This window comes from Bradyrhizobium sp. UNPF46, assembly GCF_006658625.1.
In the GTDB taxonomy this organism is placed as follows: Bacteria; Pseudomonadota; Alphaproteobacteria; order Rhizobiales; family Xanthobacteraceae; genus Bradyrhizobium; species Bradyrhizobium nitroreducens.
Genome location: NZ_LFJB01000067.1, coordinates 1 through 56,790, shown reverse-complemented (window position 1 = coordinate 56,790; position 56,790 = coordinate 1). Strand labels below are relative to the sequence as shown.

Sequence of the window (56,790 nt, the reverse complement as noted above, 5' to 3'; positions counted from 1 at the left end):
TAGCGGTGTGCTGCAGATCCGGGGTCCAATTGTCGAGGCATGGGTCCCGGCTCTGCGGTGCGGCACTCCGCGCCGCACCGCGTCCGGGACACGAGAGAGGCCTATATCCCTTCCTCGTTGAACTTGCTTTCAACGAGCTCGGTGATCGCCGCGAGCGCGGCTTCGGCGTCATTGCCGGCGGCGGCGACGGTGATGGTCGTGCCCGGTCCTGCGGCGAGCATCATCAGGCCCATGATCGAGGTGCCGCCGACGGTCTCGCCGCCGCGCGTGACCCAGACCTGCGCGTCGAAACGCTCGACCGCCTGGACGAATTTCGCGGAGGCGCGGGCGTGCAGGCCGCGCTTGTTGATGATCAGGAGATCCTTGGAAATCGCGCCCGCGGGCACGCCTGTCCCCGCTTGTGGCGCCTCGTCGCTCATTTGCCGGCGAGCACCCGGCTGGCGATGGTGACGTATTTGCGGCCCGCTTCCTGCGCCATCGCGATCGCGTCGGGTAGCGGACGCTCCTCGCGCACCTTGGCGAGCTTCACCAGCATGGGAAGGTTGATGCCCGCGAGCACTTCGACCTTGGGCCGGCTCATGCAGGATATTGCGAGGTTCGACGGCGTGCCGCCGAACATGTCGGTGAGGATCGCAACGCCGTCGCCGGAATCGACGCGGTTAACCGCCTCGATGATGTCGCTTCGACAGAGATCGGAATCATCTTCGGCGCCGATCGTGATCGCTTCGATTTGCTTTTGTGGGCCCATGACATGTTCAAGCGCTGCCTTGAATTCGTCGGCAAGGCGCCCGTGGGTCACAAGTACTAGACCAATCATCGGAAAACTCCTCGCGGGCGCTTTTGGTGCACCGCACGAACGCGCCACTTTGACCATCCAGAGCCCCCGCGCAAGAGGGGATGTTGCGTATCTCCCTGAATCTAGACGGATGGATGAGGGGAGCTGCGCCGGTCTATTCGGTCGCGATAGTGGGGTTCATATGGTTACCATTTCCCTTCAAACAATCGCCGGAAGGGTTAACGGAAGATGAACTCTTGGTAGTGGTCAAGGCCGCGACAACCAGCGGGAGGGGCGAATAGTCGCGGGCAACGGAGATTCGCGGTATTTCGACACCAGAAATGCTGGTTTTCAGGGATTCGGCCGGCGGCAGGCGCTCCGCGTCCGCGGCGCCCAGATCGACCACGAGACCGACGGTCGCATGCTCCACGAAGTCGCAGCGGCGAATCCCGAGGCCCCGGATCTCGATCAGGCCGGCCAGGCGCGGCGCGGGCCGGACCTCAATTTCATGGCCGACTGTCGCCAGATGGACACGGTCGTCCCCGACCAGAACGGCCCTTTCGATCACCCCAGCGCGGCCCGCCATGATCAAATCAAAGGCAAGGCGCGACTTGCCGGAACCCGAGGGCCCGCGGATCAGCACCGCCAGATGCCCGACCTTGACCGCGGAGGCGTGAACGCTGGGCTCGCCGTCGTTCAAGCTGCCTTTGTTCAAGCTGCCTTGGCTCATAGCGCCGGCAGCCTCACCACGAAGCGCGCGCCCGTGACGGTCGGAACACCTTCGTCATCGGGCGGACCTGCGCGGTTCTCGGCCCAGATGCGTCCGCCATGGGCATCGACGATCTGCTTGGAGATCGACAGGCCGAGGCCGGAATTCTGGCCAAAACCCTGATGCGGACGATCGGTGTAGAAGCGCTCGAAGATGCGCTCCAGCGCGTCGTCGCGGATGCCGGGGCCGTCGTCGTCGACCACGATCTCGATCTCGCCGCGGACGCGGCGGCAGGTGAGGCGCACCTTGCTGCCGCGTTCGGAGAATGATTGCGCGTTGGAGAGCAGGTTGGAGACGACCTGTCCGAGCCGTGAATCGTGGCCGCTCACGGCGAAGGTGTCGGTCGGGCTACGGCCCTCGAAGCGCGTCTCGACCGCGACGTCATGGCCGAGCTTGGTTTCGTTGGCGACCGACACCAGCGTCGTCAGCAGGCGGCGCAGATCGACCGGGATCGCATCCTGGCGCTGCAATTCGGCATCGAGGCGGCTGGCGTCGGAGATGTCGGAGATCAGGCGGTCGAGCCGCTTGACGTCGTGCTCGATCACCTCGAGCAGGCGCGCGCGGCTGGTCTCGTTGCGCGCCAGCGGCAGCGTCTCGACCGCCGAGCGCAGCGAGGTCAATGGGTTCTTCAGCTCATGCGCGACGTCGGCGGCGAACATCTCGATCGCCTCGATGCGGCTGTAGAGCGCGCTCGTCATGTCGCGCAGCGCGCCGGAGAGATGGCCGATCTCGTCGCGGCGGCGGGTGAAATCGGGAATCTCGATACGGGCCTTGATGCGTCGGCGGACGCGCTCGGCGCTGTCGGCGAGCCGGCGCACGGGACCTGCGATCGTGCTGGCGAGCAGCAGCGACAGCATGATCATGACGGCGGCCGCGACGCCGCCGACCTTGAGGATCGCGAGGCGCTCGGCGGTGACCATCTGGTCGATGTCGTCGCCTTGCGTCGACAGCATCAGGGCGCCGTGGATCGCGCGCGAGCGCAGCACGGGAACCGCGACCGAGACGATCACCTCGCCGCGCGCATTGACCCGCACCATCGAGCGCTTCTGGCCCTGGAGCGCGTCGGCCACCTCCGCATAACCGTTGCCGTTCTCGGGGCCGAGCTCGCGATAGAGCGGCAGGTCGCCGCGGTTCAGCCAGGTGCGCACCGCGACCATGCCGCGCTCGACGATGCCGGGCTTCTCGGCCGGCGGCGGCAGATTGTAGCGCAGCACGTTTTCGAGGTTGCGGCTGTCGACCAAGAGGCTGCCGTTCGGATCGTAGATGCGGGCGCGGGTCTTGGTCGGCGAGATCAGCGTGCGCAGCACCGGCGCGACGCGCTCCGGATTGATCGGGAAGTCCAGCGGCGAATATTCGTCCGAGCCGCCATAGGTCTCGCCCGGCTTGAGGTCGAGCAGCCGGTCGGGATCGATGGTGATGGCATTGGTCTGCACCGTGGCGGAGGCCGCGATGGCGCCGGCGATGATCTCGGCCTGGACCAGGAGGCTCTGCGCCCGCGCATCGATCAGGCCGGCGCGGAATTGCGACAGATAGAGGATGCTGGCAACCAGCGCGACGAGGCCGGCGAGGTTGAGCGAGACGATGCGGCGGGTCAGGCTGGAGAAGGATAGCGCGAAGAAGAACTGCCCGGCGCGCTTCAGCCAGTTCAGCGGCCGGAAGCCCTGCGGCTTGTCTCCGGAAGATTGCTCCGGCACGCCGCCGGATGCGACATCCTCGGCGCTCTGGTTTGGATCAGGCTGCGTTCGGTCAAGCAATGCTTACGCCCGCGTTAGGACGGCGTTGAGAGGTCCCCATATTCTAGGGCGATCCCGGTCCCGATGGAATCAGAACCGGCGATGCGCTCGTCTTTCGTGAGGCGGCCAGCCGCCTCAGGCTTCCTTGAAGCGGTAGCCGACGCCGTAGAGCGTCTCGATCATCTCGAACTCGTTGTCGACCACCTTGAACTTCTTGCGCAGCCGCTTGATGTGGCTGTCGATGGTGCGGTCGTCGACATAGACCTGGTCGTCATAGGCGGCGTCCATCAGCGCGTTGCGGCTCTTCACCACGCCGGGCCGGGTCGCCAGCGCCTGCAGGATCAGGAATTCGGTGACGGTCAGCGTCACCGGCTCGTTCTTCCAGGTGCAGGTATGGCGTTCCGGATCCATGCGCAGAAGGCCGCGGTCGAGCGCCTTGGCGTCGTTCTCCTTCGGCGCGACCGTCGGGTCCTTCGGCGCCGAGCGGCGCAGCACGGCCTTGACGCGCTCGACCAGAAGGCGCTGCGAGAACGGTTTGCGGATGAAGTCGTCGGCGCCCATCTTGAGGCCGAACAGCTCGTCGATCTCCTCGTCCTTGGAGGTCAGGAAGATCACCGGCAGGTCGGACTTCTGCCTGAGACGGCGCAGCGTCTCCATGCCGTCCATGCGCGGCATCTTGATGTCGAGGATGGCGAGATCGGGCTGGGTGGTGCGGAAACCGTCGAGCGCGGAGGCGCCGTCGGTGTAGGTCATGATGCGGTAGCCTTCGGCTTCCAGCGCGATCGAGACGGATGTGAGAATGTTGCGGTCGTCGTCGACCAAAGCGATTGTGGGCATGAGCCTCTGCTTTCTGCTTTCCGTTTTGGGTCGTGGCTTGAAACGGCGAGCAATCCACTGATGCGCCGCATACATGGGTGCCGATGTCGGCGTTCGAACCTTGTCACCGAGCAATGCAAGCTGGGCTGAAGTGTGACCAAGTTCCACGAAACACGGCAGATTCGCCGCATGTCGACCCATAACCGGGCCCCCGTTTACCCGAATAAAGGCCCCCCTTGCAACCACCTGAGCCGAGAAAGCCGATGCAACCGACCCCTGATTTCGACCCCGGAAAACTGGCCAAATCGCTGCTGCGGCGGTCGCGGCAGGGGGCCTTGGCCACCCTGATGGCCGGGAGCGGCGATCCCTATTGTTCCCTGGTCAATCTGGCGAGCCATCCCGACGGCTCGCCGATTCTGCTGATCTCGGGCCTCGCCGTGCACACCAGGAACATCCTGGCGGACAGCCGGGTCTCCCTGATGCTGGACGAGCGGGCGGCGGGCGATCCGCTGGAAGGAGCCCGGATCATGCTGTCGGGCCGGGCGGAGCAGGCCGATGCCGACAAGGATCTCCTGCAGCGGCGGTATCTCAATGCCCATCCCTCGGCGGAAGGCTTTGTTTCCTTTAAGGATTTCTCCTTCTTCCGGATTCGCCCCACGGGAACCCATCTGGTGGCCGGCTTCGGCCGGATCGTCGACCTCAAGCCCGAGCGGTTCCTTACGGACCTCACTGGCGCCGAAGACCTGCTGGCGGCGGAGGAGGGCGCGGTCGAACACATGAACGCCGATCATCGCGAGACCATGGGCCTCTATGCGACGAAGCTCCTGGGCGCCGCCGCGGGCGACTGGCGCTGCACCGGCTGCGATCCGGAAGGTCTCGACATGCAGGACGGCCAGACCGCGCTGCGGCTGGACTTCCCGGAGCGGGTCACCGACGGCACGTCGTTGCGCAAGATGCTGGTGCGCCTGGCTGGCGAGGCCCGCAGCAAGATGGACTGAAGCGCAACGCTTTGAACGCCGCGACCCATGGCTGCGACCCAAGACGGTAGATCTTGAGGCTCGCAGCGAGGGGGTTCATGACGCGTCGCCGTTTGGCATTGGCTGCGGGTCTGGCGCTTGCGATCGCCGGCAAATATGCGGAGGCGCTGCCGCTGGCGCGGGCCATGGTGGCCTCGCTCGAGAAGACCAGCAACAACCGCGACCTCGCCGGCGAAGGGTAGGTCCCGAATGAACAGTCGCTTTGCAGGACTCGCAATGAGGGCACCAAAATTTTCGGCATCAACAAAGCCATGGTCTTTGTCGAAGGTCCTGGTGTCCGGGTTCGTATCTGTCGCGGCTGTTGTTGCCTTGTTGCCGATTCCGGCAGCGGCTCAGATAGCACGGCCTTACACGTGTGCAGTCGTTAGCGTCTACAAACTGAGCGATGCCGGAGCTCTGGAAGCCAATTCGGGCGGCGGTGCAGGGGGTAAGATTGGTGATCGTTTCCAAGTCGATATTGAGACGGGAGAGATGATCGGGCCGCGTCCCTTTAGATCGAAGGGTTGGCCGAAGACGTCTGTAATCGATCCCGGCACAAGCCCCCGCGGATCATCATTCAAGGTCATGTATTCCTCGCCTCCCGACCCAGGGTTCGTGAACGTTGGTTTTTTACAATTGCACGGGGTCATTCAGGATCTCAGGAGACCGTTCTTCTACGATTTTGGTGGGTTGCTCTACTCTGGCCTCTGTCGGCCCGGGTTGGAGTGAGGTTGCGCGTTGCTCATGCGATTGCCGGCGCAAAGAAGGACGCGATCGGCAGCTCCCACGGCACAATTTCCCTTCTGCCCCATCAGCGAGAGCGCCCAAACCGAGCGATGGATGATGAGTACGAGTACCCGCTAGAACGCGACAATTTGAACGCTGTGACCCGTCGCGGCGACCCAAGACGACAGGTTTTTGAAGCTCGCAGCGAGAGGGTTCATGGCGCGTCGTCGTTTGGCATTGGCTGCGGGTCTGGCGCTCGCGATCACCACGTCGTGTGCCGCGCCGGTCTTTGCCCAGAAGGGCGACCTCTCGGCGCAGAGCGCGCGCATCAATGCGCTCCGCAGCGCCGGCAAATATGCCGAGGCGCTGCCGCTGGCGCAGGCCATGGTGGCCTCGCTGGAGAAGACCAGCAACAACCGCGACCTCGCCGCGGCGCTCAACAATCTCGCGCAGATTTACGCCGACCAGGGCCGCGACGATCAGGCCGAGCCGCTCTACAAGCGCGCCATCGCGCTGATGGAGAAGGGGACCGGTCAGGGCAGCGTCGAGATCGCGCCGCTCCTGAACAATCTCGCGGCGCTTTATCAGCGGCAGAGTCGCTTCACCGAAGCCGAGCCGCTGTTCAGGCGCGCGCTGGCCGTCCGCGAGCAGGCGCTGTCGCGCGAGCATCCCGACGTCGGCCAGTCGCTCAACAATCTCGCCACATACTATGTGAAGCAGCAGCGTCTCGCCGAGGCCGAGCCGCTGTTTCAGCGGGCGCTTGCGATCTATCAGAAGGTCGGCGGCCCCGAGCATCCTGCGGTCGCAACCCTCCTGAACAATCTCGGTCAGCTCTATCGCGACCTCAACCGCGATGCGGAGGCCGAGGCGCCGATCAAGCGCTCGCTCGCCATCCGCGAGAAAGTGCTGGGACCTGACCATCCCGACGTCGCGCGTTCGCTGAACAATCTCGCCGGGCTCTACGAGCATCAGCAGCGCTACGCCGAGGCCGAGCCGCTCTATCGCCGCGCGCTCGCCATCCGCGAGCGGGCGCTTGGACCTGATCACCCTGATGTGGCGACCTCGACCAGCAATCTCGCATATTTCCTTCAGGTGTCGGGCCGGACCGCCGACGCTTTGCCGTTCGCGGAGAAGACGCTTGCCGGCAATCGCGCGCAGCTGCGCGTCGTGCTGCCGATCCTGTTCGCCGCACGCCAGCAAGCGCTCCTGGCGAGCGACAAGGCTCTGGATGACGCGCTCGCTGCGATCCAGCGTGGCACGCAATCCTCCGCCGCCTCTGCCGTGAACAAGCTCGCGGTGCGGCTGGCGGCCGGCAGCGACCGGCTCGCCGAGCTGGTGCGGCGGGATCAGGATCTCGCCGCCGAGGCTGAAGCGCTCGACAAGGCGATCATCACCGCGGTGTCGAAACCGTCGGCTCAGCGCGAGGCGGCAACCGAGCAGCGCAGCCGCGCGCGGATTGTGACGATCGCGAACGAGCGCGCAGGCTTGCAGAAGACGCTGGCGAGCGAGTTTCCCGATTACGCCTCGCTCTCCAACCCGCTGCCGCTGGCGGTGAAGGACATCCAGCCGCTGCTGTCCGCCGACGAGGCGATGGTGATCTATACCGTTGTCGACAAGCAAAGCTACGTCGTCGCGATCACGCGCGACGGCGCCGACTGGAAGGAGATCCCGCTCGGCGCGGACGAGATGGCGCGGAGAGTATCCGCCTTCCGCAAGGGGCTGGATGTCGGCAAGGCGCGCGATGCCTCCGGCAAATCGGGCCTGTTCGATCTTGCGCTCGCCCATGAGCTCTATGTCGCGTTGCTCGGCCCGGTCGAGGCGTTGACCAGGGATAAGCGCAATCTGCTGGTGGTGCCGTCCGCGGCGCTGACGGCTCTGCCGTTTCATCTCCTGGTGACGGAGACGCCGCAGGCGGCGATTCCGGACAGGCTCGAAGGTTATCGTGACGCCGCCTGGCTGCTGCGGCGTCAGGCCGTCTCGGTTCTGCCCTCGGTGATCTCCCTGAAATCGCTCCGTGCCTTCGCCCGCAAGGATCAGGGCGTAAAGCCGATGACCGGCTTCGGCGACCCGGTCTTCAATCCCGCCGCCGGAGGACCTGCCGACCGTCGCGCTGCAAGCGGCAAGGTCGCCGCGCGCAGCATCGCGACGATGGCCTATACCGATTTCTGGCGCGGCGCCGGCGTCGATCGCGCGCGGCTGGCGCAGGCGCTGCCGCAACTGCCCGACACTGCGGACGAGCTGAACGCCGTGGCGCGGGATGTCGGCGCCACCGATGCCGACATCCATCTCGGACGCGATGCCAGCGAAACGACGTTGAAGCGTGCAGCGCTTGCTCAATACGGCATCATCTACTTCGCCACCCACGGCCTCGTGGCCGGCGACGTCAAGGGACTGGGCGAGCCTTCGCTTGCGTTGTCCATTCCCGATCAGCCGACCGAGCTCGACGACGGTCTTCTGACCGCAAGCGAGGTGGCTCAGCTCAAGCTCAACGCCGATTGGGTGGTGCTGTCCGCCTGCAACACCATCGCCGGCGACAAGCCCGGCGCCGAGGCGCTGTCGGGATTGGCGCGCTCGTTCTTCTACGCAGGGGCACGGGCGCTCCTGGTCTCGCATTGGGCCGTGGATTCGGAAGCCGCCACCCGCTTGACCATTTCGACTTTCGATTTGCTCAAGAACGAACCAGGGATCGGTCGTGCCGAAGCCCTGCGCCGCGCGATGTTAACTTTTGTTGACGACGCCTCGTCGCCGCGCAACGCCTATCCTGCGATGTGGGGGCCGTTCGCACTGATCGGCGAAGGCGAGGTAAGATGAGAAGACGCAGGGATTGTGCGTCGCAATAACCTGACGTAACGCGCAAACGCGCATTTGGTTGCGCGATCATTTGCGTTTTCTCGTTGCTCCCGTTCAAGGCTGACATGCGCGACGTTTGGCGCGGTCCTTGAATAAACCAAATCCTGCGGGATCAGCTTGGCAACGCCAGCGTTCAACAGTATTAGGTCGTTCAGCCGAGGCCGAATGGCCCATTCATCACGGTGACCGCGATGGCGTCCAAACTTGGTCGCGCTGGGTGTCGCGGGTTCTAGGAGGATTTTTTCGTGCAAGAGACGGGCGTGCGCAACGGTGCCTTCGGCGCCGACAAATTCGGCTTAAAGAATCTCAAGCAGGTTCACTGGAATCTCGGTGCGCCGCAACTCTATCAGTACTCGCTCGCTGCGGGTGAGGCGGTGCTGTCGGCTGACGGCGCGCTCTGCGCCGATACCGGCGAGTTCACCGGGCGCAGCCCGAAGGACAAGTTCACGGTGCGTGATGCCACCACCGACAAGAAGATGTGGTGGGCCGGCAACCAGTCGATCACCGCCGAGCAGTTCGAGACCCTTTATCAGGACTTCCTCAAGCACGCCGAAGGCAAGAAGCTGTTCGCGCAGGATCTCTACGGCGGTGCCGACCCGGCCTACCGGATCAAGACGCGCGTCTTCACCGAGCTCGCCTGGCATTCGCTGTTCATCCGCACGCTGCTGATCCGCCCCGAGGCGATCGAGCTGTCGACCTTCGTGCCGGAGCTCACCATCATCGACATGCCGAGCTTCCGCGCCGATCCCAAGCGTCACGGCTGCAAGTCGGAGAACGTCGTCGCGATCGACTTCGCCCGCAAGATCGTGCTGATCGGCGGCTCCTATTATGCCGGCGAGATGAAGAAGTCGGTCTTCACCACGCTGAACTATTACCTGCCCGAGCGCGGCGTGATGCCGATGCACTGCTCGGCCAATGTCGGCTCCAAGGGCGACACCGCGATCTTCTTCGGGCTGTCAGGCACCGGCAAGACCACGCTGTCGGCCGATCCCAACCGCACCTTGATCGGCGACGACGAGCACGGCTGGGGCCCGAACGGCGTCTTCAATTTCGAAGGCGGCTGCTACGCCAAGTGCATCAAGCTGTCGCAGGAAGCCGAGCCGCAGATCTATGCGGCATCGACCCGCTTCGGCGCGGTGCTCGAGAACTGCGTGCTCGACGAGGACACCCGCGTGGTGGATTTCGACGACGGCTCCAAGACCGAGAACACGCGTTCGGCCTATCCGCTCGACTTCATTCCCAACGCCTCGCGCACCGGCCGGGCGCCGCAGCCGAAGAACGTGGTGATGCTCGCCGCCGACGCCTTCGGCGTGCTGCCGCCGATCGCAAAGCTCTCGCCGGCGCAGGCGATGTACCACTTCCTGTCCGGCTACACCGCCAAGGTCGCCGGCACCGAGCGCGGTCTCGGCAACGAGCCGCAGCCGGAGTTCTCGACCTGCTTCGGCTCGCCTTTCCTGCCGCTCGATCCATCCGTCTACGGCAACATGCTGCGCGACCTCATCGCCCAGCACAATGTCGATTGCTGGCTGGTCAACACCGGCTGGACCGGCGGCAAGTACGGCACGGGCTCGCGCATGCCGATCAAGGTGACGCGTGCGCTGCTCACCGCCGCGCTCGACGGCTCGCTTCGCAACGTCGAATTCCGCACCGACAAATATTTCGGCTTCGCGGTCCCGACCGCGCTGCCGGGCGTGCCCAGCGAGATCCTCAACCCGGTCAACACCTGGAAGGACAAGGACGAGTTCGACAAGACCGCCCGCGCGCTGGTCGGCATGTTCCAGAAGAACTTTGCCAAGTTCGAAGCCCAGGTCGACGCCGACGTGCGCGCGGCGGCTCCGGACGTGAAGCTCGCGGCGGAGTAGTCTCCGCTCTGATCGAAGTGCAAAAGGGCGGTCGCAAGGCCGCCCTTTTTGTTTTCTCCTTCTCCCCTTGTGGGAGAAGGTGGCGCGAAGCGCCGGATGAGGGGTTCCATCCGCGCATTCGTAGAGCTTTGTCGCGGAGAGAACCCCTCACCCGTCTCGTCGCTACGCGACGAGCCACCCTCTCCCACAAGGGGAGAGGGTAAGAAGATCACGCCTTGAAATACGCGATCTGCGTCGTGGTCGCGAGCAGGCGTCCGTTCGGCGACCACAGCTCGGCGTTCTGGTCGGCGTAGCTCTTGTGCATGATCTTAGAGTCGGCCGTCGCCAGCACGCGCGTGATGTCTTCGGCCGCGAGCTCTTCGCCGTCGGTGTGGAAGTACGTCGTCAGCGACACCGTGCCGAACGGCACCAGCTCGCGGCGTGCGTGGAAGATGCGGCCGAAGAAGGCGTCCGACATCGACATCAGCGACAGCATGTCGAGCTTGCGCGGCGTGCGGTCGCTGATCCAGATCTTCGAATAGGTGCTGGCCAGCTCGGCCTGCGGCGGGCCGATCCGCATCTCGCCCTCGACGAAGCGGAATTCGTACTGGTTGGCCCAGGACGCCTGGATCTTCGGAAACGGCAGCGTCTCCTCGAACGGTTTTGCATCCGGGTATTGCGCCACCCGGTGCTCCCAGGACGGTCGCCGCTCGGCGAACACCGCGGTGGCGAGCGTTGCGACCTCGCCGCCGCCCTGGCTGAGCTCGACGCTCCAGTGCTGGCTGGAGCGGTTGGCCTTGACCAGCCGCACGTCGAGGTCGAACGGGCCCTTGGCGATCGGCGCGCAGTAATTGACGGTGAGCGCCAGCGGATCGCCGGCGCGTTGCGGATGCTCGATCAGCGCGCGCAGAATCGTCGCGGCGGTGGCGCCGCCGAACGGGCCGACAAAGGCCCAGTAATCATCGCTGGTGTGCCCCTGCCAGCTCGAGTCACCGGCGGTGATGCGGGTCGCCTCGTCGAAGGGGTGCGGAAGCTTGGCGTGCATTTTCATCTCCGTCCGTCGTTCCGGGGCGATGCGCAGCATCGAACCCGGAAGTTCGAGATTCCGGGTTCGGCTCTACGAGCCGCCCCGGAATGACGGTCGTCATATCACAGCCATTGGATGGCTGTGCAATGACCTCGCAGATCACGCACGCTTCCATGCCGCGGAAAATCAGCCTGCGACGTCGCGCAGGTTCGGCAGCAGCGGCGTGGTCGGGTTGACCGGCACGTCCCAGATCTCCTCGGCATATTCGCGGATGGTGCGGTCGGAGGAGAACCAGGCCATACGCGCCACGTTGAGGATGGAGGCGCGCGTCCAGGCCGGCGTCACCAGCCAGCGCGCATCGACCGCGCGCTGCGCTTCGTAATAGGAATCGAAATCGGCGCTGACCATGTAATGGTCGAGATAGCGCAGCGCATGCGCGATCGATTCGAAGCGGCCGGGATCGCCCGGCGAGAACTCGCCGCCGCCGATCGCGTTGATGGCGCGCTGCAGCTTCGGCGAATTCCGGATCACGTCGGAGGCGTCGAGCCCCTGCTTGCGGCGGATCATCACGTCGCCGGCCTCCATGCCGAAGATCGCGATGTTCTCCGTGCCGACATGGTCGCGGATCTCGATATTGGCGCCGTCGAGCGTGCCGATGGTGATGGCGCCGTTGAGCGCCAGCTTCATGTTGCCGGTGCCGGACGCTTCCATGCCGGCGGTCGAGATCTGCTCGGAGAGGTCGGCGGCGGGAATGATCACCTCGGCGAGGCTGACATTGTAGTCGGGCAGGAACACGACCTTGAGCTTGCCGCCGATGGCGGGATCGTTGTTGACGACCTCGGCGACGTCGTTGATCAGCTTGATGATCAGCTTGGCATAGCGGTAGCTCGCGGCAGCCTTGCCGGCGAAGATCTTCACCCGCGGCACCCAATTGCCGTTGGGATCGTCCTTGATCGCCTGGTACAGCGCGACCGTCTCGATGACGTTGAGCAGCTGGCGCTTGTATTCGTGGATGCGCTTGATCTGCACGTCGAACAAAGCGGTCGGGTCGACCTTGATTCCGAGCCGCTCGCCGATCAGGCGCGCCAGCGCGGTCTTGTTGTGCAGCTTGACGGTGCGGAACTTCTTCTGGAATTCGACGTCGCTGGCGCGCGCCTCGATCAGCGACAGCTGGGTCGGGTCGTCGAGCACGGCCTCGCCGCAGGTCTCGCGGAGCAGGTCGGTCAGCTTCGGGTTCGCCAGCATCAGCCACCGGCGGAAGGTGATGCCGTTGGTCTTGTTGGTGATGCGGCCGGGATAGAGATGGTTGAGGTCGTGGAACACGGTCTCGCGCATCAGGTCCGAATGCATCGCCGAGACGCCGTTGATGCGGTGCGAGCCGACGAAGGCGAGCTGGCCCATGCGCACGCGGCGCCCGCTCTTCTCGTCGATCAGCGAGACCGAGGCGCGGAAGTCGATGTCGCCGGGGCAGCGCGCCTCGGCGAGCGCAAGATGCTGCACGTTGATGCGGTAGATGATCTCGAGATGCCGCGGCAGCAGCCGCTCGAACAGCTCGACCGGCCAGGTCTCCAGCGCCTCGGGCAGCAGCGTGTGGTTGGTGTAGGAGAGCGTGGCGACCGTGATCTTCCAGGCCTCGTCCCAGCGGAAATTGTGCAGGTCGACGAGGATGCGCATCAGCTCGGTGACGGCAAGGCTCGGATGGGTGTCGTTGAGCTGCACCGCCACCTTGGACGACAGGCTGCGCAGCTGGCCGTCCGACGACAAATGCCGCTTGATCAGATCCTGCAGCGAGGCCGAGACGAAGAAATATTCCTGGCGCAGCCGAAGCTCGCGGCCCGCGGGGCTCTCGTCATTGGGATAGAGGAATTTGCAGATGGCTTCCGCGCGCGACTGCTCGGCGCTGGCGCTGACATAGTCGCCGCGGTTGAAGGCATCCAGCTTGAGCGGATCGGGCGAGCGCGCCGACCACAGGCGGAGCGCGTTGACGTGCTGGCCGCGCCAGCCGACGATCGGCGTGTCATAGGCGATCGCCTGCACGGTCTCGCCCGGATGCCAGATCGCGCGGTCGCGGCCCTTGTCGTCGACATGCTCGACGCCGCCGCCGAAATTGATGTCGTAGATCACCTCGGGCCGCTGCAATTCCCAGGGGTTGCCGAAGCTCAGCCATTCGTCCGGATACTCCTGTTGCCAGCCCTGGTTGATGATCTGGCGGAACAGGCCGTAATCGTAGCGGATGCCGTAGCCGATCGCAGGGATCGACAGCGTCGCCATGCTCTCCATGAAGCAGGCGGCGAGCCGGCCGAGGCCGCCATTGCCGAGGGCTGCGTCCGGCTCGCATTTGCGCAGCTCCGGCAGCGAGACGCCGAGATCGCCGAGCGCGACCTCGAAGATCTTCAAGAGCCCCATGTTGTTCAGCGCGTCGCTGAACAGACGGCCGATCAGGAATTCGAGCGAGAGGTAATAGACGCGCTTGCGTCCCGCATCGTAGCTGTGCTTCTCGGCGGTGAGCCAGCGATGCACGATGCGGTCGCGCAGCGCCAGCGCCGCGGCCTGGTACCAGTCGTGCCGGGTCGCCATGCCGGCATCCTTGCCGATGGCAAGCCGCAGCTTCGCCAGGATCGCGCCCTTGATTTCAGCCAGCGCGAGCTCGTCGATGGGCTGCGTGGGAGCGGGAAAACCGGGCTGGAACGATTGATCTTGCAAAGCCGTCACTTCCTGTCGAAAGAACACCACTAACCCTACGCGTCCTGCCCTTGCACCGGAACTGTCACTGGTGCGGCCGTGCACTGCGCTGGCGTAAATTTATGCAAGGAACGGGCCGCTTTGGGAACCCGGACGAGCACGGAGAAGCCGGGATTCGGTGCTAGATTGCAGACAGATTCAGCCATCAGTGTGGAGGAGCATTCCCATGAAACTGCTGAAGCGAGTGCTGATCGAAATCGCCGCCGCGGCCCTGCTCGTCGTCTGCATCAGCGCCTCCAGTGCCGCGTTGGCCGCCGGCAAGCCCGGCCGCAGCGCCGACGGTTTGAGCTGCGGCTTCACCGTTCCACAGAATGCCTCGCCCGCTTCCCGCTGCGCCGCCATCAAGCGCCAATGCGGCGGCAAGTTCTATGCGAATGCGTGCGGCACCAGGCTGATGTCCGCGGCGAATTGAGGGGCGGGCGGCGACGCTGAGGAATTCAAGCCGCCTTCACGCTGCCTTGGCCTGCACCGCATCGCAAAACTCGGCGAGACGATCCGCAAGCCGCAGCGTTGCCGGGCTCGCATCCGGCGCGGCCATCAACGCCACCTCCGTCCTGTTGATCGGCGCAAAGCCGTCCTTGGCCGTCAGCACGCGGTGGTCGGACTGGATCGACATCTCCGACAGGATGCTGAGGCCCATGCCGGCGGCGACCGCGGCCTGGATTCCGGCAAGGCTCGACGAGGAATAGGCCATGTGCCAGGCGCGGCCGACGCTTTCCAGCGCGTGGATGGCGCCTGCACGGTAGAGGCAGCCGGTCGGGAAGCCGATCAGTGGCACGGATGCGGCGTGGACATCCACCGGATGGCTCTTGCTGGTGACCCAATGCACCCGCTCGGGCCACACCGCGATCGCGCCCTTCTCACCGGCGGCACGCTTGAAAAGCGCAAGGTCGAGCTCGCCGCGCTCGAGATCGCGGGCGAGGTGCTTGCTCTGGTCGGCGCGCACGTCGAGCCGCAGGCCGGGATGCGAGCGCGCGAACGCGCCCAACAATTTGGTCAGCCGGTACGCCGCGAAATCCTCGGGGATGCCGAGCCGGATCGCGCCTTCGCCGCCGGGCTGGCGCAGCACGTCGCGCGCCTCCTCGGCCAGCGAGAGCAGCCGGCGCGCATAGGAGAGCAGCCGCTCGCCGGCCTCGGTCGGGCGAATGGTCTTGCCGTCGCGATGCAGCAGCACCTGGCCGATGTCGTCCTCCAGCCGCTTGATCTGCTGGCTGACGGTGGACTGCGTGCGGTGGACGCGCTCACCGGCGCGGGTGAAGCCGCCGGCCTCGACCACCGAGACGAAGCTGCGCAGCAGCTCGAGATCGAGCATGGCCGCCTCCATTCGAAAATCCACTTATCGGCAGTTAATCATTTAATTTCCAAATGACAAGCGGCGTCCCTAGATCGAGGGCCCAGGAGATCACCCATGTCGCTTGCCCCCTCGATCTCGGCCTCGCGCGGCCGCTTCAACACGTTGCCGCTCGCCATCGGCCTGTTCTGCCTGCTCTGGAGCTACGCCTTCGTCGCCGGCAAGATCGGCGTCACCCATTGCCCGCCGCTGATCCTGCTCGCCGCGCGCTTCTCGCTGGCCGGCGTCCTGATCCTGGGGGCCACCCTGATCCGCGGCGAGGCCTGGTCGCTGTCCTGGCGCGACGCCGCTGTTTTCGCGGTGCTCGGCATCGCCAACAACGCGCTCTATCTCGGCCTCGGCTACACCGGCCTGCAATCGGTCTCCGCCGGCCTCGGCGGCCTGATCGTCTCGGCCAATCCGGTCTTCACGGCGGCGCTCGCGGCGCTGCTGCTCGGTGAAGGCATGACCTGGCGCAAGGCCGGCGGCCTTTTGCTCGGTATCGCCGGCGTGACCTTGATCGTCTGGCATCGGCTGTCGGTCGGCACCGATTCCCTGCACGGCATCGTGTTCACGCTGGCCTCGCTCGCCTCGATCGTCGCCGGCACCATTCTGTTCAAGCTGCTCGCACCGAAGGGGAGCCTGTGGATCGGCAACGGCGTGCAGAACCTGGCCGCCGGCCTCGCGCTGACGCCGGTCGCGCTCACCTTCGCCGATATCCACGCGATCGATGTCACGCCCAGCCTGATCGGCGCCTTCGCCTTCCTCGTGCTGGGCGGCTCGATCCTCGCCTACTGGCTCTGGTTCCATCTCCTGAAAGTGTGCGGCGCGACCGCCGCCAGCGCCTATCATTTCCTGATGCCGCCGCTCGGCATGCTGTTCGCGTATCTCGTCCTGGGCGAGCACGTCGAGGCGCGTGACCTGCTCGGCATCATTCCGGTTGCGCTCGGCATCTACCTGGTGACGCGCCCCGCAAAGCCCGTCGCGTAAGAGGAGAACTTTCATGCCCGTTTCCATCACCCTGATCGGCGGCCCGACGGCGCTGATCGAGATCGACGGCTTCCGCCTGCTCACCGATCCGACCTTCGATGCGCCCGGCGCCTATCAGCTGCCGCATGTGACGCTGGAGAAGACCATCGGCCCCGCGCTCAAGGCCGATGCGATCGGCCCGGTCGACGCCGTGCTGCTCAGCCACGACCAGCATTCGGACAATCTCGACAATTCGGGCCGCGACCTTCTCCACAAGGTCAAGCGCGTGCTGACGACGGAGGCGGGCGCAAAGCGCCTCGGCGGCCATGTCGAAGGGCTTGCGCCGTGGAGCACCGCGCAGCTGAAAGACGGCGACGGCAACACGCTGACCATCACCGCGACGCCGGCGCGCCATGGCCCGGCCGGGATCGAGCCGCTGTCCGGCGACGTCATCGGCTTCGTGGTGGCATCGAGCCGCAAGGACACCAGCGCGGTCTATGTCAGCGGCGACACCACCTGGTTCGACGGCGTCGCCGAGGTCGCGCGCCGCTTCAAATGCGGTGTGGTGCTGCCCTTCGCCGGCGCCGCGCAGACGCGCGGGCCGTTCCATCTCACCATGGACACCAACGACACCATCGAGACCGCGCGCGCCTTCCCCGATGCGACGATCGTGCCGTTGCATACTGAAGGCTGGGCGCATTTCCGCCAGAACGGCGAGGATCTGCGCAAGACCTTCGACGCGCTCGGCTTCGGAACGCGGTTGCGGCTGCTGGAGCCGGGCGTCCCGACAGTGGTGGAGGCGCCGTAGCCGCCACTTCGCCGTTCTGACGGCGTTGCATGAACGCAGGTCTCGTGCCCCGGACGCAGCGCAGCGCCTCTTCGGCGGTGCGCTGCTGAGCCGGGGCCCATGCCTCCGCATTCGACTGCTTGGCTTTCTGGGTCCCGGCTCTGCGCCGCAACGCCAAGAGCGTTGCGGCGCGTCCGGGACACGAGCGGGAGGAGCGCGACAAACGCAACCACCCTCCTCGCAATGAAGGTGACTAATCCTTCCTGAACACGATCGACGCCATCCAGCCCGTCATCAGCGCCATCGCGGCGGTGACGAGGCCGTAGATCAGTCCGTTCTGCCGGGCGGTGGTGGCGACGAACTGCTCGAAGCCGACCTTGACGATCTCGAACGCGGTCTCGGTCTTGCCGATGAAGGCGCCGTTCGCGAACAGCTTGATCTCCACGTCATAGGTCCCGATCGGCACCTCCGCCGGCAGTGGAATGCCGGTGCGGAACAGCGTCGGCGTCAGGAACGTCACGGCGCTTCCGTCCTCGCGATAGAGCCCGCGCTGGGTGCGCAAGCGAATGAACGCGGACCGAAAAGCGTCGTTCGGCACCACGTCGGCAAAGTCGCCGCTGACCCGCTGCGTCAGCAGCACGTTGTTGAGCCCGATCTGCTGCCGCCGCGCGATCTCGGGCGAGGTGATGGCCTCGAAGGGGCGGTTGGCGAACAGCGCCAGATAGCTCGGCACCTGCAGGAATTGGCGATAGTCGGTGTTGATCCAGATGCCGAAGGTGCGTTCCTTCCGCCGCGTCACCATGTCGGCGCGCGGGCCCATCACGGTGACGACGAGGTCATAGGCCTTGCGGTCGGCGGGCGTCGTGGCGTCCTTCTCGACCGAGCCGAACAGCACCAGCTCCTCGCCGGAATAGTTCGGCGTCACCGTGACGCGGTGGTTGGAGACCGACACGATCAGCCGCTCGGCGCGCGCGGCCGGGCCGAGCAGCAGGACGAACAGGAGGGCCAGCGTTGCGCGGATCATCCGCTCACTCCCATCTCGCGGATGGTGAAGAGATCCGAGGGTTGGATCACCAGCTCGATCGCGAAGCGGATCCCGACCGAGAGGATCAGGAGCCCGAGCAGCAGCCGCAGCTGCTCGCCGCGGATCCTCTGGCCGGCACGCGCCCCGAACTGCGCACCGGTGACGCCGCCGACCATCAGGATCAGCGCCAGCACGGCGTCGACGAGATGATTGGTCACCGCGTGCAGCATGGTCGCGAACAGCATGGTGACCAGCGTCAGCACCATCGAGGTCCCGATCACCGTCGAGGTCGGCACCCGCAAGAGATAGATCATGATCGGCACCAGGATGAACCCGCCGCCGATGCCCATGATGGCGCCGATGAAGCCGATCATGATGCCGACCACCACCACGGGGATGACCGAGAGGTAGATCTTCGAGCGCTTGAAGCGCATCTTCAGCGGTAGGCCGTGGATCCAGTTGTGCGTGCGTCGCGGCGGCACCGTGCCGCGCCGGGTCCGCATCAGGGCGCGCAGGCCTTCGGAGAACATCAGGCTGCCGACGGCGGTGAGCAGCACGACGTAGGAGAGCGCGATCATCAGATCGAGCTGGCCGAGCGCACGGAGCTGGGTGAAGGTCCACACGCCGAGCGCCGTTCCTGTGACGCCGCCGCATAACAACATGCTTGCCAGCGCCGGATCGATCGCGCGCCGTCGCCAATAGGACAGTGCACCGGAGAAGGAGGAGGCCGCGATGTGGCTCGCCACCGATGCCACCGCGACCGCCGGCGTGATGCCGATGAAGATCAGCAGTGGCGTCATCAGGAAGCCACCGCCGATCCCGAACATGCCCGAGACGAAGCCCACGGCCGCGCCCATCGCCAGCACCAGGAAGACGTTGACGGGAAGATCGGCGATCGGAAGGTAGAGCTGCATCGATGGACCACGCTCCGGCGAGACGGATCGAGTGTGCGCAAATGCCCGCCGGACGGTCGGAACGATTGCCGCGTCCCTCAATAGCGGAATTCGGAGGCGGGAGGGACCGGGAATTTCGGGCGTGGTGAATGCGGAAAACGGGTGTGAATTGGGCTCGATCGTTGCGACAGCGCGAGATGCGCTCCTCCCCCGCTTGCGGGGGAGGGCTGGGGAGAGGGTATCTCCACAGCGGGACAACCCCCGAGAGGAGAAAGCCCTCACCCGGCGCGGGGGACGATGCTTCGCATCGCCCCGGACGCCGACCTCTCCCGCGAGCGGAAGAGGTGCTCCGAGCGTGCGGCGCGTTCTGTCGGCCTAAGAGCTATTCGCCTTCAATGCGCCGCGGAGGCCGAGCGCTTGGCTGCGACCGGCTTCGGTGCGGGCTTGGCGCTGGCCTGCGGCGCGCTGTCCCAGCCGCCGTTCGGGGCCGCAACGTTGACGGCGTCGTCGGGCTGCGGCTCGGCGCTGAAGGTCTGGATCGCGAGCTTGGCGGCAGCGAGCGATTGCGGGTCGAGGCGCTTGGCGACGTCGTCGCGCTTGCCGGCGGCATCCGCATCACCCTGGGCGGCCGCCAGGCTGAACCATTTGTAGGATTCGGCGAGGTTCTGCTCCACGCCGATGCCGCGGGCATAGAGGATGCCGAGGTTGAACTGGCTGTCGGCGACGCCGCGATCGGCGGCCTTGCGGAACCACTGCGCCGCGCTCTTGTAGTTGGCGCCGCGTCCGCCACCATCGGCATCGAGCACCGCGAGATTATGCATCGCCTTGGCGTTGCCGCGCTCGGCGGCCTGGGTGTAGTAGCGGCGGGCGATGTCGGCGTCCTTCTTCACGCCGAGGCCCTTCTCATAGAGCGTGCCGAGGCGGAAGGTCGCGGGGATCACCCCGGCCTGCGCGGCGCGGTCGTACCATTTCGCGGCTTCGTCGTAGTTCGTGGCGACGCCCTTGCCCTCGGCAAAGCGCACGCCGATCTCGTAGGCCGCGGTCGCATCGCCCCTCATCGCGGCGCTGCGCAGGCCAGGGCCGCCGATGCCGTCAGGCAGCTTTTCGCTCGGCGGTACCTGGACGAGGCTGAGCTTGGCGCGGCTCGCGCCGGAGAGTGCGCCAGTGATGTCGCTGCTCGCGGCAGGTGGCGGCACCGCTGCGGCGGGCGCCGGCGGAATCTCAACCGAGGCCGAGCTGGCCGGACCGGGCGCGGGAGCGGCCGGCGCGGCGTTGTTCTGGGATTGCCGGCCGATCGGCGTCGGCGAGGTCATCGACGGCGTGACCTGCTCGGGCGTGGCGGGCTTGTTCTCGATCACCGGCGGCGGCGCCTGCGGCGCGGGCTGGCTCAACGTATTGTCCATGGCCTGCGGCGCCGGCGGCGGGCTGCCCTCGAGCAGGTTCATCGCCATCTTGAAGGTGCCGAGCACGATCACGACCACGCTCGCGCCGACCAGCAGCGAGCGGATCTTCGAGGTGAAGGTCGAACCGCCGTCCTTGCCCTTGTCCTTGGCACGATCGGCCCCGGCCTTTGCACCACCCTTGGCACCGCGCGCCGGCTTCTCCGGCTGCGCGGCAGCAGCCTGGGCAGCGCGGCGGGCGGCCGCGATGAAGCTCGACGACGACACCGGCTCTTTTGGCGCGGCGGGAATGTCGCTGATCGCGCTCTCGGAGGCGGCGATGCGCTCCGACGGCGTGGCGACGCGCCCGCCCGGCCGCGTGCCCGGCTCGAGCGGGTGATCCGGCGGCAATTCGGGCGCGAGCGCCGCGCGTGAGGTATGGGGCTCCAGAATTTCGCTGATCGCGCGCGGTGGCACTGGCGGAGCCGATGGCACCGGCGGCGGCGGCGCGGCGGGCGCGGCAGCGGCGTGGAATTCGCGCGGCGCGGCGGCGAAGGCGGTTTGCTGCGCCTGCGCGGCGGCAGGGTTCGGCAGCTCCGGCTTCGGATCGTATTTCGGCTGCTGCTGGGCTTGCGGCAGCGGCTCGCGCGCAACAGGGGCGTGCGCCATCGGAGCAGCCATGGGAGCAGCCATGGGCATGGCCATCGGCTGCGGCGCCGTGCGCACGGCGCGCAGATCGCCTTCGATCATGGAAAGGCGATCGACCACATGGCCGAGCGCGCTATGAACGGCTTCGAGCGAGTCCTGGGTGCTGCGGTTGGTCTCGGCCTGGCTGAAGCGGATGTCGGAGAGCTCGCGCTTGACCAGATCGACCATTCCGGAATCGGCGGGCGCCGAGTTGCGGCTCTCGGCGAGGGCCGAATAGGTCGCCTGCTGCCGTTCCAGATGCCTGAGGATGTCGTGCAGCCCGTCCTCGACACGGCTCAGATTGCCGTTGCGCGGGTCGGAGGCGGCTTCGATCCGCTCCAGCAGATACGAGACGCGCTGTTCGAGATGCGCGAAGGTCGAGGCGGAATCGTTGCCGACCTGCATACGGTCGAAACGGTCCGAGAGCGCGCGGATCGCGGCTTCCAGATGCTCGGTGCTCTCGGACGGCTGCGGCCGCTCGCGGGTTTCCAGCGCAGCCGTGAGCGCGGCGATGCGCTGCTCCAGCACCGCGAAGCTGTCGCCGGGGCCGGAGGCGCGGGTGACCTGGTCGACCTTGGACGACAGCAGTTGCACGTCGTCCGAAAGCCGCGCCAGCGCTTCGTTGGAGGCGACGTTGGAGACGATGCCGCGCAGCGCCGTAATCGCGCTTTCGAGCTGATGCACCGTCGAGGGATCGTCATTGGCGCGCAGGATCAGGTCGAGCTTGGCGCCGAGATTGCGGATCGCCTCGTCATAGCCGGTGAGCTGCTCGGCCGGCGTCAGCGTGCGCAGCACCTGCTTGATGTCGGACAGCGCGTGCTCGATGCCCGCCAGCACCTGGCCGTCGGTGCCGTTGGAGCGCGTCTCGTCGATCCGGCGGTGCAGCGAGCGGATCTCGTTCTCGATCGATTCGATCGCGCGCCGCGGCATCGCCTCGGTGATGGCGGCGCGGATCTCGGCGAGTTCGCTGCGGAAGGCGTTGATCGCCTGCTCGGTATTGTCGGGCCGCTGCAGCGATTCGATCTGGCTCGTGATCTTGAGCAGATGGCGCTCGAGCGAGGAGAAATCCGGCCCCGGCGGCGGTGGCGGCGGAGCATAGGCAGGCGCGGGCGGCGCCATCGGGGGCATGTAAGGCGCGGCTGCGGGCGCAATCGACGGTGCGGCGCGCGGCGGCATCTGCCGCGGCGTAAAGCCGTCGAGCTCGCTCTGGCGCGCCGTGATCTCGGCGACGGCGACGTCGAACGATGCGGGGCTCAGGGGCGGGGCGTTGCGATAGACCTGAGCTGCCGCGCGCTCGACCGCATCGGCCTGGCGCTGGCGCGCTTCAACGGGTGAGGGAGCCGGTGCGGGCCGCGGCGGCTGAGGCTGCGGTTGCTGCGGGCGGGAGATCTGCGACAGCCGCGCATCGAGCCGCGAGATCGCGTCGTTGAGCTGGCGTGCGACGCCCTGCTCGCGCGAGACGTCCTGTTGCGACGGGTCCTGGCGCGAAGAATCCTGGCGCGGCGCGGGCTTTGAAATCCGTTCGATCTGCTGGGTGATCGCGTCGAGCCGCTGGTGGATGTCGGCGACTTCGCGGCTTTCCTGGCTCGGAATCTGGGGGGCTTGCGGACGCTGATCGTAAGGGGCGCGAAAGTTTGGCGGGGCAGTCTCGCCGAGCGTGGAGTTCAGCCAGTCGTTGAGCGACATGCCCGCACGACGCGCAGCAGCTTCGGCCCGCTCCCTGACGGATGGATCGATGCCGTCCACACTCCACGATACGCGCGAATTCATGACTCTGTCCGGTTCCGACTCCGGCGCCCCACCCGGCGCCTCCAGCCTTCCCACGCGTGCCGGTTGCAAAGACAATCGAATTTGGCGCGGGTCGTCTGCCTCGAAAACCGACTTTTGTCCGTTACGGTAAATAACGGGTTAAGGAACGCCGGCCGGGTGTCTTAAAGTTGGGCGGCCTCGACCTGCCTGGCCCGTTGGACGCGATCGAAATCCCGCCCTGCCAGGAACTCTCCGGGGGGCTGGCAGCTTGGAACTTCAGCAACGAAGGATGGCTCGAGATGGCAGGTCTGACCGAAGAAGACGTTCGCAAGCGCGCCTATGAGATCTGGAAAAGTGCCGGCGAGCCAAGCGGGAAGATGGATACGTTCTGGTACGAGGCTGAAAAGGAGCTTTTGGCTGAACGATCAAAGCAAGACGAGGTGCCGCCCGGAATGACCGACAATTTGCCGGTCTAACGGGGCCGGCCTCAGCCCTTTCCCTCGCGCTTGCCATCCTCGAGCGGCACCACGGTGCCCTTGCCGCTCGTCGCCGACAGGGCCTCGAGCGCTTCCTCGCAGAAATCGGCCACCATCTGCTCGTGGCGGGCGCCGAGGCGGAGCAGCAGCAGATTACCGAGATCGAGCCGGCCCTCGGCCGTACCATCCGGGAAACGCTTTTTGAGGATGCGCTCGTAATTGGCATGGCGGTCGCGATGGTGCTCCAGCCGGGCCATCAGATCGGTGCGCATGGGTTCGATGTCGATGCTGTCGAGCGCATGCAGCCGAACCAGCAGGTCATCCTTGATCGAAGGGGGGGTGCTCGGCCGCGCGGCCCAGTGCCGCAGCGCTGTTCGGCCTTCGGGAGTCAGCGTATAGATGAGCTTATTGGGCTTGCCCGACTGGACGACCTCGCGGCCCTGGATATGGCCGCGGTCGCGCAGCTTGGAGAGCTCGCGGTAGATCTGCTGGTGGTCGGCCTTCCAGAAGAAGCCGATCGAGGAATCGAACGTCTTGGCGAGCTCGTAGCCCGTCATCGGACGTTCCGTCAGGCAAGCGAGGATTGCGTCGCCCAGCGCCATGACCACCGGCCTCCTTGTTTCTTCGACCTCGCCCATCTCGCTTGACTTTATGCGCATTGGCGCATATGCGTCAATGTGCATATGAAACGCAACGGGACGGGCTTCAGATCCGACCTGAAAAAGCCAGCGGAATCAACCATCTCGCTACTGTGCATGGGGTTGTTTTCGCATTTTTTGTCCAGGCCTTTAGGGAGGCAGCTGAGAATGACCGGCCTCGATTCCTGGTACGCCTACATGAAGTCACACGACCGCACCGCGCTCTGGGACCTCTTGCATCCCGACGCCGTGTTCGAAAGCCCGGTCGTCCACACGCCTCAGCGCGGGCGCGACATCACCTTCAAATACCTCTCCAGCGCCGAGCAGGTGCTCGGCGGCCCCGATTTCACCTATGTCGGCGAATGGCAGAGCGAGCGCGGCGCCGTGCTCGAATTCAAGACCATGATCGACGGCATCGAGATCAACGGTGTCGACATCATCAGCTTCGATGCCGAAGGGCGCATCACCCATTTCAAGGTGATGGTGCGTCCGCTCAAGGCGATCAACATGCTGCACCGCCTGATGGCGGAGCAGCTGGCCGCCCAATCATGACACTGCCCTGAGGTTGCAGAACCCGCTAAGCTCGCGGGCAAGGCTGCGCCGCAGGAAACACGCTGCTATCACCGCTTCAAGGCCCATTGCCGGGAGAACCCCATGCCGATCTACAAAGCCCCCGTCGAAGACGTGAACTTCCTGCTCAACGACGTCTTCCAGATCGACCGTTACGACAACCTTGCCGGTTTCTCGGACGCATCGAGCGACGTGCGCGAGGCCATTCTGGGTGAAGCCGCCAAGCTCGCCGAAGAGGTGCTGCAGCCGCTCAATCGCGTCGGCGACCTCGAAGGCTGCAAGCGCGCCGATGACGGCAGCGTCACCACGCCGAAGGGTTTCAAAGAAGCGTTCAAGCAGGTCGCGGAGGGCGGCTGGCTCGGTCTCTCGGCGCCGACCGAGTTCGGCGGCCAGGGCCTGCCGGTGACGCTCTCGCAAGCGGTCAACGAATTCCAGATCTCCGCCAACATGGCGTTCTCGATGTATGGCGGCCTCACCATGGGCGCGACCGCGGCGCTCCTGGTGCACGGCACGCCCGAGCAGAAGCAGACCTACGTCCCGAAGATGATCGCCGGCGAGTGGACCGGCACCATGAACCTGACCGAGCCGCATTGCGGCACCGATCTCGGCATGCTCCGCACCAAGGCGGTGCGCCAGGCCGACGGCAGCTTCAAGATCACGGGCACCAAGATCTTCATCTCCGCCGGCGAGCATGACCTCGCCCCCAACATCATCCACCTCGTGCTCGCCCGCATCGAGGGCGCGCCGGCCGGCATCAAGGGCGTGTCTCTGTTTGTGGTGCCCAAGTTCCTGGTGAATGCCGATGGTTCGGTGGGCGCGCGCAACGGCGTCGTCTGCGGCTCGATCGAGCACAAGATGGGCATCCACGGCAATTCCACCTGCGTGATGAACTACGACAACGCCACCGGCTGGCTGATCGGCGAAGAGAACAAGGGCATGCAGGGGATGTTCGTGATGATGAACGAGGCCCGCCTCGGCGTCGCCGTTCAGGGTCTCGCGCAGTCGGAAGTCGCCTATCAGAACGCCGTCGCCTATGCCCGCGAGCGCATCCAGGGCCGCGCGCTGACCGGCGCCAAGGCGCCGGACAAGCAGGCCGACCCGATCATCGTGCATCCCGACGTGCGCCGCACGCTGCTCTCGATCCGCGCCTTCAACGAAGCCGCGCGCGCTTTCGTGATGTGGACCGCGCTGAAGAGCGACGTCGCCCACCGCTCCGAAGACCCGAAGGACCGCCAGGCTGCCGACGATCACATGGGCCTGATGACGCCGGTGCTGAAGGGCTTCCTCACCGACTATGGCTTCGCCAACGCGGTGCAGGCGCAGCAGATGTATGGCGGCCACGGCTACATCGCCGAGCATGGCATGGAGCAGTTCGTGCGCGATGCGCGCATCGCCATGATCTATGAAGGCGCCAACGGCATTCAGGCGCTCGACCTCGTCGGCCGCAAGCTGCCGCGCGACGGCGGCCGCGCCATCATGGCCTTCTTTGGCGAGGTCATGGCCTTTGCCAAGGAGAACGGCGGCGACGAGGCGCTGAAGCCCTTCATCACCCCGCTCTCGACCTCGCTCGGCCATCTCCAGCAGGCGACGACCTGGCTGATGCAGAACGCGATGGCGAAGCCTGACAATGCGGGTGCTGCCGCAACCGATTATTTGCATCTCTTCGGCTTCGTCGCGCTCGGCTACATGTGGGCGAAGATGGCGAAGGTGACGAACGCCAAGATTGCCGAGAGCGGGGCGACGCCCTATCTCTCGACCAAGCTCGTCACCGGCCGCTTCTTCATGGAGCGGATGCTGCCGGAGACCGCCGCCAATCTCGCGCGCATCCAGGCCGGCTGCGCCACCATCATGGAATTGCCCGCGGAAGCGTTCTGAGTCTTTCGCCCACGAATGATCGCGACCGCGCCGCGGTCGCCACCAACATAACTGCAATCAGGAGGCTCCCATGGCAGATGCCTATATCTACGATCACGTCCGCACCCCGCGCGGCCGCGGCAAGGCTGACGGTTCGCTGCACGAAGTCACCGCGCTGGCGCTCGCGACCGTGCCGCTGAAGGCGCTGAAGGACCGCAACAATCTTCCCGAGGATTCCGTCGACGACGTCATCCTCGGCGTGGTCGATCCGGTCGGGGAAGCGGGCAGCGACATCGCGCGCTTTGCCGCGCTGAAGGCCGGTCTCGGCGAAGCCGTGCCCGGCGTGCAGATCAGCCGCTTCTGCGCTTCCGGCCTCGATGCCGTGAACTTTGCCGCTGCGCAGGTGATGAGCGGGCAGCATGAGCTGGTGATCGGCGGCGGCGCCGAATCCATGAGCCGCGTCGGCATCGGCGCTTCCGGCGGTGCCTGGCCGATGGATCCCTCGATGGCGGTCCCCGCTTACTTCATGCCGCAGGGCGTCTCGGCCGATCTGATCGCCACCAAATACGGCTTCTCGCGCGACGATGTGGATGCCTATGCGGTGCAGAGCCAGCAGCGCGCCGCGAAGTCCTGGGAGGAAGGCCGCTTCGACAAGTCGATCGTCCCGGTGAAGGACATCAACGGTCTCACCATCCTCGCCAAGGACGAGCACATGCGTCCCTCGACGACGATGCAGTCGCTGGCGCAGCTGCAGCCCGCGTTCACCATGATGGCGCAGATGGGCGGTTTTGACGGCGTCGCGATCCAGTCGCACCCGGAGATCGAGCGCGTCAACTACGTGCACCACGCCGGCAACTCGTCGGGCATCGTCGACGGCGCCGGCGCCGTGCTGCTCGGCAGCAAGGAGGCGGGTGCCAAGTACGGCCTGAAGCCGCGTGCAAAGATCCGTGCGTTCGCCAACATCGGCTCGGAGCCGGCGATGATGCTGACCGGTCCGGTCGACGTCACCGAAAAGCTGTTCGCGCGCTCCGGCATGAAGAAATCGGACATCGACCTGTTCGAGCTGAACGAGGCCTTCGCCTCCGTCGTGCTGCGCTACATCCAGGCCTTCGACATCGACAACGCCAAGATCAACGTCAATGGCGGCGCGATCGCGCTCGGCCATCCGCTCGGGGCGACCGGCGCGATGATCCTCGGCACCGTGCTCGACGAGCTCGAGCGCACCAACAAGTCCACCGCCCTGGTCACGCTGTGCATTGGCGGCGGCATGGGCACCGCGACCATCATCGAGCGCGTCTAAGGGTAGGGAGAAACCAACATGTCGTACAAGAACTTCAGGGTTGAGACCGACGCAGACGGCATCGCGCTCGTCACCTGGGACATCCCGGGCCGTTCGATGAACGTGCTCGACGAGACCTCGACCAACGAGCTCGACGCGATCGTCAAGGCGACCACGGCTGATGCCGCGGTGAAGGGCGTCGTCATCACCTCCGCCAAGGAAGCCTTTTGCGCGGGCGCGGATCTCTCCATGCTCGAAGGCATGAACCAGGCCTACGCCAAGGTCTTCAAGGAACAGGGCGAGACCGCGGCGAACCAGATGCTGTTCGACCAGAGCCGCCGCTTCTCGCTGGTGCTGCGCTCGATCGAAACCTCAGGCAAGCCGTGGGCGGCCGCGATCAACGGGCTCGCGCTCGGCGGCGGTTTCGAGATCACGCTGTGCTGCCACTACCGCGTCGCCGCTGAGAATCCCAAGACCCGTCTCGGCCTGCCCGAGGTCAAGGTCGGCCTGTTCCCGGGCGCCGGCGGCACGCAGCGCGTGCCGCGCCTGGTGCCGCCGCAGGATGCGATGACGATCCTGCTCAAGGGCGATCCGGTCACCGTCGAGAAGGCCAAGGCGCTGAATTTGATTCACGCCATCGTTCCCGCCGCCGATCTGATCAAGGCGGCCAAGGACTGGATCAAGGGCGGCGGCAAGGCGGTTGCGCCTTGGGACGAGAAGGGCTTCAAGCTGCCCGGCGGCCCGGTGTTCTCCAAGGCCGGCATGATGATGTTCCCCGCCGGCAACGCGATCTATCGCCGCGAGACCTACGACAATTACCCGGCCGCGCGCGCCATCATGAGCTGCGTCTACGAAGGCCTGCAGCTGCCGATCGACGCCGCGCTGCGGGTGGAGTCGCGCTACTTCACCTCGGTGCTGCGCTCGAAGGAAGCGGCTGCGATGATCCGCAGCCTGTTCCTGTCGATGCAGGAGCTCAACAAGGGTGCGCGCCGTCCGAAGGACGTGCCCGCGACCAAGGTGAAGAAGATCGCCGTGATCGGCGCCGGCTTCATGGGCGCGAGCGTCGGCTACGTCTCGGCCCGTGCCGGCCTCGACGTCGTGCTGATCGATCGCGACCAGGAGAGCGCCGACAAGGGCAAGGCGCACGCGCAGAAGGTGATCGAGGAGCAGATCAAGAAGGGCCGTGCCAAGCCCGCGGACGCCGAAGCGCTGCTCGCGCGCATCACCCCGACCGCGGATTATGCGGCGCTGAGGGACGTCGACCTCGTCATCGAGGCCGTGTTCGAGGACCGCAAGGTCAAGGCTGACACCTTCGCCAAGGCGCAGGAGCACATGAAGCCGGACGTGATCTTCGCCTCGAACACCTCGACGCTGCCGATCACCTCGCTGGCCGAAAGCTTCAAGGACCAGGGCAAGTTCGTCGGCATCCACTTCTTCTCGCCGGTCGAGAAGATGATGCTGGTCGAGATCATCAAGGGCAAGAACACCGGTGACCTCGCGCTCGCGACCGCGCTCGATTACGTCCGCCAGATCGGCAAGACGCCGATCGTGGTGAACGACAGCCGCGGCTTCTTCGCCAATCGCTGCGTCGGCCGCTACGTCGCCGAGGGTAACGAGATGTTCCTCGAAGGCGTGCCGCCGGCGATGATCGAGAACTGTGCCAAGATGGCCGGCATGCCGGTCGGCCCGCTCTCGCTCTCGGACGAAGTCGCGCTCGACCTCGGCCTCAAGATCATGAAGGCGACGGAGGCCGATCTCGGCCCCAACGCCATCAACCCCGATCAGAAGAAGCTGATGGTGGAGATGGTCGAGAAGCAGGGCCGCCTCGGCCGCAAGAACAGCAAGGGTTTTTACGACTATCCCGAGAAGGGCAAGGGCTCGAAGAGCCTGTGGCCGGGTCTGTCCGCGCTGCAGCCGAAGCAGCTCGACCCCGATACGCTCGACGTCGAGGAGCTGAAGCAGCGCTTCCTGGTGGTGCAGGCGGTGGAAGCCGCGCGCACGGTCGAGGACCACGTCATCACCGATCCGCGCGAGGCGGATGTCGGCTCGATCCTCGGCTTCGGCTTCGCGCCGTTCACCGGCGGCACGCTGTCCTATATCGACTTCATGGGCACGAAGAAGTTCGTCGAGCTCTGCCACAAGCTCGAGGCCAAGTACGGCTCGCGCTTCACCCCGCCCAAGCTGCTCGAAGAGATGGCGGCAAAGGGCGAAACCTTCTACGGCCGCTTCGCGCCGAAGAAGGCGGCGGCTTGATCTGGCCCGTCATTCCGGACAGTCCGCAACGCGGACTGATCCGGAATCTCGATCGGCTTCGCTCGGTCGTGCAACAATTGCGAGATTCCGGGTTCGCCGCGTCGCGGCGCCCCGGAATGACGAAGGATCACTTCGCCTGCGCGAGGCCTTCCTTCTTCAATGCTTCCTGCACCTGCGGCCGCGCGGCGACGCGGGCCTTGTAGGCGGCAAGGTTCGGCATGCCTGAGAGATCGAACTTCATCCGGTCGGCCCAGGTCAGCATCGTGAAGAGATAGCCGTCGGCCACCGTGAACTGCTTGCCCATCAGGTAGTCGCGGCCGGCGAGCTGGCTGTCGATATATTTCAGCTTGCCCATGACGCGGTCTTTGAAGAAGGCCTTGGCCTCGTCGTTCAGCGCCGGCGCGAACATCGGGCCGAAGCTCTTGTGCACCTCGGAGGTGAGGAAGTTGAGCCACTCCAGCAGCTTGTAGCGCTCGGAACTGCCGTGGGCCGGCGCCAGCGCCTTGGCTGAGGCCTGATCGGCGATCATCTGGACAATCACCGGCCCTTCGGTCACGATCTCACCGCTGTCGAGGCCCAGCGCAGGGACCTGGCCCTTGGGGTTCAGCTTCAGATAATCCTCACCATTTTCGAGCTTCTTGGCCCGGATATCGACCTTGACCAGCTCATAGGGCAGGCCGGCTTCCAGGAGCGCGATGTGGGGGGACAGCGAGCAGGCACCGGGCGAATAGTACAGCTTCATGGAATTTCCTTCTCTTGAGCTTGGTTCGGCCGAAAGAGCGATTACATGCATCTGCTTGGAATAGTCAAGATTGATGCAGCTGCATCAAATGAGGTAAGAGACGGGCGACGAGCTTGAGCGGGACCATGAAACGCAAACCATCGACCGAGGCGACCTCCGCCTGGATCCGCCTGATGCGGGTGCAGAGCCGCGTGCTCGATTGCGTCGAGCAGGACCTGAAGAAGGCCGGCTTCCCGCCGCTGGCATGGTACGACGCGCTGCTGGAATTGTCGCGTGCTCCCTCGGGCGAGTTGCGGCCGGTCGAGCTGGAACGGCAGATGCTGATCCCGCAATATTCCACCTCGCGCCTGATCGACCGCCTGGTCGACGAGGGCCTCGCCTCGCGGCGCGAATGCAAGATCGACAAGCGCGGCCAGTTCGTCGAGATCACGGAAGCCGGCCGCGAGCTGCAGAAGCGGATGTGGGGCGCCTATTCCGCCGCGATCGAGAAATATGTCGGCTCGAAACTGTCCGATGCCGATGCCGTCAAGCTCAGCGGTCTGCTCGACCGCCTGGGCTGCTCGTGCGGCGAGATGAAGCTGCCGCCCGTCGCCAACGTCAACGAAACCTCGCCGTCGCGATGATCGCGCGGCACACAAGCTCGTCCGTGCGCCCGGTGGGTTCGCGGACCATCCCCGTCACCCGCGCGCATTCGATCGAAGCGCCTTTGATTAGAGTTTGATATGGCGCGAGACCAGATCGATATGACGCCGCTGCAGTCACGCGACGAGCTCGTGGCGTGGTTCGAGGCCGGCTGCAAGCCGGCGTCCGAGTGGCGCATGGGCACCGAGCACGAGAAGACGCCCTTCACGCTCGAAGGCCATCGTCCGGTGCCTTACGAAGGCGCGCGGGGCATCGGCGCGCTGCTCGAAGGCATGAAGCTCCTGCTCGGCTGGGAGCCGATCATGGAGAAAGGCAACATCATCGGCCTCTACGACGTCACCGGCGGCGGGGCGATCTCGCTCGAGCCCGGCGGACAGTTCGAGCTGTCCGGCGCTCCGGTCGAGAACGTGCACCAGACCCAGAGCGAGGTGATGGCGCATCTGGCGCAGGTGCGCGAGATCGCAACGCCCCTCGGCATTGGCTTTCTCGGCCTCGGCATGACCCCGTCCTGGTCGCGCGCGGACATCCCGATGATGCCCAAGGGCCGCTACAAGATCATGACCAACTACATGCCGAAGGTCGGCCAGTACGGCCTCGACATGATGTACCGGACCTGCACGGTGCAGACCAATCTCGACTTCTCCTCCGAAGCGGACATGGTCAAGAAGCTGCGCGTGTCGCTCGCGCTGCAGCCGGTCGCAACAGCGCTGTTCGCCAACTCGCCGTTCACCGAAGGCAAGCCGAACGGCTTTTTGTCCTTCCGCTCCGAGATCTGGCGCGACACCGACAATGCGCGGTCCGGCATGATGCCGTGGGCGTTCGAGGACGGCATGGGGTTCGAGCGCTATGTCGACTACGCGCTCGACGTGCCCATGTATTTCGTCAAGCGCGACGAGGACTATATCGACGTGTCGGGCTCCTCGTTCCGCGCCTTCTTCGAGGGCCGCAACAACAATCTTCCCGGCGAGCGTCCGACGCTGTCGGACTGGGCCAACCATCTCTCCACGATCTTCCCGGAAGTGCGGCTCAAGCGCTATCTCGAGATGCGCGGCTCCGACGGCGGACCCTGGGGCCGGTTGCCGGCGCTGCCGGCGTTCTGGGTCGGGCTGCTCTATGACGACGTCGCGCTCGATGCCGCCTGGGAGATCGTCAAGCACTGGACCGCACCCGAGCGTCAGGCCCTGCGCGACGACGTGCCGCGCTTCGGCTTCAAGGCGCGGATCAAGAACCGTTATTTGTTCGAGATCGCCAAGGAATGCCTCGTTCTGGCACATGCGGGCCTGCGCCGGCGCGGCCGGATCGACCAGCTCGGCCGCGACGAAACGCGGCATCTGGAGCCGCTCGACCGCATCATCGATTCCGGCCGGACGCCGGCCGAGGAAATGTTGGACAAGTTCAACGGTCCCTGGAACGGCTCGGTGGAACCGGCCTACGCCGAATACGCTTTCTAAACCATAGGCCAACGACCAGGGTTTCAGCCGTTCATCGCCCATACAGGTTTGCGGCGATCAAATGACCGGCCGAAAAAGCCGAGCGTCGTCAATAATTAGAAAGCTGTTCCGATGGGGAAGGGCCGCCAGTCCCGGGCCTTCATGGCAAAGGTCATGGCTTGCGTCGTGGCTTGTGTCACGCTGCTTTCGCTCGCCTTCGCGAGCGTGCCGGCGCGCGCCCAGACTGCATTCGACCGGCCCGGCGGCGACTATTTCAGCGCGCCTGTTGCCTCAGGCGATCCCGAGGATTGCGCGCTGCTGTGCGAGCGCGACCGCCGCTGCCGCTCGTGGAGCTTCAGCTATCCCGACGTCGAAGGCGGCTCGGCGGTCTGCTGGCTGAAGAACACCGTGCCGGCGCGCGTGCCGGGCAGCTGCTGCATCTCCGGCGTTCGCGGCGCCGGCGTGATCGAGCCGCGGGTCGAGGGCGTGGAGACGTCGATCGACCGTCCGGGCGGTGATCTGCGCAACTTCGACCTGAAGGAAGGCGACGGCGTGGAGGCCTGCAAGGCCGCGTGCACCGCCGACAACAAATGCCGCGCCTTCACCTATGCCCGCCCCGGCTACACCGGGCGCGAGGCGCGCTGCTTCCTGAAGAAGGAAATCAAGCCGCCGCGACGGAAGGCGGGATTCACCTCGGGCGTGGTGCGGTAGGATTTAGCTATCGTGACGCACATGGTCGTCATGCCCGGGCTTGACCCGGGCATCCACGTCGTTCCTCAATCGCGGCTGCGCGTGGATGGCCGGGTCAAGCCCGGCCATGACGTGGAGAGGCATCTCATTCCGCCGCAATCACGGTGAGCTCCGGCCACAACCTCTTCCATCGCTTCGCCTTCACCGCGTAATTCGCCGCGGAGAAATTTGGGCCCGGATTGGGCCGCGCGATCAGCCCCGCGATATCGTCGAAGCCATGCGGCGCGTAGACCTCATAGCCATCGCCTACGCGCCGGACGCCGATCTGCGTGTTCTGCGTGAGGAAGCGGTCGATGCCTTCCCGCGAACCTCGAAGCGGCGGATAGGGCAGGCCGTGCTTGGCGGGATACCACAGATGCACGCGCGCCTGGTTGCGGATCTCGACCTTGATGCCGAGATCTCCGAGCCGCGCATGCAGCGCACGGATCACGGCGTCCTCCGCGTCCCACGAGGTATCAGGATCGAAATAGAACGCGTCGTAATCGGCGATGCCGTGATCGACCGCGCGGCCCGTGAGGACGTTCCACACCGTTTGCACCAGGCATCCCGAGACCAGCCATGCATCGGGCAGCGCGAGGCGATCGAGTTCGGCGACGATTGTGGCGTTGGCTGGATTTTGCAGCGCGAGGGCGAGAAATTCGTCGCGGTTCATCGCTGCTGCTCTCCCTCTCCCGTTCGCGGGAGAGGTGACGTGAGTGAAAGCTCAATGCACGGCGGTGAAGAACCGTGCGAGCCGGAAGCCGGACAGCCAAGTGTACACCGGCTGGCTGCGCATGCCGAGGTCCCAGGAGCCGACCACCGCATCCGCACGGCCGATCAGATTGTCGATCGGCAGCAGGCCGACGCCGCCGGAGCGCAGCGGCACGCGGCTGTCGGCGGAGTTGTCGCGGTTGTCGCCGAGCACGAAGAGGTGGCCAGCCGGCACCGTCACTTCCGGCGTGTTGTCGAGCGGGCCGTTGTCGCGCATCTTGAAGATCAGATGCGAGACGCCGTTCGGCAGCGTCTCGACGTAACGGTAGGCGGGCTCGCTGCCGCCATTGTCGTCCTCGGCGGCGCCAACGCCGTCAGGCTTCAGCTCGGCGGGGCGGTCGTTGATGAAGAGCTGGCCCTGCCGCATTTGGATGCGGTCGCCGGGAAGCCCGACGACGCGTTTGACCCAGGCCTGGGAACGATCGCCGGGCCAGCGAAACACCACCACGTCGCCCTGCTTCGGCGTCTCCGCGAACACGCGGCCGCTCTCCGGCAGATTGATCTGGATCGGCAGCGACGAGGTGCCGTAGCCATAGGGGAATTTCGAGGCGAGCAGCGCATCGCCGATCAGCAGCGTCGGCTCCATCGAGCCCGAGGGCACGTAGAACGGCTCGGCGAGCGCGCCCTTGGCGATGAAGACCGCGGCGACGATGCCGGCGAGCTGGACGATCTGCCCGCCCCAGCCGCTGCTCTTCCGCTTCGGAGCGGCAGTTACCTTCTCAACGCTCATGCGCCCGTTCCACCCACAGTGATGCGTTCCATCAGAAGCGACGGCTGGCCGACGCCGACCGGCACGCCCTGTCCGTTCTTGCCGCAGGTGCCGATGCCGGTATCGAGCGCGAGGTCGTTGCCGATCATGCGGATGCGATGCAGATCGGTCGGCCCGTTGCCGATCAGCATGGCGCCCTTCAGCGGCGCGCCGATCTTGCCGTTCTCGATCTTGTAGGCCTCGGTGCACTGGAACACGTATTTGCCCGAGGTGATGTCGACCTGGCCGCCGCCGAAATTCGCGGCGAAGACGCCGTTCTTCACCGACGCCAGGATCTCGGCCGGATCGCGGTCGCCCGCGAGCATGTAGGTGTTGGTCATGCGCGGCATCGGCACATGGGCGTAGCCCTGGCGACGGCCGTTGCCGGTCGGCTTCATGTTCATCAGCCGCGCGTTCTGGCGGTCCTGCATGTAGCCGACCAGGATGCCGTCCTCGATCAGCACGGTGCGATTGGTCGGCGTGCCCTCGTCGTCGATCGACAGCGAGCCGCGGCGCGAGGCAATGGTGCCGTCGTCGACCACAGTGACTCCCTTGGCCGCGACCTGCTGGCCCATCAGGCCGGCAAACGCAGACGTCTTCTTGCGGTTGAAATCGCCTTCGAGGCCATGACCGACCGCTTCATGCAGCATCACGCCGGGCCAGCCGGCGCCCAACACGACGTCCATCTCGCCGGCGGGGGCGGGGATCGATTCCAGATTGACCAGGGCCTCGCGCAACGCGCCGTCGGCGGCATCGCGCCAGTTCTTGCTCTCGATGAATTCGGCATAGCCGGCGCGGCCGCCATAGCCCTTGCTGCCGCTTTCCTGGCGGTCGCCCTGGCCGGCAACGACGGAAATGTTGACGCGCACGAGCGGACGGATGTCGCGATAGCTCTCGCCGTCCGGCCGCAGGATCTCGACGACCTGCCAGGTCGCGCCCAGGCTGACGCTGACCTGCCGCACCCGCGGATCCTTGTCGCGCAGATACGCGTCGATCTCGGCCAGCAGCTTGACCTTGGTCTCGAAGCCGGGGGCATCGAGCGGATTGTCGTCGCCGTAGAGGCGGACATTGGTGTGGGGAGGCGGCGCGGCAAAGCTGCCGGAATAGCCGCCGCGTACGGCCGCGACCGCGTCCGCAGCGCGAATCAGCGCCGGCAGCGAGACGTCGGAGGAGTGCGCATAGCCCACGGCATCATCCTTGACGGCGCGTAAGCCGAAACCCTGCGAGGTGTCGTAGGTCGCCTGCTTCAGCCGCCCATTGTCGAACATCAGCGCTTCGGTCTGGCTGTACTCCAGGAACAGCTCGCCGTCGTCGGCACCGGAAAGCCCGCGCGCGACCTCGTGGCGAACCTGGTCGCGGTCGAGATTGGCGCGGTCGAGCAGGGAGGTCGTGGCAGGGTTTGTCATGCGTCCGTCCATTAGCGGAAGATGTGGGGCAAGATAATGGTTTCGGACCGGTTCCGCGAGGGGGCGGGGCGTCACATTACGGAAACGATAGGATGGGTAGGGGGCACTCGCCAGCGCGTGCCGCCAGCATCCATCCATCACCGTCACCCTGAGGTGCTCGGCTTGCAAAGCAAGGCGAGCCTCGAAGGGCGACGGCCCGGCTGGCAGCGTGGCCGTTCATCCTTCGAGGCTCGCACGGCAGCGCGACCGCGCTGCCGAACTCGCGCCTCAGGATGACGGGATTGAGAACGTGCGATCGGAGCGCAGCCCCTACGGCAGCTTGTCGTAGCCCTCGCCGAGGCCGTTCAGGCTGAGCGGGAAGCCGATGCCTTCTTCCGGCGTCTCAAAGATGATGAAGGTGGCGGTCTTGGCGGTGCGGAGCTGGCCGAGCAGCTTGTCGTCCATGACGACCTCGGCGACGCAGCCATTGGGCAGGCATCGGACGAAGCCGGCGCGGCCGACGTCCTGGTTGTCGAGCTTGAGGCCGAGGCCGGAGGGCAGCAGAACGCCCAGGGGCGCGACCACGCGCATCAGGCGGCTCTTCTGGTCGGCGGTCTTCAGCACGATGACGGTCAGGCCGGCATTGGAGCGGTCTTCGGCGACCACGCTCTGGATCAGGGCGCATTGCTCGGTCTGGGCGCCCGGAGGCGTGTCGCAGCGAATCTGCCAGTCGCCATGGACGGAGCGCACTGCGCCCTGCGCATGGGCGAAGCCGGGAAGTGCCAGAAGGACGAGCGCAGCCAGCAGGCTGGCCAGCGCCGGGAGGCGGGTCAGCTGCCTTCTAGCCAGCCTTGCCATCGATTTCGAAAGCCCCATCGGGTCGGTCCCTCTGCTCGCCTGGGTCGCTCGCGCTTGGCGGACTATTCTGGCGGACTGATACGGGAATGACGGCGTCTTGAAGGCGATTCTCAAGCAAATTCCACGCCGCCTCGCACCGCCGCCGCCCGCACGAATCAGGTTCCTGCGCGGCCATCTGCCAGTGCCTAACGCGGGCAATTCCGCTGTCAAGCTGCAGCATCCCGGCCAACGGTATTTTTGTCCGATATTACTAGGAATTATCTTGCGGGTGATGGCTGACAGACCGGTCTCAAGACTGCATTGCGATAGATCAAAAATTATGGTTTGAGAGGCTTGATTTCGGCGTTCTAGCGATCTGGCCCGATTTCCTCTTAGAGGTATTCTTTCTCTTGGAGGCATTCTTGCGCGGCGGTTTGTCAGGCGGGCGGATCGAATAAGCGTTTCCCGGACACAGGGGAGCGCACTTGGGGTGATTTCGTAAGGGGAGCGCGAACGGCATGAGGATGTCGATGGGCCCGGTGGGCCGGCACTTGCTGGGATTGGCCGTGGCGGGTCTGACGCTGGCGACGGGCGGCGCGGCATTTGCCGAGCTCGGGCAGCCGAAGCCTTGGGAATGGACGCTTCAGGAGTCCGGCTCCCCGGTGATGGACAACATCGTCTGGTTCCACAACTTCCTGTTCGTGCTGATCACCCTGATCACGCTGTTCGTTCTGGCGCTGCTCGTGGTCGTGGTCATCAAGTTCAACGCGCGGGCCAATCCGGTTCCCTCGCGCACCACCCACAACACGCTGATCGAGGTGGCCTGGACGCTTGTTCCCGTGCTGATCCTGGTGGGCATCTCGGTGCCGTCGTTCCGGCTTCTGTTCCTCGAGCTCGACGTGCCGAAGGCGGATATCACCATCAAGGCGACCGGCAAGCAGTGGTACTGGTCCTACGCCTATCCCGATAACGGCAAGTTCGAGTTCGATTCGCTGATGGCGCAGGACAAGCAGCCCCGTCTGCTCGGCGTCGACAACGAGATGGTGGTGCCGGTGAACAAGGTGATTCGCGTCCAGACCACCGGCGCCGATGTCATCCACGCCTTCGCGGTGCCGGCTTTCGGCGTCAAGATCGACGCCATTCCGGGCCGGCTGAACGAGACCTGGTTCAAGGCCACCAAGACCGGCATGTATTACGGTCAGTGCTCTGAACTGTGCGGCAAGGACCACGCTTTCATGCCGATCGCCGTGCGTGTGGTGAGCGATCAGGAGTTCGCCTCCTGGGTCGAGACGGCGAAGAAGAAATACGCGAGCGGCGGCACCAGCACCTACGCCTCCGCAGCCGGCCCGACGCAGTAAGCGCCGGGCGACGGCTCCAAGGGACTGAGAGCGACATAAGGGCGGGACCTCCAAAGGTCCGAATGGGACGCAAGGCAGGATTTGAAAATGGCAACGAGCGCAGCGGCACACGGCGATCACGCCCACGGACATGACGAGCACGCCCATCCGACCGGATGGCGGCGCTACGTCTATTCGACCAATCACAAGGACATCGGCACGATGTACCTGATCTTCGCGGTCATCGCCGGCGTCATCGGTGCCGCGATGTCGATCGCGATCCGTGCCGAGCTGATGTATCCGGGCGTGCAGATCTTCCACGAGACGCACACCTATAACGTGTTCGTGACCTCGCACGGTCTGATCATGATCTTCTTCATGGTCATGCCCGCGATGATCGGCGGCTTCGGCAACTGGTTCGTCCCGCTGATGATCGGCGCGCCCGACATGGCGTTCCCGCGCATGAACAACATCTCGTTCTGGCTGCTGCCGGCCTCCTTCGGCCTGCTGCTGATGTCGACCTTCGTCGAGGGCGAGCCGGGTGCCAACGGCGTCGGCGCCGGCTGGACCATGTACGTGCCGCTGTCGAGCTCCGGCCATCCGGGTCCGGCCGTCGACTTCGCGATCCTGTCGCTGCATCTGGCGGGTGCCTCGTCGATCCTCGGCGCGATCAACTTCATCACCACCATCTTCAACATGCGCGCGCCGGGCATGACCCTGCACAAGATGCCGCTGTTCGTGTGGTCGATCCTGGTGACGGTGTTCCTGCTGCTGCTGTCGCTGCCGGTGCTCGCCGGCGCGATCACCATGCTGCTCACCGACCGCAATTTCGGCACGACCTTCTTCGCGCCTGATGGCGGCGGCGACCCGGTGCTGTTCCAGCATCTGTTCTGGTTCTTCGGTCACCCCGAGGTGTACATCCTGATCCTGCCCGGCTTCGGCATGGTCAGCCAGATCATCTCGACCTTCTCGCGCAAGCCCGTGTTCGGCTATCTCGGCATGGCCTACGCCATGGTCGCGATCGGCGGCATCGGCTTCGTGGTGTGGGCGCACCACATGTACACGGTCGGCATGTCCTCGGCGACGCAGGCCTATTTCGTCGCCGCGACGATGGTGATCGCGGTTCCGACCGGCGTGAAGATCTTCTCCTGGATCGCCACGATGTGGGGCGGCTCGATCGAATTCCGGGCGCCGATGATCTGGGCGGTGGGCTTCATCTTCCTGTTCACGGTCGGCGGCGTCACCGGCGTCGTGCTGGCGAACGCGGGCGTCGACCGCGTGCTGCAGGAGACCTACTACGTCGTCGCCCACTTCCACTACGTGCTGTCGCTCGGTGCGGTGTTCGCGATCTTCGCCGGCTGGTACTACTGGTTCCCGAAGATGTCGGGCTACATGTACAACGAGACGCTCGCGAAGGCGCACTTCTGGGTCACCTTCATCGGCGTCAACCTGGTGTTCTTCCCGCAGCACTTCCTCGGCCTGTCGGGCATGCCGCGCCGCTACGTCGACTATCCCGACGCGTTCGCGGGATGGAACCTGGTCTCGTCGGTCGGCTCCTACATCTCCGGCTTCGGCGTGCTGATCTTCCTCTACTGCGTGCTCGACGCCTTCATGAAGAAGGTGCCGGCCGGGGACAATCCGTGGGGTGCGGGTGCGACCACGCTGGAATGGACCTTGCCCTCGCCGCCGCCCTTCCACCAGTTCGAAGTGCTGCCCCGCGTGCAGTAAGCCATCAGCCGCGGCGCCCGTGACGGGCGCCGCGGCGCTATAAGGAAGCGAGTTGAATTCGTGTCCGTGCTCGACCACAACGCCATCGACATCAATCCCCGCATCTCCGAGGCGGAGGTCGGCGACTACATCGCGCTGTTGAAGCCGCGGGTGATGTCGCTGGTGATCTTCACCGCGCTGGTCGGCATGGCAATGGCGCCCGGGCATTTCCACTGGGTGCTGGCGATCACCTCGCTGCTCTGCATCGCCGTCGGCGCCGGCGCCTCCGGCGCGCTCAACATGGCGCTCGAAGGCGACATCGACTCCAAGATGTCGCGCACGGCGAACCGGCCGATCCCGCGCGGCCGCATCACCCGACCCGAGGCGATGGCGTTCGGCCTGACGCTGTCGTTCTTCTCGGTGATGACGCTCGGCATCCTCGTCAACTGGATCGCGGGCGCGCTGCTCGCCTTCACCATCTTCTTCTACGTCGTGATCTACACGATGGGCCTGAAGCGCTGGACCGCGCAGAACATCGTGATCGGCGGCGCCGCCGGCGCGCTGCCGCCGGTCGTGGCCTGGGCCGCCGTCACGGGCACGGTCGACGTCGAGCCGCTGCTGCTGTTCGCCATCATCTTCTTCTGGACCCCGCCGCATTTCTGGGCGCTGGCGCTGTTCCGCTCCGACGACTATGCGCGCGCCGGCATTCCGATGCTGCCCAACGTCGCCGGTCCCGACGCGACGCGGCTGCAGATCCTGCTCTACACCGTCGTGCTGATCGCGGTCGCCGCCGCGCCCTGGGCGCTCGGCTATTTCGACGCGATTTACGGCATCGTCTCGCTGATCCTCGGCGCCGGCATGCTGGTGCTGGCGATCAACGTCTATCTGCGCCGCGAGCGAGCTGCGTCGCTGCGCGCGACCCGCAAGCTGTTCGCCTTCTCGATCCTCTATCTGTTCGTGCTGTTCGCGACCCTGCTGGCCGAGGTCGTGTTCCGTGCGCTGGCTCCGATGGTTGGGGGCGCATGATCACAGCGATGGCCGACAAACCCGAGACAGACGGAATCGTCCTCACCGAGGCGCAGAAGAAGAGCCGTCGTCAGCGCTCGATCGCCATCGCTCTGGCGCTCGGCGTGCTCGTGGTGCTGTTCTTTGCCGTCACCATGGTCAAGGGACCCGCGGTCCTCGTGCGGCCGATGTAGGAAACATGGATCACGAGCCCACCATATCGCAGCACGTCAGCGCCAAGCCGGCCGATCCCAAGCCGGCCAAGCGCCGCGCCTCGGGTCGCGATGCGGTGGTTGCGTCCATCTGCGGCGGCGTGGTCGCGCTGATGGTCGGTGCTTCCTACGCGGCCGTGCCGTTCTACAACTGGTTCTGCCGCGCCACCGGCTTCAACGGCACGACGCAGGTGGCGACTTCGGCGCCAGCCACCGGGCCGATCGCGCGAAAGATCTCGGTGCGCTTCGATTCCAACGTCGCGCCCGGCCTGCCCTGGAAGTTCGAGCCGGAGCAGAGCGAGATCGAGGTCAATATCGGCCAGGTCGTGACCGTGTTCTACACCGTGACCAACCAGGCCGCGCGCACCACGGCCGCGCAGGCGGCCTACAACGTCGCGCCGCTGACGGTCGGCTCCTACTTCCAGAAGATCAACTGCTTCTGCTTCACCGAGCAGACCATGGCACCCGGCGAGAAGCGCGAGATGCCGGTCGTGTTCTACGTCGATCCCTCGATCGCCGACGACCACGAGAACGACGGGCTGAACACGATCACGCTGTCCTACACCTTCTATCCGGTGAAGGATCCCGTGGTGAAGCCGCTGGCATCGGGCGAAGGCGACAAGCGCAAGGGAAATCTCTGACCGCAGAGCTCGCGCTCTGGAGGTCGGAAACAAGGGGATAAGTGCCTGACAGGCACGGGATTGAGGAGAGAGACCGCAAATGGCAACGGCGCACACCAAGCATCACGACTATCACCTGGTCGATCCCTCTCCGTGGCCGGCGGTCGGTTCGCTCTCGGCCTTCATCATGGCGGTCGGCGCGATCTCCTGGATGCACCACATGTTCTCGGCCGCGCCGATCGTGTTCGGCGTCGGCACCGTCGGCGTGCTCTACACCATGGCGAGCTGGTGGGGCGACGTGATCAAGGAAGCCCAGTACAAGGGCGACCACACCCGCGTCGTGCAGCTGCATCACCGCTACGGCATGATCCTGTTCATCGCCTCCGAGGTGATGTTCTTCGTCGCCTGGTTCTGGGCCTATTTCAACGCGGCGCTGTTCCCGGCCGACGCGGTCCACGCCACCCGTGATGCCGTGTTCGGCTGCGGTCTCGGCACCCAGGCCGGCGCCTGCGCGGTCCCCGGCACCTGGCCGCCGAAGGGCATCGAGACTTTCGATCCCTGGCACCTGCCGCTCCTGAACACGCTGATCCTGCTGACGTCAGGCACCACCGTGACCTGGGCGCACCACGCGCTGCTCGAGAACGACCGCCAGGGCCTGAAATACGGCCTGATCCTCACCGTCGTGCTGGGCGCGCTCTTCACCTGCGTACAGGCCTATGAGTACAGCCACGCGGCGTTCTCCTTCGCCGGCAACGTCTACGGCGCGACCTTCTTCATGGCGACCGGCTTCCACGGTTTCCACGTGCTGGTCGGCACCATCTTCCTGCTGGTCTGCCTGTTCCGTGCCTATGCCGGCCACTTCACGCCGAAGCAGCACCTCGGCTTCGAGTTCGCGGCCTGGTACTGGCACTTCGTCGACGTGGTCTGGCTGTTCCTGTTCCTCTGCATCTACGTCTGGGGACACGGCGCCGAGACCATGGCCCACGGCGCGCACTGAGCCGCAAGGCAGATGATCCCAAAGGGCGGCCGCAGGGCCGCCCTTTCCTTTTCCAGCCGCCGGAGCTCCGGCGGAAACTGTGATAGAGTCCGCCATCATGAACGACACCGCCGGTAAACCCGAGCCCGAGACCACCGTCCTGCAGAGCGCGCTGCGTGGGCTTGCCTGCAGATGCCCGCGCTGCGGCCAGGGCAAGCTCTACGCAGGCTTCCTGACGCTCGCACCCGCCTGCGACCGCTGCGGCCTCGACTACGCCTTCATCGACACCGGCGACGGTCCGGCGATCTTCATCATCATGCTGGCCGGCGGCATCGTCGTCGCGGCCGCGCTGATCGTCGAGGTCAAATACCAGCCGCCGTACTGGCTGCATGCGGTGCTGTGGTTGCCGCTGATCCTGGCCACCACGCTCCTGCCGCTGCGTGCGATGAAGTCGCTGCTGATCGCGCTGCAATTCCACCACAAGGCGGCGCCGGGCCGGTTGGTCGACCGCGCGAAATGAACGAGCCTGCACGCAAGCCTCGCGTGGCCGGCTTCGCACTGTTCACGCTGTTCCTGACGGCCGTCTTCCTCGCGCTCGGCTTCTGGCAATTGCAGCGGCGGACCGCCAAGCACGCGCTGGTCGCGGCACTTACCGAGCGTCTCGCCGCAGCGCCGGTCGCGCTGCCGCCGCCGACCATGTGGGCCGAGCTCAATCCCGCGCGCGACGAATTCCGCCGCGTCAGTTTCACCGCAACCTACGCAGCCCTGCCGGATGCGATGGTCTATTCCTCGGGCTCCGCGGTGCGCAAGGACGCACCAGGCCCCGGCACCTGGGCGTTCCTGCCGGCGCGGCTTCCAAGCGGCGAGACGGTCGTGATCGATGCCGGCTTCGTCGAGAACTCGATGCAGGACCGCAGCGTCGAGGATCGCGCGGTGAGGAAGCTCATCACCGGGCAGCCGGTCGCGCTCACCGGCTATCTGCGCTTTCCCGAGGCGGCCGGCTGGCTGACGCCGGCGGAAAACCGCGACAAGCGGCTCTGGTTCGTGCGCGATCATCCGGCCATCGCCAGCGCGCTCGGCTGGGGCGCGGTGGCGCCGTTCTATCTCGACCTCGAGCAGCCCGCGCCCGAGAACGGCATTCCGCGCCCGGGGCCGCTCGACGTGCACCTGAAGGACGATCATCTGCAATACGCCGTCACCTGGTTCATGCTCGCGGGCGCCGTGCTGATCGCCTTCGCGGTGTGGGCAAGAGGCCGGCGGCAGGCCTGAGCGCATCAGGGCATGATCCGGATCAGCGCGTCGCGTTTCCGGAGAGGATCGTGCCTGCGGCGCCATGACGAGCAATCCTGGCCGCACCGCGCTTGAGATGTCTGTCGATGGAACCCGGTATCGCCCGGGGTTTATTATTCAGCGCATATTCACGAGTGTGGTTCTAAGCCCGGCCGGTATTGTCCGCGGCAGACAGGATTGCAGCGTGAGCGATTTCGATCAGATGGGAATTATCGTCGACTGGGTGGATGCCTGCCGCAAGGGCGACCTCGCAGCCCTGCTCGACCTCTATGCCGACGACGCGCAGCTCGAATGCACCTGCAACGGTGCCCGGCGCTATCGCGGCCGCAGCGAGATCGAGGCCTATTGGCAGCCGCGGCTCAGCGCCTTCTCGTCGGCGGGGTTCGGGCTGGAAGAAATCCATCCCGCGCCCCACGGTGTCCATCTCGAATATTCCGTCGCCGGTGCGCTGCGCATACAGGCCTCGTTCCGCTTCAGCCCGGACGGCAAGATCCGCAGCACGCTGTGCGAACCGGCTCCGCAAACCGGGCAGATGAGCTGCGCGTGCTGAGAAGCTGCCTGGCGCCCCCTGCGTCATGCGTGGCGATCTTCGCATCAGTGCATCGCGCCCTCCCAGAACATCTCGAGTCGGAACTGAATTCGTCCAACGCTGCGCTTGGCGAGCGATGCGAATGGACGGATCGCCGGCGCCCGGCAACCGATTTGAATTGCAGCGTCTTCATCTTTTCGTCGCAGGCGCTGCGTGATTTTCCTTGAATTCTTGCATCTCTTTCCGCGCGATGTTGCGCGTCTTTCCCGCTTCTGTTCGCACGCGACGATAGGCGCTGCATGCGAGCCGCAGCTTAGACAAGTTCCAGGTTTGAGGTGCTCTACGCCGTGAGATGACCATGTTAGGTGAGCGCTCGGGGCTGCCCGGTTGGCAGCGTTGGGGTGCACTATGGAATTCGCGTTTGCGTCGGGTGGTTCGGTCCGCGCTGTTTCTCTCGGAGCTGTCAGCTTCATCGCTCTCTCATTCGGTCTTTCTTCGACGCGATCGGCGCATGCGCAGACGAACCTGCCTGCGGTGACGGTGGAAGCGCCTGCTGCATCGAAGCCGCGCCCTGTGGTCCGCCGCTCGCAATCATCGTCCGGACGGTCGCAGCAGCGACAGGCCGCGCAATCCGTGCAACGCGCAGCTCCCGTGCCCTACGTGACGCCGGCCACCGGCACGCTCGGAGCGCTGCCCCCGCCCTACGCCGGCGGACAAGTCGCGAGCGGCGGCGGTCTCGGCCTGCTCGGCAACCGCGGCGTGATGGACGCGCCCTTCAACCAGACCAGCTACACTGCCGAGCTGATCCAGAACCAGCAGGCGCGGACCATCCGCGACGTGCTGATCAACGATCCCTCCGTGCGCGTCATCCAGGCCGCCGGCGGCGGCGCCGATGGCCTTTTCATCCGCGGCTTCTATTACGACAGCGGCGACTATGCGCTGAACGGCCTCTCCGGCATCGCGCCCTACTACTCGACCGGCGCCAATTTCATCGAGCGTGTCGAAGTGCTGAAGGGGCCGAGCGCGGTGCTCAACGGCATGACGGTCGGCGGCACCGGCGCCTCGAGCGCCGGCGCGGTCGGCGGCAGCGTCAATCTGGTCACCAAGCACGCGGCCGACGTCGACATCACCCAGCTCACCGCGACCTATGTGTCGAAATCGCAGTTCGGCCAGCAGATCGACGTCAGCCGGCGCTATGGCGAGCACAAGGAATGGGGTGTCCGCCTCAACAGCACCTATTCCAACGGCAATACGCCGTGGAATCGCCAGAACGACGAGTTCGGCAACGTCGCGCTCGGGCTCGACTATCGCGGCGATACGGTGCGGGCCGCGGTCGACATCGGCTACCAGGCCGACGTGCTCGACCCGCCGCAGCGCTTCTTCTCGGTCGGCTCGACCCCGATCCCCTCGCCGCCCAAGGCCGGAACGAACTTTCAGGTCCCCTGGGCCTACTATCATCCGACCGACTTCTTCTCGACCGTCAAGGGCGAGGTCGACGTCACGGACTGGATCACGGCGTATGCCGGTTTCGGCTACCACGACAGCAACATCAACTACGCTTATCCCTCGCCGATCATCAGCAACGCCATTCCAGGTGTGCTGGCCGCGACGCCAGCAACGCCAGCCACCTTTCAACTCGGCGGCTTGCGAGCTACGCCGGGCATGGGGAAGGAAACCTACGAAACGCTCGCCGGTGAAGCTGGCGTCCGCATCAATGCCGATCTGGGGCCGGTCAATCATGCGGTGAATGTCGGCTATTCAATCACCGACCGGACCTACAACCAGCGCTTTCTGACTCCGTCCTCGGGTGCGATCTACTGGAATCTCTACTCCGAACCCACCAACATCGCGCAGCCGACCTTCAACACGGTCTCCGGCAGCCAGACCACGAACGTCGACCTCTGGAGCGTCGGCGTCTCCGATACGATGTCGATGTGGGACAAGCGGCTTCAGTTCACTGTCGGCGTGAGGCGCCAGACTGCGGGAAGCTCGGTGGCGAACTACCTCACCCCGTCCTCTTCGCGCGGCGAGCAGGACACCTCGGTGTGGACGCCGGCCTACGCCGTTGTGGTCAAGCCGATCGAACACATCTCGCTCTACGCGAACTACATCGAAGGTCTGCAGACGCCGGCCGTCGTCGGCGGCACGTTCCTGAACCGCGGGACGGTGTTCCCGCCCGGCCAGACCAAGCAGGTCGAGGCCGGCATCAAGATTGATGCCGGGCGCATCACCACGACCCTGAGCGGGTTCGATATCTCCCAGCCGAGCATCATCTCCGTCGCCGTGCCGGGCGGAACGGAGCAGCGGCTCAACGGACGCCAGCGCAATCGCGGCATCGAGCTCAACGTGTTCGGCCAGGTCACGCCGGCGATCAGGCTGCTCGGCGGCGTCGCCATGATCCATGGCGTGCAGGAGCAGGCGGCGCTGGCCTCGAACAACGGCAAGGATGCGGTCGGCGTGCCGGGCGTGACAGCCAATATCGGCGCGGAATGGGATACGCCCTTTCTCCGTGATTTCACCCTCACCGGGCGCGTCGTCTACACCAGCTGGCAATATGTCGACGTCGCCAACACGTTGACGATTCCGGAATGGACCCGGGTCGACCTCGGCGCGCGCTACACCTTCACCTCGCCGTGGAACGGCAAGCCCATCGTGGTCCGCGGCAGCATCGAGAACGTCTTCAACAAGGCCTATTGGGCCTCCGCCTATAGCGGCGTGATCACGCTGGCGGCACCCCGGACCTATCTGGTCTCGACCACTTTCAACTTTTGACATTGCGGGGATTCGCAGCAGGCCGGCAACACATGAAGACCTTCGCCAGAACCATGCTCGCCATCGTCGGCGGCTATGTCGGGACATCGGCGATCATCGCCGCGCTCGCCGTCATCGCCGTCGCCGCGGGCGGCATGGAGCGCAGCGAAGCCGCCACATTGACGTCCATGCTCGGGTTCGTGATCTATCTCGCCGTCATCATCTGGTCGTTCGCCGATCCCGCTTTGCTGCGTGTCGCGCTCGGCCTCGGCGCGGTCTCGGGGCTGAGCTACGCGGTCGTCTTGCTGCTCGCCCGGGCTCCGGTGTAGCGCGCATGCAAGTAGGCTTCCGCGCATCGATGAACTGGCTCCACACCTGGTCGGGCGTGGTGCTGGGCTCGCTCTTGTTCGCGATCTTCTGGATGGGGACCCTGTCGGTGTTCGACAAGGAGATCGACCGCTGGATGATGCCGGCGACGCGGCTGGCCATGCCGGCGGCGTTTTCCTACGAGACCATGCGCCCGGCCTACCTGGCGGGCGTGGCGGCCAAGGCGCCGGCCGTGCTGCTGCTGGTGCCGAACGAGCGCAATCCGGTCGTCACGGCGCTGTGGCGCAATGCCGACGGCTCCTTCACCCAGCGCCTGTTCGATCCGTCGACGGGCGCCGAACTGCCGGATCAGGGCACGCTGGCCGCCTCCCGCTTCATCTATCCGTTCCACTACACACTGAACCTGAAAATGTTCGGTGTCGGCTACTGGATCGTCGGTCTTTGCGGCATGATGATGATGGCGCTGTGCGTGTCGGGCGTCGTCATCCACCGCAAGATCTTCGCCGACTTCTTCACGTTTCGGCCCGAGCGCAAGGTCGGCCGTGCCACGCTCGATCTGCACAATGTCGCGGGCGTGCTCGGCCTGCCGTTTCACGTCGTGATCAGCCTGTCGGGCCTCGTGATCCTGTTCGCGATCTACTTTCCCAGCAGCATCTGGGCGGTCTACGGCAAGGATGCGCGCCTGTTCGGCCGCGAGGCCTACGGCTCCTATGCGCGGCCGCCGGTCAAGCAGGCCGCCGACCTGATCTCGTTCGATGCGATCGTCGCCAGGGCAAAGGCGTCATGGGGGCAGGGCGAACCCAACTATCTCTACGTCTTCAATCCCGGCGACGCCACCGTCTATGTCCAGGCCAACCGCGCCTCCGAGGATGTCGTCGGCAACATCTCGGCCGTCGCCTATATCGACGGCGTCAGCGGCGACCTGCTCGCGGCCAGCAAGCCCGAAAAGCCGGCGGCCATGGTGCAGCGCTTCATCGCTGGCCTGCATTTCATCCAGTTCAGGCACTGGACGTTGCGATGGCTGTATTTCGGGCTTGGCCTCGCCGGATGCGCGCTGATCGCCACCGGCCTGTTGTTCTGGGTGGAATCGCGGCGCGAGCGGCACCGCAAGCTCGGTCGCTCCGGCGCTGGAATCGTCGAGGCGGTGACGGTCGCGAGCGTCACCGGCATATTGATTGCGACCTGTTGCTACATGATATCCAATCGTGTCCTGCCGCTCGGCGTGACGGTCCTCGGCCTAGATCGGATCGCGATCGAGATCATCGTCTTTCATCTCGCATGGTTGGCCACCTTGCTGCACGCCTGGGTCGCCGGCCGCAGGGCCTGGGCCGGCCAATGCATGGTCGTCGCCGTGCTGGCCGCCTCAGCCGTTCTGCTCAACGCCCTGACGACGGGAGATCATCTGCTCAAGGCGGTGGCGCATCGTCATTCGTGGCCGGTGGCCGGCATCGACGCCATGCTGCTGCTGACGGCGGTCGTCGCGGCGCTGGTGGCGCGTCGACTGGCCGGAGAACGGCCGCCCGAGCGGGCGGCCCGGGAGGCGCGCGCGTGATCGTTGCGTTCGCGCTGCTCATGGCGGGGTGGAGCCTGATCGCCGGCAGTCAGCCCAAGCAGTACGGCCGGGTCTTTCACGGCCGGCATCTGTCCGGGCCGCTCAGGAAGGCGATCCGAGGCGTGGGCGTGGCGCTGCTGCTGGCCGCTCTGGCGGTCATGGCGCGCTCCGACAGTGCGGCCTTTGCGGTGCTGAGCTGGGTCTGCCTGCTGAGCGTCAGCGCGATGCTCGTGGCGTTGATCCTGGCCTGGCTGCCCCGATGGGTATCTGCGCGTCGGCCTCAGGCGGATTCCGTCACGGGCAGGCGGCAGCGCACGTAAGTTCGCTCATCAACGCGCAAAAGCGACAGCGATCCGCTCAGCGCCCGCACGCGCTCGTGCATGCCGGTGAGGCCCCGGCCGAAGACGTTGCCGGCAGGAAATCCGGCGCCGTCGTCGGAGATCTCTATGTCGAGCGTCTCGCCGATGACGGTCACCTGCACGTGGGCCTGGTGCGCGCCGGCATGACGCAGCACGTTGGTGAGAGCCTCCTGGACGACACGGTAGACGGTCCGGGCCAACGGCCCGTCGATCACGTTCAGATCCGGATCGATCGTGTCCGTCAGGACGATATGCGGTGCCTGCTTGCGATAGCTCTGGAGCAGCGTCTGCACGCTGGTCGAAAGGCCCAGTTCCTCGATGTAGAGCGGTCGCAGCCGGTCGAGGATGCGGCGGTTGGTCTGCTGGAGCGCTTCGACCGATTGCAGCAGCTCCTCGGCCGAATTGCTGAAATTTCCTGCCTGCGGCGCGGCGTCGATCAGCGCGATCGTGCCGGCGCGGATGCTGAACAGCAGCGGTCCGAGCTCGTCGTGCAATTCGCGGGCGAGATCACGCCGCTCGTCGTCCTGGAGCGACACCAGGCGATGCATCAGATCGCGATTGTCCTGGCTCAATTGCGCAAGCGTTGCAGCCAGTGCGTTCGCCTCCGCACAGCTCTGCCGAATCTCCGGCGGCCCTCCGACCGGGATCGGCTTCGTGTAATCGCCACGCCGCATCCGCGTCAGGCCTTCGCCGAGATGCTGCAGGGGGCGCAGTGCCGATCCCGCGAAGACATAGGCGATGATTCCGGTGAGCACCGTCAGCACGGCGACGAGGCTGGTCAGCGCCAGGAAGCCGATCCACTTCTCGAACACGTCGGCGGACAGGTCCGGCAGGAACACGATATCGCCGATACGTCTGCCATCGATCAGCACCGGGGCTGCAGTGTCCGTGTCGGGCACCATGATCAGGTTGATGAACCACTGCGGGACCCCTTTTAGGTTGTGAATGCGGTCCTGTGGCGAAGGCGCAGGAGCGCCTTCCGCGGAGCGGAATTGAATGTCGGAAGAGGTGGTCAAGGATTGGATGAAGGCGTCGAGCATCTTCCGCGGATTGTCCGCGGCGCTCAAAGTGTGGTTGAGTGCGGCGGCGATCGTGCGGGTCGAACGTCGGGCGGGCTCATTCTCGTCGGCCAGCTGACCGCTCGCGAATATCTGGAGCAGCACGCCGGCGAGGATCAGCGCTGCGAGAAAGCTCGCGCCGAGTGGAACAAACAGTTGCGTTCTGAACGAGAGTCGTTGCCACATTGGGACAATTCTAACGCGCACCGGCGGAATTACTCTTTCCATTTGTTCCCGCCGGTCTATGAGTTGAAAAACAAGAGAGCGCGCGATGCAAGATACCGCCAAACCCGGGACCCGGGTTCTGATTGTCGACGACCATCCCGTGGTGCTGTCCGGTTGCCGCACCCTGTTCGCGGCGGACCATTCGATCCGTATCGACGAGGCGTCCGACGCCAAATCCGGGCATCGCGCCTATGTCAGCAAGCGGCCCGACGTCACCGTGATCGACATCAGCCTGCCCGACGTCTCCGGTTTCGAGCTGATGCGGCGCATCCGCAAGGACGACCCCGGCGCCAAGATCATCATGTTCAGCATGAACGACGACCCGGCCTTCGTGGTGCGGGCAGTCGAGCTTGGGGCGCAGGGCTATGTCTCCAAGGGCGACGATCCCCGGATCCTGCTCAAGGCGGTGCGCAAGGTGGTGGCGGGCGACAATTTCATCTCCCCGCAGCTCGCGGAAGCCGTGACGTTTTCCGGCGCGGCCATCAAGGCCAACCCTGCGTCGCAGATGACGCCACGGGAGCTCGAGATTCTCCGTTTGCTCGGACGCGGCGACAAGATCGTGGAAGTGGCCGAGGCACTCGGCATTTCCTACAAGACGGTCGCCAACACCACGTCCTTGCTCAAGCAGAAGTTGGGAGCCAAGAACCATTCCGACCTGATCAGGATCGCGGTGGAAATCGGGATGAATTGATGGTCCGGGGGACCCGGCATTGATTTGCCCCCGAGATGTCCCGGAATTCGGGAAATGACGGCAACGCGCAGGCGTACGGCGGCCTGGCTGTCCTTGTCGGCGCCGAACTTGGATCGGGAAAAATAGGAACATTCTCTCGCATATCTCGTTTTCGCCCTTGACGGTTTCGTGACAGGCGACGAAAGGTTGCGCGATCAGTTTTGATGGGTCGGGCGACCCGGACGAGGCAAACCGGTCTGCACATATCAACGACAGACCTTCCAAGAGAGGGGCTGCGGCATCGCCGCAGCCCTTTTTCGTTGGGCGGGGTGGAGGCGGGAAGCGGTTTCCCGATGCCGCAAAACACTTTATGGTGGCCCAAAGCCTCTGGCTGTTAGCAAGTAGTTTCATAGAATCAAAGGCTTAACGAGCGGCTCAGGCCGGTCGGCCTTTGGAGGGCAGTTTGACTCGTTATATCTCGACCCGGGGCGAGGCCCCCGAACTCGGCTTCTGCGACGTGATGCTGACCGGGCTTGCCCGCGACGGCGGCCTGTATGTGCCGACCGTCTGGCCGCAACTCTCCACTGATGCCATCGCCGGCTTCTTCGGTCGCCCCTATTGGGAGGTCGCGGTCGACGTGATCCGTCCCTTTGTCGGCGGTGAGATCTCCGACGCCGAGCTCGGCCGCATGGCGAACGAGGCCTATGCCACCTTCCGCCATCCCGCCGTGGTGCCGCTGCGCCAGATGTCGCCGCACCAGTTCGTGCTGGAGCTGTTCCACGGCCCGACGCTCGCCTTCAAGGACGTGGCGATGCAGCTGATTTCGCGGCTGATGGACCACGTGCTCGCCAAGCGCGGTCAGCGCACCACCATCGTGGTCGCGACGTCGGGCGATACCGGCGGCGCCGCCGTGGAAGCCTTTGCCGGCCTCGAGAATGTCGATCTCATCGTGCTGTTCCCGCACGGCCGCATCTCCGAGGTGCAGCGGCGGATGATGACGACGACGGGCGCGGCCAATGTCCATGCGCTCGCCATCGAGGGCAATTTCGACGATTGCCAGGCGCTGGTGAAGGGCATGTTCAACAACCATCGCTTCCGCGACGCGACCTCGCTCTCCGGCGTCAATTCCATCAACTGGGCGCGCATCGTCGCCCAGGTGGTCTACTATTTCACCTCCGCCGTTGCCGTCGGCGCGCCGGCGCGCGCGGTGGATTTCGTGGTGCCGACCGGCAATTTCGGCGACATCTTCGCCGGCTACGTCGCCAAGCGCATGGGGCTGCCGGTGCGCACCCTGCGCATCGCCGCCAACGTCAACGACATCCTGGCGCGCACCCTGAAGACCGGGATCTACGAGGTGCGCGAGGTGCACGCGACGGCGTCGCCCTCGATGGACATCCAGATCTCGTCGAATTTCGAACGGCTGCTGTTCGAGGCCGGCCGGCGCGATGCGGCGGGCGTGCGCCGTCTGATGGATTCGCTGAAGCAGTCCGGACGTTTCGTGCTGCCCGATGCGACGCTGGCGGCCATCCGCGAGGAGTTCGACGCCGGCCGCGCGGACGAGACCGAGACTGCGGCTGCGATCCGCGCCGGCTGGCGCGAGGCGGGCGAGCTGGTCGATCCCCATACGGCGGTGGCGCTCGCTGTCGCCGACCGCGACACCACCGACACGCGGGTTCCGAGCATCGTGCTCTCGACCGCCCATCCGGCCAAATTCCCCGACGCTGTCGAAGCGGCCTGCGGCCAGCGGCCGCAACTGCCGGCCTGGCTCGACGGGTTGATGACCAAATCCGAACACATGAAGGTGATGAAGAACGATCAGGCCGAGCTCGAGCGGTTCGTGTTGTCGGTCAGCCGCGCCGCAAAGCAGGGAGTTGCCGGATGAGTGTCGAGATTTCCAAGCTTGCCTCCGGCCTGACCGTCGTCACCGACAAGATGCCTCATCTGGAGACCGCCGCGCTCGGCGTCTGGGCCGGCGTCGGCGGGCGCGACGAGAAGCCGAACGAGCACGGCATCTCGCATCTGCTCGAACACATGGCGTTCAAGGGCACGACGAAGCGCTCCTCGCGCGAGATCGTCGAGGAGATCGAGGCGGTCGGCGGCGACCTCAATGCCGGCACCTCGACCGAGACGACGTCCTATTACGCGCGGGTGCTGAAGGCCGACGTGCCGCTCGCGCTCGACGTGCTCGCCGACATCCTGGCCAATCCCGCCTTCGAGCCGGACGAGCTGGAGCGCGAGAAGAACGTCATCGTGCAGGAGATCGGGGCGGCGCAGGACACGCCCGACGACGTCGTGTTCGAGCATCTCAACGAGCTCTGCTATCCCGACCAGCCGATGGGCCGCTCGCTGCTCGGCACGGCCAAGACGCTGCGCAGCTTCAACCGCGACATGCTGCGCGGCTATCTGTCCACGCATTATCGCGGGCCCGACATGGTGGTGGCGGCGGCCGGCGCGGTCGATCACGGCCAAGTGGTCGCCGAGGCCGAGAAGCGCTTTGCGAGTTTCGAGGCGGCGCCGGGCCCGAAGCCGCAAACCGCTCAATTCGGCAAGGGCGGCGCCAAGGTGGTGCATCGCGAGCTGGAACAGGCGCATCTGACGCTGGCGCTGGAAGGCGTGCCGCAGGCCGATGCGTCGCTGTTCTCGCTCCAGGTCTTCACCAACATCCTCGGCGGCGGAATGTCGTCGCGCCTGTTCCAGGAGGTGCGCGAGAAGCGCGGTCTCTGTTACTCGATCTACTCGTTCCACGCGCCCTATACCGATACCGGCTTCTTCGGCCTCTACACCGGCACCGATCCGGCCGATGCGCCGGAGATGATGGAGGTCGTGATCGACATCATGAATGAGTCGGTGGAAACGCTGACCGAGGCCGAGATCGCACGGGCCAAGGCGCAGATGAAGGCGGGCCTGCTGATGGCGCTGGAGAGCTGTTCGTCCCGCGCCGAGCAGCTCGCCCGGCATGTTCTCGCCTATGGGCGGCCGCAGACGGTCGAGGAGCTGGTTGGCCGGATCGACGCCGTCAGCGTCGAATCGACCCGGGACGCGGCGCGTGCACTGCTTTCGCGCAGTCGCCCTGCAGTTGTCGCATTAGGCAGTGGCAGGGGTCTGGACACGGCGGTGTCTTTTGCGGAAGGATTGACCCGGGCACGTGCCAAGGCGCGGCTGCACTAGGAGCCGCACACGGGCCGATCTGCCCCGGGAAGCATCACCATGGCCCTCTTTCGTCTGCCGTCCAGTGGACCCGCCGCCCTCGCGCCGCGCGGCAACGGGCTGCTCTTGCGCGCACCGCAGATGTCGGACTTCCTGCAATGGGCGCATTTGCGCGAAACCAGCCGCGACTACCTGACGCCCTGGGAGCCGATCTGGCCCTCGGACGACCTGACGCGCTCCGGCTTCCGTCGTCGCCTGCGCCGCTATTCCGAGGATATCGCCGCGGACCGCTCCTATCCCTTCCTGATCTTTCGCGAGCTCGACGGCGCCATGGTCGGCGGCATCACGCTGGCCAATGTCCGGCGCGGCATCGTGCAGGCCGGCACCATCGGTTACTGGATCGGTCAGCCCCATGCGCATCGCGGCTACATGACGGCGGCGCTGCGGGTGCTGCTGCCGACGTTGTTCGGCGAGCTGAACCTGCACCGGGTGGAGGCGGCCTGCATTCCCACCAATGCGCCCTCGATCCGGGTGCTGGAGAAATGCGGCTTCTCCCGCGAGGGTCTGGCGCGCCGCTACCTCTGCATCAACGGGGTCTGGCAGGACCATTTGCTGTTCGGCCTCTTGCACGAGGATTTCCGCGGCTGAGCCGCCCCATTCGTGCGGCCAAATCCCCCTTTTTGCTGCCTTGGGTTCGCCGATTTTGGCGATATAAGGCGCATGTTCCGGCCGGTGATCGGCCGGACAAGTGTCATTGGAGTACGGGCTTTGATGGTGAAGCAGCTTCGGTCATCGGAGAATGTGCTGCGGCGGATGCCGGCGATCATGCTGGCATTGTCGATGTCGTTCGCGGCGGTTTCGCCGGTGGCCGCCCAGTCCCTGACCGACCGTTTCAAGAACCTGTTCGGCGGCAAGTCCGACGAGCCGGCTCAGCCCAAGCCGCCGCCCGCGCCCGGCCAGCCGGCTGAAGACGATCTCGATTGCCCGCAGGTGACGGTGCGCGCGGGGGCCTCGACCTACGCGGTGGGCGCCGGCAACAAGCCGGCGGTCGGCAATGAGATTCGTTTCCAGGCCACGATCACCAAGATGGCGCGCGAATGTGCCCGCAGCAGCGGCGGCATCACGGCCCGGATCGGCATTCAGGGCCGCGTCATTGCCGGACCTGCCGGTGCGCCTGCCACGGTCGAGGTGCCGCTGCGCATCGCCGTCGTGCAGGGTGGCGTCGGCGAGAAGGTGATCGCTTCGAAGGCCTATCGGACCACGGTCGACATGACCGAGGGCGGCAGTGTGCCCTTCACCTTTGTCGTCGAGGATGTGACCTATCCGGTGCCGCCGCCTGCGGTCGCCGACAACTACATCTTCTATGTCGGCTTCGACCCGCAGGCGCTCTCGCCCGAGCCGAAGGGGCGCAAGAAGAAGTAGCGAACGACTCGTGCCCCGGACGCAGCGCAGCGCTTCTTCAGCGGTGCGCTGCAGAGCCGGCAACTGTTATGTTGACGGTGCGACCTTATAGATTTTTCGGTCGCGCAGCATAGCGTTGAGGATGGTCAGCAGCTTC

The 56,790-nt window shown here is 65.6% G+C and carries 51 protein-coding genes; 33 read left to right on the top strand and 18 right to left on the bottom strand.

What is annotated here, in order from left to right:
• Window positions 1-101: 101 nt before the first annotated feature.
• The 5 genes from UNPF46_RS25525 to UNPF46_RS25505 all read right to left on the bottom strand — a co-directional run bounded on the left by UNPF46_RS25525 (window position 102) and on the right by UNPF46_RS25505 (window position 4,114).
• Window positions 102-419: an HPr family phosphocarrier protein gene (locus UNPF46_RS25525; protein ID WP_100177999.1), complete on the bottom strand. Its 318-nt coding sequence runs from the start codon at window positions 417-419 to the stop codon at window positions 102-104.
• Window positions 416-817: a PTS sugar transporter subunit IIA gene (locus UNPF46_RS25520; RefSeq protein WP_007597752.1), complete on the bottom strand. Its 402-nt coding sequence runs from the start codon at window positions 815-817 to the stop codon at window positions 416-418. Before UNPF46_RS25520 ends, UNPF46_RS25525 begins: the two co-directional genes overlap by 4 nt.
• Before the next feature lie 133 nt (window positions 818-950).
• Window positions 951-1,475 carry an HPr kinase/phosphorylase gene (locus tag UNPF46_RS25515; protein WP_142251862.1) on the bottom strand — a complete coding sequence of 175 codons (525 nt, stop codon included), beginning with the start codon at window positions 1,473-1,475 and terminating at the stop codon, window positions 951-953.
• A 26-nt stretch (window positions 1,476-1,501) separates the two neighbouring features.
• Complete coding sequence (locus tag UNPF46_RS25510) at window positions 1,502-3,298, bottom strand: sensor histidine kinase (RefSeq protein ID WP_174718996.1); 1,797 nt, start codon at window positions 3,296-3,298, stop codon at window positions 1,502-1,504.
• Window positions 3,299-3,412: 114 nt separating this feature from the next.
• A complete protein-coding gene (locus UNPF46_RS25505; protein ID WP_008542552.1) occupies window positions 3,413-4,114 on the bottom strand; it encodes a response regulator transcription factor in 702 nt (233 codons plus the stop codon).
• A gap of 242 nt (window positions 4,115-4,356) precedes the next feature.
• On the opposite strand from UNPF46_RS25505, the gene UNPF46_RS25500 reads away from it, so the two are divergent.
• The 4 genes from UNPF46_RS25500 to UNPF46_RS25490 all read left to right on the top strand — a co-directional run bounded on the left by UNPF46_RS25500 (window position 4,357) and on the right by UNPF46_RS25490 (window position 10,547).
• On the top strand, window positions 4,357-5,091 hold the full coding sequence (locus UNPF46_RS25500; protein ID WP_100177998.1) for a HugZ family pyridoxamine 5'-phosphate oxidase: 735 nt from the start codon (window positions 4,357-4,359) through the stop codon (window positions 5,089-5,091).
• 77 nt (window positions 5,092-5,168) lie between these two features.
• The gene (locus tag UNPF46_RS37665) at window positions 5,169-5,312 is read left to right on the top strand and encodes a hypothetical protein (protein WP_181770102.1); all 144 of its coding nucleotides are present in this window, start codon (window positions 5,169-5,171) and stop codon (window positions 5,310-5,312) included.
• A 739-nt stretch (window positions 5,313-6,051) separates the two neighbouring features.
• On the top strand, window positions 6,052-8,646 hold the full coding sequence (locus UNPF46_RS25495; RefSeq protein ID WP_142251833.1) for a CHAT domain-containing tetratricopeptide repeat protein: 2,595 nt from the start codon (window positions 6,052-6,054) through the stop codon (window positions 8,644-8,646).
• Between the two features lie 284 nt (window positions 8,647-8,930).
• Complete coding sequence (locus tag UNPF46_RS25490; protein WP_142251832.1) at window positions 8,931-10,547, top strand: phosphoenolpyruvate carboxykinase; 1,617 nt, start codon at window positions 8,931-8,933, stop codon at window positions 10,545-10,547.
• A gap of 208 nt (window positions 10,548-10,755) precedes the next feature.
• Here UNPF46_RS25490 and UNPF46_RS25485 read toward each other — a convergent pair whose 3' ends face one another.
• Together UNPF46_RS25485 and UNPF46_RS25480 are read right to left on the bottom strand one after the other, a co-directional pair.
• Window positions 10,756-11,571: an acyl-CoA thioesterase gene (locus UNPF46_RS25485; protein WP_100181254.1), complete on the bottom strand. Its 816-nt coding sequence runs from the start codon at window positions 11,569-11,571 to the stop codon at window positions 10,756-10,758.
• A 168-nt stretch (window positions 11,572-11,739) separates the two neighbouring features.
• Complete coding sequence (locus UNPF46_RS25480; protein ID WP_181770101.1) at window positions 11,740-14,256, bottom strand: glycogen/starch/alpha-glucan phosphorylase; 2,517 nt, start codon at window positions 14,254-14,256, stop codon at window positions 11,740-11,742.
• Window positions 14,257-14,461: 205 nt separating this feature from the next.
• Between UNPF46_RS25480 and UNPF46_RS25475 the strand changes: the two genes are divergently transcribed.
• Window positions 14,462-14,707, top strand: coding sequence for a hypothetical protein (locus UNPF46_RS25475; protein ID WP_100177995.1), 246 nt, complete (start codon window positions 14,462-14,464; stop codon window positions 14,705-14,707).
• 36 nt (window positions 14,708-14,743) lie between these two features.
• Here the strand turns inward: UNPF46_RS25475 and UNPF46_RS25470 are convergent, their stop codons facing one another.
• Window positions 14,744-15,607 carry a LysR family transcriptional regulator gene (locus UNPF46_RS25470; protein ID WP_142251830.1) on the bottom strand — a complete coding sequence of 288 codons (864 nt, stop codon included), beginning with the start codon at window positions 15,605-15,607 and terminating at the stop codon, window positions 14,744-14,746.
• A gap of 96 nt (window positions 15,608-15,703) precedes the next feature.
• Between UNPF46_RS25470 and UNPF46_RS25465 the strand changes: the two genes are divergently transcribed.
• Together UNPF46_RS25465 and UNPF46_RS25460 are read left to right on the top strand one after the other, a co-directional pair.
• Window positions 15,704-16,615, top strand: a complete 912-nt coding sequence (locus UNPF46_RS25465; RefSeq protein WP_142251829.1) for a DMT family transporter — start codon at window positions 15,704-15,706, stop codon at window positions 16,613-16,615.
• 13 nt (window positions 16,616-16,628) lie between these two features.
• Window positions 16,629-17,402, top strand: a complete 774-nt coding sequence (locus UNPF46_RS25460) for an MBL fold metallo-hydrolase (RefSeq protein WP_097657208.1) — start codon at window positions 16,629-16,631, stop codon at window positions 17,400-17,402.
• 232 nt (window positions 17,403-17,634) lie between these two features.
• Here the strand turns inward: UNPF46_RS25460 and UNPF46_RS25455 are convergent, their stop codons facing one another.
• The 3 genes from UNPF46_RS25455 to UNPF46_RS25445 all read right to left on the bottom strand — a co-directional run bounded on the left by UNPF46_RS25455 (window position 17,635) and on the right by UNPF46_RS25445 (window position 23,134).
• Complete coding sequence (locus tag UNPF46_RS25455; RefSeq protein WP_100177992.1) at window positions 17,635-18,405, bottom strand: TIGR02186 family protein; 771 nt, start codon at window positions 18,403-18,405, stop codon at window positions 17,635-17,637.
• A complete protein-coding gene (locus UNPF46_RS25450; RefSeq protein WP_142251828.1) occupies window positions 18,402-19,319 on the bottom strand; it encodes a sulfite exporter TauE/SafE family protein in 918 nt (305 codons plus the stop codon). The genes UNPF46_RS25455 and UNPF46_RS25450 overlap by 4 nt, the downstream gene beginning before the upstream one ends.
• 371 nt (window positions 19,320-19,690) lie before the next feature.
• On the bottom strand, window positions 19,691-23,134 hold the full coding sequence (locus UNPF46_RS25445) for an SEL1-like repeat protein (protein WP_181770100.1): 3,444 nt from the start codon (window positions 23,132-23,134) through the stop codon (window positions 19,691-19,693).
• Window positions 23,135-23,301: 167 nt separating this feature from the next.
• Between UNPF46_RS25445 and UNPF46_RS38755 the strand changes: the two genes are divergently transcribed.
• Window positions 23,302-23,589, top strand: a complete 288-nt coding sequence (locus UNPF46_RS38755; protein ID WP_430649769.1) for a DUF2934 domain-containing protein — start codon at window positions 23,302-23,304, stop codon at window positions 23,587-23,589.
• Window positions 23,590-23,600: 11 nt separating this feature from the next.
• Here UNPF46_RS38755 and UNPF46_RS25435 read toward each other — a convergent pair whose 3' ends face one another.
• Window positions 23,601-24,191, bottom strand: a complete 591-nt coding sequence (locus UNPF46_RS25435; protein WP_142251861.1) for a PadR family transcriptional regulator — start codon at window positions 24,189-24,191, stop codon at window positions 23,601-23,603.
• 204 nt (window positions 24,192-24,395) lie between these two features.
• Here UNPF46_RS25435 and UNPF46_RS25430 point away from each other — a divergent pair, with 204 nt between their 5' ends.
• The 4 genes from UNPF46_RS25430 to UNPF46_RS25415 all read left to right on the top strand — a co-directional run bounded on the left by UNPF46_RS25430 (window position 24,396) and on the right by UNPF46_RS25415 (window position 30,183).
• Complete coding sequence (locus UNPF46_RS25430; protein WP_174718994.1) at window positions 24,396-24,779, top strand: nuclear transport factor 2 family protein; 384 nt, start codon at window positions 24,396-24,398, stop codon at window positions 24,777-24,779.
• A gap of 102 nt (window positions 24,780-24,881) precedes the next feature.
• Entirely contained in the window at window positions 24,882-26,672 is a 1,791-nt protein-coding gene (locus tag UNPF46_RS25425) for an acyl-CoA dehydrogenase C-terminal domain-containing protein (protein ID WP_100177988.1), read from the top strand.
• Between the two features lie 70 nt (window positions 26,673-26,742).
• Window positions 26,743-27,951, top strand: coding sequence for an acetyl-CoA C-acetyltransferase (locus UNPF46_RS25420; protein WP_100177987.1), 1,209 nt, complete (start codon window positions 26,743-26,745; stop codon window positions 27,949-27,951).
• Window positions 27,952-27,969: 18 nt separating this feature from the next.
• Window positions 27,970-30,183: an FAD-dependent oxidoreductase gene (locus tag UNPF46_RS25415; RefSeq protein WP_142251826.1), complete on the top strand. Its 2,214-nt coding sequence runs from the start codon at window positions 27,970-27,972 to the stop codon at window positions 30,181-30,183.
• A gap of 127 nt (window positions 30,184-30,310) precedes the next feature.
• On the opposite strand, the gene gstA is transcribed toward UNPF46_RS25415, so the two are convergent.
• Complete coding sequence (gene gstA / locus UNPF46_RS25410; protein WP_100177985.1) at window positions 30,311-30,925, bottom strand: glutathione transferase GstA; 615 nt, start codon at window positions 30,923-30,925, stop codon at window positions 30,311-30,313.
• A 125-nt stretch (window positions 30,926-31,050) separates the two neighbouring features.
• On the opposite strand from gstA, the gene UNPF46_RS25405 reads away from it, so the two are divergent.
• From UNPF46_RS25405 to UNPF46_RS25395, 3 genes are all read left to right on the top strand, one after another.
• Window positions 31,051-31,548 carry a MarR family winged helix-turn-helix transcriptional regulator gene (locus UNPF46_RS25405; protein WP_063197904.1) on the top strand — a complete coding sequence of 166 codons (498 nt, stop codon included), beginning with the start codon at window positions 31,051-31,053 and terminating at the stop codon, window positions 31,546-31,548.
• A 99-nt stretch (window positions 31,549-31,647) separates the two neighbouring features.
• The gene (locus UNPF46_RS25400) at window positions 31,648-33,018 is read left to right on the top strand and encodes a glutamate--cysteine ligase (RefSeq protein ID WP_100177984.1); all 1,371 of its coding nucleotides are present in this window, start codon (window positions 31,648-31,650) and stop codon (window positions 33,016-33,018) included.
• A 111-nt stretch (window positions 33,019-33,129) separates the two neighbouring features.
• A complete protein-coding gene (locus tag UNPF46_RS25395) occupies window positions 33,130-33,708 on the top strand; it encodes a PAN domain-containing protein (protein ID WP_097657220.1) in 579 nt (192 codons plus the stop codon).
• 124 nt (window positions 33,709-33,832) lie between these two features.
• Here the strand turns inward: UNPF46_RS25395 and UNPF46_RS25390 are convergent, their stop codons facing one another.
• The 4 genes from UNPF46_RS25390 to UNPF46_RS25375 form a co-directional block, all read right to left on the bottom strand.
• On the bottom strand, window positions 33,833-34,399 hold the full coding sequence (locus UNPF46_RS25390; RefSeq protein ID WP_142251825.1) for a nucleotidyltransferase family protein: 567 nt from the start codon (window positions 34,397-34,399) through the stop codon (window positions 33,833-33,835).
• 51 nt (window positions 34,400-34,450) lie between these two features.
• Entirely contained in the window at window positions 34,451-35,227 is a 777-nt protein-coding gene (gene lepB, locus UNPF46_RS25385) for a signal peptidase I (RefSeq protein ID WP_100177982.1), read from the bottom strand.
• Entirely contained in the window at window positions 35,224-36,651 is a 1,428-nt protein-coding gene (tldD, locus tag UNPF46_RS25380) for a metalloprotease TldD (protein WP_100181249.1), read from the bottom strand. The genes lepB and tldD overlap by 4 nt, the downstream gene beginning before the upstream one ends.
• 309 nt (window positions 36,652-36,960) lie before the next feature.
• Window positions 36,961-37,506 carry an invasion associated locus B family protein gene (locus UNPF46_RS25375; RefSeq protein WP_100177981.1) on the bottom strand — a complete coding sequence of 182 codons (546 nt, stop codon included), beginning with the start codon at window positions 37,504-37,506 and terminating at the stop codon, window positions 36,961-36,963.
• Window positions 37,507-37,985: 479 nt separating this feature from the next.
• Between UNPF46_RS25375 and coxB the strand changes: the two genes are divergently transcribed.
• The 13 genes from coxB to UNPF46_RS25310 all read left to right on the top strand — a co-directional run bounded on the left by coxB (window position 37,986) and on the right by UNPF46_RS25310 (window position 50,093).
• Window positions 37,986-38,825 (top strand): cytochrome c oxidase subunit II, encoded by an 840-nt coding sequence (gene coxB / locus UNPF46_RS25370; protein ID WP_100177980.1) that lies wholly within the window; start codon window positions 37,986-37,988, stop codon window positions 38,823-38,825.
• A gap of 87 nt (window positions 38,826-38,912) precedes the next feature.
• Window positions 38,913-40,532, top strand: a complete 1,620-nt coding sequence (gene ctaD, locus UNPF46_RS25365) for a cytochrome c oxidase subunit I (protein WP_100177979.1) — start codon at window positions 38,913-38,915, stop codon at window positions 40,530-40,532.
• Window positions 40,533-40,592: 60 nt separating this feature from the next.
• On the top strand, window positions 40,593-41,537 hold the full coding sequence (locus UNPF46_RS25360; RefSeq protein WP_100177978.1) for a heme o synthase: 945 nt from the start codon (window positions 40,593-40,595) through the stop codon (window positions 41,535-41,537).
• Entirely contained in the window at window positions 41,534-41,710 is a 177-nt protein-coding gene (locus tag UNPF46_RS25355) for a cytochrome c oxidase system small membrane protein (RefSeq protein WP_063197888.1), read from the top strand. The genes UNPF46_RS25360 and UNPF46_RS25355 overlap by 4 nt, the downstream gene beginning before the upstream one ends.
• Window positions 41,711-41,715: 5 nt before the next feature.
• Entirely contained in the window at window positions 41,716-42,369 is a 654-nt protein-coding gene (locus tag UNPF46_RS25350) for a cytochrome c oxidase assembly protein (RefSeq protein WP_142251824.1), read from the top strand.
• Window positions 42,370-42,448: 79 nt separating this feature from the next.
• Window positions 42,449-43,345, top strand: a complete 897-nt coding sequence (locus tag UNPF46_RS25345) for a cytochrome c oxidase subunit 3 (RefSeq protein WP_100177976.1) — start codon at window positions 42,449-42,451, stop codon at window positions 43,343-43,345.
• A gap of 97 nt (window positions 43,346-43,442) precedes the next feature.
• Window positions 43,443-43,844, top strand: coding sequence for a DUF983 domain-containing protein (locus tag UNPF46_RS25340; RefSeq protein ID WP_100177975.1), 402 nt, complete (start codon window positions 43,443-43,445; stop codon window positions 43,842-43,844).
• Window positions 43,841-44,593, top strand: coding sequence for an SURF1 family protein (locus tag UNPF46_RS25335; protein ID WP_142251823.1), 753 nt, complete (start codon window positions 43,841-43,843; stop codon window positions 44,591-44,593). Before UNPF46_RS25340 ends, UNPF46_RS25335 begins: the two co-directional genes overlap by 4 nt.
• 205 nt (window positions 44,594-44,798) lie before the next feature.
• A complete protein-coding gene (locus tag UNPF46_RS25330) occupies window positions 44,799-45,164 on the top strand; it encodes a nuclear transport factor 2 family protein (protein ID WP_100177973.1) in 366 nt (121 codons plus the stop codon).
• A gap of 387 nt (window positions 45,165-45,551) precedes the next feature.
• The gene (locus UNPF46_RS25325; protein WP_142251822.1) at window positions 45,552-47,915 is read left to right on the top strand and encodes a TonB-dependent receptor; all 2,364 of its coding nucleotides are present in this window, start codon (window positions 45,552-45,554) and stop codon (window positions 47,913-47,915) included.
• 32 nt (window positions 47,916-47,947) lie between these two features.
• Window positions 47,948-48,223 (top strand): hypothetical protein, encoded by a 276-nt coding sequence (locus tag UNPF46_RS25320; protein WP_142251821.1) that lies wholly within the window; start codon window positions 47,948-47,950, stop codon window positions 48,221-48,223.
• 5 nt (window positions 48,224-48,228) lie between these two features.
• Window positions 48,229-49,773, top strand: a complete 1,545-nt coding sequence (locus UNPF46_RS25315) for a PepSY-associated TM helix domain-containing protein (RefSeq protein WP_142251820.1) — start codon at window positions 48,229-48,231, stop codon at window positions 49,771-49,773.
• Window positions 49,770-50,093, top strand: coding sequence for a DUF3325 domain-containing protein (locus UNPF46_RS25310; RefSeq protein ID WP_142251819.1), 324 nt, complete (start codon window positions 49,770-49,772; stop codon window positions 50,091-50,093). The genes UNPF46_RS25315 and UNPF46_RS25310 overlap by 4 nt, the downstream gene beginning before the upstream one ends.
• Here UNPF46_RS25310 and UNPF46_RS25305 read toward each other — a convergent pair.
• Window positions 50,054-51,376, bottom strand: coding sequence for a histidine kinase (locus UNPF46_RS25305; protein WP_142251818.1), 1,323 nt, complete (start codon window positions 51,374-51,376; stop codon window positions 50,054-50,056). The genes UNPF46_RS25310 and UNPF46_RS25305 overlap by 40 nt on opposite strands.
• 85 nt (window positions 51,377-51,461) lie before the next feature.
• Here UNPF46_RS25305 and UNPF46_RS25300 point away from each other — a divergent pair, with 85 nt between their 5' ends.
• The 5 genes from UNPF46_RS25300 (at window position 51,462) to UNPF46_RS25280 (ending at window position 56,654) form a co-directional block, all read left to right on the top strand.
• Entirely contained in the window at window positions 51,462-52,106 is a 645-nt protein-coding gene (locus UNPF46_RS25300; protein WP_100177967.1) for a response regulator transcription factor, read from the top strand.
• Between the two features lie 442 nt (window positions 52,107-52,548).
• A complete protein-coding gene (thrC, locus tag UNPF46_RS25295) occupies window positions 52,549-53,967 on the top strand; it encodes a threonine synthase (RefSeq protein ID WP_174718993.1) in 1,419 nt (472 codons plus the stop codon).
• Window positions 53,964-55,253 (top strand): M16 family metallopeptidase, encoded by a 1,290-nt coding sequence (locus UNPF46_RS25290; protein WP_100177965.1) that lies wholly within the window; start codon window positions 53,964-53,966, stop codon window positions 55,251-55,253. Before thrC ends, UNPF46_RS25290 begins: the two co-directional genes overlap by 4 nt.
• 39 nt (window positions 55,254-55,292) lie before the next feature.
• The gene (locus UNPF46_RS25285; RefSeq protein ID WP_100177964.1) at window positions 55,293-55,880 is read left to right on the top strand and encodes a GNAT family N-acetyltransferase; all 588 of its coding nucleotides are present in this window, start codon (window positions 55,293-55,295) and stop codon (window positions 55,878-55,880) included.
• A 123-nt stretch (window positions 55,881-56,003) separates the two neighbouring features.
• Complete coding sequence (locus UNPF46_RS25280; RefSeq protein WP_100177963.1) at window positions 56,004-56,654, top strand: hypothetical protein; 651 nt, start codon at window positions 56,004-56,006, stop codon at window positions 56,652-56,654.
• Window positions 56,655-56,790 lie beyond the last annotated feature (136 nt).

Excerpts from the sequence above, each read along its gene's own strand:
- UNPF46_RS25525 (WP_100177999.1), bottom strand. The coding sequence starts at position 419 with ATGAGCGACGAGGCGCCACAAGCGGGGACAGGCGTGCCCGCGGGCGCG.
- UNPF46_RS25520 (WP_007597752.1), bottom strand. The coding sequence starts at position 817 with ATGATTGGTCTAGTACTTGTGACCCACGGGCGCCTTGCCGACGAATTC.
- UNPF46_RS25505 (WP_008542552.1), bottom strand. The coding sequence starts at position 4,114 with ATGCCCACAATCGCTTTGGTCGACGACGACCGCAACATTCTCACATCC.
- UNPF46_RS25500 (WP_100177998.1), top strand. The coding sequence starts at position 4,357 with ATGCAACCGACCCCTGATTTCGACCCCGGAAAACTGGCCAAATCGCTG.
- UNPF46_RS37665 (WP_181770102.1), top strand. The coding sequence starts at position 5,169 with ATGACGCGTCGCCGTTTGGCATTGGCTGCGGGTCTGGCGCTTGCGATC.
- UNPF46_RS25495 (WP_142251833.1), top strand. The coding sequence starts at position 6,052 with ATGGCGCGTCGTCGTTTGGCATTGGCTGCGGGTCTGGCGCTCGCGATC.
- UNPF46_RS25485 (WP_100181254.1), bottom strand. The coding sequence starts at position 11,571 with ATGCACGCCAAGCTTCCGCACCCCTTCGACGAGGCGACCCGCATCACC.
- UNPF46_RS25475 (WP_100177995.1), top strand. The coding sequence starts at position 14,462 with ATGAAACTGCTGAAGCGAGTGCTGATCGAAATCGCCGCCGCGGCCCTG.
- UNPF46_RS25470 (WP_142251830.1), bottom strand. The coding sequence starts at position 15,607 with ATGCTCGATCTCGAGCTGCTGCGCAGCTTCGTCTCGGTGGTCGAGGCC.
- UNPF46_RS25465 (WP_142251829.1), top strand. The coding sequence starts at position 15,704 with ATGTCGCTTGCCCCCTCGATCTCGGCCTCGCGCGGCCGCTTCAACACG.
- UNPF46_RS25460 (WP_097657208.1), top strand. The coding sequence starts at position 16,629 with ATGCCCGTTTCCATCACCCTGATCGGCGGCCCGACGGCGCTGATCGAG.
- UNPF46_RS25455 (WP_100177992.1), bottom strand. The coding sequence starts at position 18,405 with ATGATCCGCGCAACGCTGGCCCTCCTGTTCGTCCTGCTGCTCGGCCCG.
- UNPF46_RS25450 (WP_142251828.1), bottom strand. The coding sequence starts at position 19,319 with ATGCAGCTCTACCTTCCGATCGCCGATCTTCCCGTCAACGTCTTCCTG.
- UNPF46_RS25445 (WP_181770100.1), bottom strand. The coding sequence starts at position 23,134 with ATGAATTCGCGCGTATCGTGGAGTGTGGACGGCATCGATCCATCCGTC.
- UNPF46_RS25435 (WP_142251861.1), bottom strand. The coding sequence starts at position 24,191 with ATGGCGCTGGGCGACGCAATCCTCGCTTGCCTGACGGAACGTCCGATG.
- UNPF46_RS25430 (WP_174718994.1), top strand. The coding sequence starts at position 24,396 with ATGACCGGCCTCGATTCCTGGTACGCCTACATGAAGTCACACGACCGC.
- UNPF46_RS25425 (WP_100177988.1), top strand. The coding sequence starts at position 24,882 with ATGCCGATCTACAAAGCCCCCGTCGAAGACGTGAACTTCCTGCTCAAC.
- UNPF46_RS25420 (WP_100177987.1), top strand. The coding sequence starts at position 26,743 with ATGGCAGATGCCTATATCTACGATCACGTCCGCACCCCGCGCGGCCGC.
- UNPF46_RS25415 (WP_142251826.1), top strand. The coding sequence starts at position 27,970 with ATGTCGTACAAGAACTTCAGGGTTGAGACCGACGCAGACGGCATCGCG.
- gstA (WP_100177985.1), bottom strand. The coding sequence starts at position 30,925 with ATGAAGCTGTACTATTCGCCCGGTGCCTGCTCGCTGTCCCCCCACATC.
- UNPF46_RS25405 (WP_063197904.1), top strand. The coding sequence starts at position 31,051 with ATGAAACGCAAACCATCGACCGAGGCGACCTCCGCCTGGATCCGCCTG.
- UNPF46_RS25400 (WP_100177984.1), top strand. The coding sequence starts at position 31,648 with ATGGCGCGAGACCAGATCGATATGACGCCGCTGCAGTCACGCGACGAG.
- UNPF46_RS25395 (WP_097657220.1), top strand. The coding sequence starts at position 33,130 with ATGGGGAAGGGCCGCCAGTCCCGGGCCTTCATGGCAAAGGTCATGGCT.
- UNPF46_RS25390 (WP_142251825.1), bottom strand. The coding sequence starts at position 34,399 with ATGAACCGCGACGAATTTCTCGCCCTCGCGCTGCAAAATCCAGCCAAC.
- lepB (WP_100177982.1), bottom strand. The coding sequence starts at position 35,227 with ATGAGCGTTGAGAAGGTAACTGCCGCTCCGAAGCGGAAGAGCAGCGGC.
- tldD (WP_100181249.1), bottom strand. The coding sequence starts at position 36,651 with ATGACAAACCCTGCCACGACCTCCCTGCTCGACCGCGCCAATCTCGAC.
- UNPF46_RS25375 (WP_100177981.1), bottom strand. The coding sequence starts at position 37,506 with ATGGGGCTTTCGAAATCGATGGCAAGGCTGGCTAGAAGGCAGCTGACC.
- coxB (WP_100177980.1), top strand. The coding sequence starts at position 37,986 with ATGAGGATGTCGATGGGCCCGGTGGGCCGGCACTTGCTGGGATTGGCC.
- ctaD (WP_100177979.1), top strand. The coding sequence starts at position 38,913 with ATGGCAACGAGCGCAGCGGCACACGGCGATCACGCCCACGGACATGAC.
- UNPF46_RS25355 (WP_063197888.1), top strand. The coding sequence starts at position 41,534 with ATGATCACAGCGATGGCCGACAAACCCGAGACAGACGGAATCGTCCTC.
- UNPF46_RS25350 (WP_142251824.1), top strand. The coding sequence starts at position 41,716 with ATGGATCACGAGCCCACCATATCGCAGCACGTCAGCGCCAAGCCGGCC.
- UNPF46_RS25345 (WP_100177976.1), top strand. The coding sequence starts at position 42,449 with ATGGCAACGGCGCACACCAAGCATCACGACTATCACCTGGTCGATCCC.
- UNPF46_RS25340 (WP_100177975.1), top strand. The coding sequence starts at position 43,443 with ATGAACGACACCGCCGGTAAACCCGAGCCCGAGACCACCGTCCTGCAG.
- UNPF46_RS25335 (WP_142251823.1), top strand. The coding sequence starts at position 43,841 with ATGAACGAGCCTGCACGCAAGCCTCGCGTGGCCGGCTTCGCACTGTTC.
- UNPF46_RS25325 (WP_142251822.1), top strand. The coding sequence starts at position 45,552 with ATGGAATTCGCGTTTGCGTCGGGTGGTTCGGTCCGCGCTGTTTCTCTC.
- UNPF46_RS25320 (WP_142251821.1), top strand. The coding sequence starts at position 47,948 with ATGAAGACCTTCGCCAGAACCATGCTCGCCATCGTCGGCGGCTATGTC.
- UNPF46_RS25315 (WP_142251820.1), top strand. The coding sequence starts at position 48,229 with ATGCAAGTAGGCTTCCGCGCATCGATGAACTGGCTCCACACCTGGTCG.
- UNPF46_RS25305 (WP_142251818.1), bottom strand. The coding sequence starts at position 51,376 with ATGTGGCAACGACTCTCGTTCAGAACGCAACTGTTTGTTCCACTCGGC.
- UNPF46_RS25300 (WP_100177967.1), top strand. The coding sequence starts at position 51,462 with ATGCAAGATACCGCCAAACCCGGGACCCGGGTTCTGATTGTCGACGAC.
- UNPF46_RS25290 (WP_100177965.1), top strand. The coding sequence starts at position 53,964 with ATGAGTGTCGAGATTTCCAAGCTTGCCTCCGGCCTGACCGTCGTCACC.
- UNPF46_RS25285 (WP_100177964.1), top strand. The coding sequence starts at position 55,293 with ATGGCCCTCTTTCGTCTGCCGTCCAGTGGACCCGCCGCCCTCGCGCCG.
- UNPF46_RS25280 (WP_100177963.1), top strand. The coding sequence starts at position 56,004 with ATGGTGAAGCAGCTTCGGTCATCGGAGAATGTGCTGCGGCGGATGCCG.